Origin of the sequence: Vibrio sonorensis (assembly GCF_001854765.1) — a bacterium.
Classification (GTDB): Bacteria; Pseudomonadota; Gammaproteobacteria; order Enterobacterales; family Vibrionaceae; genus Vibrio; species Vibrio sonorensis.
This window is the reverse complement of record NZ_LJJE01000060.1, coordinates 57,672-115,342: the sequence shown is the minus strand read 5'-3', so window position 1 is coordinate 115,342 and position 57,671 is coordinate 57,672. Positions and strand designations below refer to the sequence as shown.

Annotated in this window: 40 protein-coding genes, 6 pseudogenes and 1 other annotated feature (2 of these 47 cut by a window edge); of the genes and pseudogenes, 30 read left to right on the top strand and 16 right to left on the bottom strand. The window is 44.8% G+C overall.

The window, feature by feature from the left end; translation table 11 throughout:
- The 5 genes and pseudogenes from BLO31_RS09785 to BLO31_RS09770 form a co-directional block, all read left to right on the top strand.
- Window positions 1-1,545 (top strand): annotated as a pseudogene (locus BLO31_RS09785) (methyl-accepting chemotaxis protein); it begins 68 nt to the left of the window's first position.
- 3 nt (window positions 1,546-1,548) lie between these two features.
- Window positions 1,549-1,770, top strand: a complete 222-nt coding sequence (locus BLO31_RS23495) for a hypothetical protein (protein ID WP_139158984.1) — start codon at window positions 1,549-1,551, stop codon at window positions 1,768-1,770.
- A gap of 134 nt (window positions 1,771-1,904) precedes the next feature.
- Window positions 1,905-3,305 (top strand): asparagine--tRNA ligase, encoded by a 1,401-nt coding sequence (asnS, locus tag BLO31_RS09780; protein ID WP_070965320.1) that lies wholly within the window; start codon window positions 1,905-1,907, stop codon window positions 3,303-3,305.
- 323 nt (window positions 3,306-3,628) lie between these two features.
- On the top strand, window positions 3,629-5,104 hold the full coding sequence (locus BLO31_RS09775) for an HD domain-containing phosphohydrolase (protein ID WP_070965317.1): 1,476 nt from the start codon (window positions 3,629-3,631) through the stop codon (window positions 5,102-5,104).
- Between the two features lie 189 nt (window positions 5,105-5,293).
- Window positions 5,294-6,484: an amino acid aminotransferase gene (locus BLO31_RS09770; protein ID WP_070965313.1), complete on the top strand. Its 1,191-nt coding sequence runs from the start codon at window positions 5,294-5,296 to the stop codon at window positions 6,482-6,484.
- Window positions 6,485-6,535: 51 nt separating this feature from the next.
- Here the strand turns inward: BLO31_RS09770 and BLO31_RS09765 are convergent, their stop codons facing one another.
- The 3 genes and pseudogenes from BLO31_RS09765 to BLO31_RS09755 form a co-directional block, all read right to left on the bottom strand.
- Entirely contained in the window at window positions 6,536-7,171 is a 636-nt protein-coding gene (locus tag BLO31_RS09765; RefSeq protein WP_070965310.1) for a porin family protein, read from the bottom strand.
- A 146-nt stretch (window positions 7,172-7,317) separates the two neighbouring features.
- Complete coding sequence (locus tag BLO31_RS09760) at window positions 7,318-7,695, bottom strand: transporter (RefSeq protein WP_070965305.1); 378 nt, start codon at window positions 7,693-7,695, stop codon at window positions 7,318-7,320.
- 284 nt (window positions 7,696-7,979) lie between these two features.
- A pseudogene (locus BLO31_RS09755) lies at window positions 7,980-10,333 on the bottom strand (helicase-related protein).
- A 188-nt stretch (window positions 10,334-10,521) separates the two neighbouring features.
- Here BLO31_RS09755 and BLO31_RS09750 point away from each other — a divergent pair.
- Genes BLO31_RS09750 through BLO31_RS09740 form a run of 3 tightly spaced genes read left to right on the top strand, consistent with a single transcriptional unit; the run spans window position 10,522 to window position 13,308 of the window.
- Window positions 10,522-12,210 (top strand): NAD-dependent malic enzyme, encoded by a 1,689-nt coding sequence (locus tag BLO31_RS09750; protein ID WP_070965302.1) that lies wholly within the window; start codon window positions 10,522-10,524, stop codon window positions 12,208-12,210.
- Between the two features lie 49 nt (window positions 12,211-12,259).
- On the top strand, window positions 12,260-12,583 hold the full coding sequence (locus BLO31_RS09745; RefSeq protein ID WP_070965299.1) for a DUF3392 domain-containing protein: 324 nt from the start codon (window positions 12,260-12,262) through the stop codon (window positions 12,581-12,583).
- The gene (locus BLO31_RS09740; protein WP_084659748.1) at window positions 12,556-13,308 is read left to right on the top strand and encodes a SanA/YdcF family protein; all 753 of its coding nucleotides are present in this window, start codon (window positions 12,556-12,558) and stop codon (window positions 13,306-13,308) included. Before BLO31_RS09745 ends, BLO31_RS09740 begins: the two co-directional genes overlap by 28 nt.
- Here the strand turns inward: BLO31_RS09740 and BLO31_RS09735 are convergent.
- Entirely contained in the window at window positions 13,298-14,596 is a 1,299-nt protein-coding gene (locus tag BLO31_RS09735) for a GGDEF domain-containing protein (protein ID WP_070965505.1), read from the bottom strand. The genes BLO31_RS09740 and BLO31_RS09735 overlap by 11 nt on opposite strands.
- A gap of 258 nt (window positions 14,597-14,854) precedes the next feature.
- Between BLO31_RS09735 and BLO31_RS09730 the strand changes: the two genes are divergently transcribed.
- Window positions 14,855-15,679 carry a DUF2797 domain-containing protein gene (locus BLO31_RS09730; RefSeq protein ID WP_070965289.1) on the top strand — a complete coding sequence of 275 codons (825 nt, stop codon included), beginning with the start codon at window positions 14,855-14,857 and terminating at the stop codon, window positions 15,677-15,679.
- Window positions 15,680-15,757: 78 nt separating this feature from the next.
- Here BLO31_RS09730 and BLO31_RS09725 read toward each other — a convergent pair.
- Window positions 15,758-16,992: pseudogene (locus BLO31_RS09725) on the bottom strand (cysteine desulfurase-like protein).
- Window positions 16,976-17,635, bottom strand: a complete 660-nt coding sequence (locus BLO31_RS09720) for a 2OG-Fe dioxygenase family protein (RefSeq protein ID WP_139158983.1) — start codon at window positions 17,633-17,635, stop codon at window positions 16,976-16,978. The pseudogene BLO31_RS09725 and the gene BLO31_RS09720 overlap by 17 nt, the downstream one beginning before the upstream one ends.
- Window positions 17,636-18,105: 470 nt before the next feature.
- On the opposite strand from BLO31_RS09720, the pseudogene trxB reads away from it, so the two are divergent.
- The 3 genes and pseudogenes from trxB to cydC all read left to right on the top strand — a co-directional run bounded on the left by trxB (window position 18,106) and on the right by cydC (window position 22,675).
- A pseudogene (trxB, locus tag BLO31_RS09715) lies at window positions 18,106-19,061 on the top strand (thioredoxin-disulfide reductase).
- Window positions 19,062-19,179: 118 nt separating this feature from the next.
- Window positions 19,180-20,964, top strand: a complete 1,785-nt coding sequence (gene cydD / locus BLO31_RS09710) for a heme ABC transporter permease/ATP-binding protein CydD (RefSeq protein ID WP_070965282.1) — start codon at window positions 19,180-19,182, stop codon at window positions 20,962-20,964.
- Complete coding sequence (gene cydC, locus BLO31_RS09705) at window positions 20,957-22,675, top strand: heme ABC transporter ATP-binding protein/permease CydC (RefSeq protein WP_070965278.1); 1,719 nt, start codon at window positions 20,957-20,959, stop codon at window positions 22,673-22,675. The genes cydD and cydC overlap by 8 nt, the downstream gene beginning before the upstream one ends.
- Window positions 22,676-22,721: 46 nt before the next feature.
- Here cydC and BLO31_RS09700 read toward each other — a convergent pair whose 3' ends face one another.
- The 3 genes from BLO31_RS09700 to BLO31_RS09690 all read right to left on the bottom strand — a co-directional run bounded on the left by BLO31_RS09700 (window position 22,722) and on the right by BLO31_RS09690 (window position 25,550).
- Window positions 22,722-23,720 (bottom strand): virulence RhuM family protein/type II toxin-antitoxin system death-on-curing family toxin, encoded by a 999-nt coding sequence (locus BLO31_RS09700; protein ID WP_217495117.1) that lies wholly within the window; start codon window positions 23,718-23,720, stop codon window positions 22,722-22,724.
- A gap of 166 nt (window positions 23,721-23,886) precedes the next feature.
- Window positions 23,887-24,828 carry a 23S rRNA pseudouridine(2605) synthase RluB gene (gene rluB, locus BLO31_RS09695; RefSeq protein ID WP_070965274.1) on the bottom strand — a complete coding sequence of 314 codons (942 nt, stop codon included), beginning with the start codon at window positions 24,826-24,828 and terminating at the stop codon, window positions 23,887-23,889.
- Window positions 24,829-24,929: 101 nt separating this feature from the next.
- Entirely contained in the window at window positions 24,930-25,550 is a 621-nt protein-coding gene (locus BLO31_RS09690) for an L-threonylcarbamoyladenylate synthase (protein ID WP_070965271.1), read from the bottom strand.
- A 712-nt stretch (window positions 25,551-26,262) separates the two neighbouring features.
- Between BLO31_RS09690 and BLO31_RS09685 the strand changes: the two genes are divergently transcribed.
- Window positions 26,263-33,525, top strand: coding sequence for a beta strand repeat-containing protein (locus BLO31_RS09685; protein WP_070965267.1), 7,263 nt, complete (start codon window positions 26,263-26,265; stop codon window positions 33,523-33,525).
- 65 nt (window positions 33,526-33,590) lie between these two features.
- Here the strand turns inward: BLO31_RS09685 and rnm are convergent, their stop codons facing one another.
- Window positions 33,591-34,433 (bottom strand): RNase RNM, encoded by an 843-nt coding sequence (gene rnm, locus BLO31_RS09680; protein WP_070965264.1) that lies wholly within the window; start codon window positions 34,431-34,433, stop codon window positions 33,591-33,593.
- 83 nt (window positions 34,434-34,516) lie between these two features.
- On the opposite strand from rnm, the gene trpL2 reads away from it, so the two are divergent.
- The 8 genes and pseudogenes from trpL2 to BLO31_RS09645 all read left to right on the top strand — a co-directional run bounded on the left by trpL2 (window position 34,517) and on the right by BLO31_RS09645 (window position 43,037).
- On the top strand, window positions 34,517-34,618 hold the full coding sequence (gene trpL2 / locus BLO31_RS23490) for a tryptophan operon leader peptide (RefSeq protein WP_139158982.1): 102 nt from the start codon (window positions 34,517-34,519) through the stop codon (window positions 34,616-34,618).
- Window positions 34,577-34,674: a sequence feature (Trp leader region), on the top strand. (Overlaps the previous gene by 42 nt.)
- A gap of 135 nt (window positions 34,675-34,809) precedes the next feature.
- Window positions 34,810-36,372, top strand: coding sequence for an anthranilate synthase component 1 (locus BLO31_RS09675; protein ID WP_070965261.1), 1,563 nt, complete (start codon window positions 34,810-34,812; stop codon window positions 36,370-36,372).
- A gap of 6 nt (window positions 36,373-36,378) precedes the next feature.
- Window positions 36,379-36,969, top strand: a complete 591-nt coding sequence (locus tag BLO31_RS09670; RefSeq protein ID WP_070965256.1) for an aminodeoxychorismate/anthranilate synthase component II — start codon at window positions 36,379-36,381, stop codon at window positions 36,967-36,969.
- 19 nt (window positions 36,970-36,988) lie between these two features.
- Window positions 36,989-37,986: pseudogene (gene trpD, locus BLO31_RS09665) on the top strand (anthranilate phosphoribosyltransferase).
- A 5-nt stretch (window positions 37,987-37,991) separates the two neighbouring features.
- Window positions 37,992-39,419, top strand: a complete 1,428-nt coding sequence (gene trpCF / locus BLO31_RS09660; protein ID WP_070965253.1) for a bifunctional indole-3-glycerol-phosphate synthase TrpC/phosphoribosylanthranilate isomerase TrpF — start codon at window positions 37,992-37,994, stop codon at window positions 39,417-39,419.
- Window positions 39,420-39,446: 27 nt separating this feature from the next.
- The gene (gene trpB, locus BLO31_RS09655; protein WP_070965249.1) at window positions 39,447-40,637 is read left to right on the top strand and encodes a tryptophan synthase subunit beta; all 1,191 of its coding nucleotides are present in this window, start codon (window positions 39,447-39,449) and stop codon (window positions 40,635-40,637) included.
- Window positions 40,637-41,446 (top strand): tryptophan synthase subunit alpha, encoded by an 810-nt coding sequence (gene trpA, locus BLO31_RS09650; RefSeq protein WP_070965246.1) that lies wholly within the window; start codon window positions 40,637-40,639, stop codon window positions 41,444-41,446. Before trpB ends, trpA begins: the two co-directional genes overlap by 1 nt.
- A 334-nt stretch (window positions 41,447-41,780) precedes the next feature.
- The gene (locus tag BLO31_RS09645; protein WP_070965243.1) at window positions 41,781-43,037 is read left to right on the top strand and encodes a dicarboxylate/amino acid:cation symporter; all 1,257 of its coding nucleotides are present in this window, start codon (window positions 41,781-41,783) and stop codon (window positions 43,035-43,037) included.
- 277 nt (window positions 43,038-43,314) lie between these two features.
- Here the strand turns inward: BLO31_RS09645 and BLO31_RS09640 are convergent, their stop codons facing one another.
- Window positions 43,315-43,644 (bottom strand): hypothetical protein, encoded by a 330-nt coding sequence (locus tag BLO31_RS09640; RefSeq protein ID WP_070965239.1) that lies wholly within the window; start codon window positions 43,642-43,644, stop codon window positions 43,315-43,317.
- 575 nt (window positions 43,645-44,219) lie between these two features.
- On the opposite strand from BLO31_RS09640, the gene BLO31_RS09635 reads away from it, so the two are divergent.
- The 9 genes from BLO31_RS09635 to BLO31_RS09600 all read left to right on the top strand — a co-directional run bounded on the left by BLO31_RS09635 (window position 44,220) and on the right by BLO31_RS09600 (window position 51,138).
- Window positions 44,220-44,708 carry a mobile mystery protein A gene (locus tag BLO31_RS09635; protein WP_070965236.1) on the top strand — a complete coding sequence of 163 codons (489 nt, stop codon included), beginning with the start codon at window positions 44,220-44,222 and terminating at the stop codon, window positions 44,706-44,708.
- Window positions 44,705-45,316, top strand: coding sequence for a mobile mystery protein B (locus BLO31_RS09630; protein WP_070965233.1), 612 nt, complete (start codon window positions 44,705-44,707; stop codon window positions 45,314-45,316). Before BLO31_RS09635 ends, BLO31_RS09630 begins: the two co-directional genes overlap by 4 nt.
- 451 nt (window positions 45,317-45,767) lie before the next feature.
- Complete coding sequence (locus BLO31_RS09625) at window positions 45,768-46,943, top strand: acyl-homoserine-lactone synthase (protein WP_070965229.1); 1,176 nt, start codon at window positions 45,768-45,770, stop codon at window positions 46,941-46,943.
- A gap of 54 nt (window positions 46,944-46,997) precedes the next feature.
- Window positions 46,998-48,419: a hypothetical protein gene (locus tag BLO31_RS23485; RefSeq protein ID WP_139158981.1), complete on the top strand. Its 1,422-nt coding sequence runs from the start codon at window positions 46,998-47,000 to the stop codon at window positions 48,417-48,419.
- On the top strand, window positions 48,416-49,465 hold the full coding sequence (locus tag BLO31_RS23480) for a response regulator (protein WP_139158980.1): 1,050 nt from the start codon (window positions 48,416-48,418) through the stop codon (window positions 49,463-49,465). Before BLO31_RS23485 ends, BLO31_RS23480 begins: the two co-directional genes overlap by 4 nt.
- Window positions 49,466-49,547: 82 nt before the next feature.
- Window positions 49,548-49,775 (top strand): hypothetical protein, encoded by a 228-nt coding sequence (locus BLO31_RS09615; protein ID WP_070965226.1) that lies wholly within the window; start codon window positions 49,548-49,550, stop codon window positions 49,773-49,775.
- 154 nt (window positions 49,776-49,929) lie between these two features.
- Window positions 49,930-50,325, top strand: a complete 396-nt coding sequence (yciA, locus tag BLO31_RS09610) for an acyl-CoA thioester hydrolase YciA (protein WP_070965222.1) — start codon at window positions 49,930-49,932, stop codon at window positions 50,323-50,325.
- A 124-nt stretch (window positions 50,326-50,449) separates the two neighbouring features.
- Window positions 50,450-50,746: a YciI family protein gene (locus tag BLO31_RS09605; RefSeq protein ID WP_070965219.1), complete on the top strand. Its 297-nt coding sequence runs from the start codon at window positions 50,450-50,452 to the stop codon at window positions 50,744-50,746.
- 2 nt (window positions 50,747-50,748) lie between these two features.
- The gene (locus BLO31_RS09600; RefSeq protein WP_070965216.1) at window positions 50,749-51,138 is read left to right on the top strand and encodes a GspS/AspS pilotin family protein; all 390 of its coding nucleotides are present in this window, start codon (window positions 50,749-50,751) and stop codon (window positions 51,136-51,138) included.
- Window positions 51,139-51,175: 37 nt separating this feature from the next.
- On the opposite strand, the gene BLO31_RS09595 is transcribed toward BLO31_RS09600, so the two are convergent.
- The 5 genes and pseudogenes from BLO31_RS09595 to metE form a co-directional block, all read right to left on the bottom strand.
- Complete coding sequence (locus BLO31_RS09595; RefSeq protein WP_070965214.1) at window positions 51,176-52,228, bottom strand: CobW family GTP-binding protein; 1,053 nt, start codon at window positions 52,226-52,228, stop codon at window positions 51,176-51,178.
- Between the two features lie 47 nt (window positions 52,229-52,275).
- Window positions 52,276-53,613, bottom strand: coding sequence for a dihydroorotase (locus BLO31_RS09590; RefSeq protein WP_070965499.1), 1,338 nt, complete (start codon window positions 53,611-53,613; stop codon window positions 52,276-52,278).
- A gap of 150 nt (window positions 53,614-53,763) precedes the next feature.
- Entirely contained in the window at window positions 53,764-54,240 is a 477-nt protein-coding gene (locus BLO31_RS09585) for a Fur family transcriptional regulator (RefSeq protein WP_070965211.1), read from the bottom strand.
- A gap of 252 nt (window positions 54,241-54,492) precedes the next feature.
- A complete protein-coding gene (locus tag BLO31_RS09580) occupies window positions 54,493-55,428 on the bottom strand; it encodes a universal stress protein (RefSeq protein WP_070965207.1) in 936 nt (311 codons plus the stop codon).
- Between the two features lie 235 nt (window positions 55,429-55,663).
- Window positions 55,664-57,671 (bottom strand): annotated as a pseudogene (gene metE / locus BLO31_RS09575) (5-methyltetrahydropteroyltriglutamate--homocysteine S-methyltransferase) (it continues 271 nt past the right edge of the window).

The following is a 57,671-nucleotide window of genomic DNA, read 5'->3' as shown; positions in this document are numbered from 1 at the left end:
TTCCACCAGCTACCAATACTTACAACAACGCGAACTTATTTATTCAGTCATGGGTGAGCAGTTGCACGACAAAGCGAGCAACTACTTCGACAGCCTAAACATGATGATGTTAACGGGCACTATGTCGCAAAAAGAAACCCTGCGCCAAAAGGCATTAGCACAAGACGGAATTGAACAAGTTCGCGTACTGCGTGCCGACGCGGTCAGCAAACTCTATGGGCCGGGTAATGAAAACCAGAAACCCATGGATGATATCGACCAGCGCGCCCTCAGCGGAGAATTGGTGATAGAGCCAATTAAATCAGACTGGGGACGTGGCATTGTGGTTGCCTTGCCGATGAAATCGAGCGAAAACTATCGAGGCACTAACTGTGTCTCGTGTCACGTCTCGCCCGAAGGTGAAGTTCTTGGTGCTATTCGACTGGAATACAACCTGTCTCACGTCAATCAGATGATCAGCAACGCACTCTAATTGCCGTTGGAATCATGTCGTCTATTGCTTTTGTCGGCTTCTTGATCACTCTAAGTCTGATTCGCAAGTTTATCGTACGCCCTATCCAGACGACTTCCCGCTTTATGAAAAGCGTTAGTGAAACCAAGGATCTCTCTCAGCGTTTGACCAATGGTAAAAAAGACGAAGTGGGTCAACTGGCTGGCGCTATCAACTCATTTATGGATACAGTAAACGAAAGCCTAGCCAACGTAAGGCATACATCACACACATTAACCGAGTCAGCAGGCAAGTTAACCGGCGTCGCCCAAGTCACCGATAAAGCCGCAGATAACCAACAGTCGGAAACCGCTGAAGTGCAAGTCAACATCAGTCAGATGCAGCAGCAACAAGATGAAGTTGAATCCGCCACCAGCAATGCATCCCAGTTGATAAGACACACCACCGAGATCGTTGAGAGCAGTTCTGAAAAAGCGCACTCCTCTAGCGAAGAGATCAAAAGTTTGGTTTCCGATATTGAAGGGGTAAAAACCAACATCGTCGAGCTCAATAACCAAACCGGAGAAGTGTCTACCATTCTTGAAGTAATAAAGAGTATTGCCGAGCAAACTAACCTGCTCGCCCTTAACGCGGCGATCGAAGCAGCTCGTGCAGGGGATCAAGGTCGCGGCTTTGCCGTAGTCGCAGATGAAGTGAGACAGTTGGCCAGTCGAACTGCCGAAGCAACCGGAAGTATAGAAACCATTATTGCTCAATTCCAAAAGGACAGCGAGACCTCACTTGCATCAGTGGATAAGGTTTGCGAGACCGCGCATCAACGCTCAGACGATATCGAATCTCTATCTGTAGCAATGAACGAAGTCGCCGAAGAGATGCAACAAGCGTTAAGTCATGCAAATAGCATTCAAGAGCAAACTAGTATTACTTCCAATGTCAGCCACGAAGTTCAAGCTAAGATTGATGTCATTACTCGTCATGCCAACGAAACCTCTGAATCGGCTGCTCAAACTAGGAGCATTAGCGAAGATCTTGAACACCTTTCAGAAACCTTAGAGTCTCTTTTAAATCAGTTTACCCTGTCGAAAAAGTCGTAATTGGTGAGCAGTGATAAGGGTGGCAAAAGCCACCCTTTTTCGTTTTTACTCTTTTTTGTCGATTCGTCCCTTATCACTGCTTATTCCATCCCTTCCCTAGATGATTTGTTAGCGGTATCAGTTTGCATGGTTGAAATGGGTTTGAAGCATGTGAATAGCGGTTTAGTTCAGCAGGTCCATCGAAAATCAGCGTTTTTTAGTAGCTTTGACGCATTTAATGGTTGAAGCTGACAAATTGACAGGTAATATGTGGCTTTGATATCTAAAATTCGTTTCAGCCCAATGCCCCGTTTATCCGCTTACAAGTATAAACGCCAGCATTGGGTTGAATTTTTACCTCAATGGAGATTATTTCTAACATGACATACGCGCCTGTAAAAGACGTTTTGAGCGGTAAGCTTGCCGTTGACAGTGAAGTCACGGTTCGCGGCTGGGTTCGCTCGCGTCGAGATTCCAAAGCTGGGATCTCTTTTGTTGCCATTTATGACGGCTCTTGTTTCGACCCGATACAGGCCGTGGTCCCAAATAATCTTAATAATTACGAAGAAGAAGTTCTTAAACTGACGACTGGCTGTTCTGTTGAAGTAACAGGTAAAATCGTTGAGTCTCCGGCTAGTGGTCAGGACTTCGAGCTAGCGGCGACCGACGTAAAAGTAGTTGGCTGGGTTGAAGATGCAGATACCTATCCAATGGCAAAAACTCGCCACTCTATCGAGTATCTACGCGAGGTAGCACACCTACGTCCACGTACCAACGTTATTGGTGCTGTAGCCCGTGTTCGCAACTGCCTATCGCAAGCGATTCACCGCTTCTACCACGAGCAAGGTTATTTTTGGGTTTCCGCTCCGCTAATCACAGCGTCTGACGCTGAAGGTGCTGGTGAAATGTTCCGCGTTTCAACGCTAGACATGCAAAACCTACCATTGACTGACAAAGGTGAAGTTGACTACAACGAAGACTTCTTCGGAAAAGAGACTTTCCTAACGGTTTCCGGTCAGCTTAACGGTGAAGCTTACGCTTGTGCCCTAAGCAAAGTGTACACATTCGGCCCGACTTTCCGCGCTGAAAACTCAAACACCAGTCGCCACCTAGCTGAGTTCTGGATGGTTGAGCCAGAAGTTGCCTTCGCTGATTTGGAAGACATCGCTAAGCTTTCTGAAGATATGCTTAAGTACGTATTTAAAGCAGCGCTTGACGAGTGTCGCGATGACCTAGAGTTCTTTGCCAAGCGCATCGACAAAAACGCCATTACACGCCTAGAGCAGTTCGTATCTTCTGACTTTGCACAAGTTGATTACACTGATGCTATCCAAATCCTTCTAGATTCAGGTCGCGAGTTTGAGTTCCCAGTTGAATGGGGCATCGATATGTCATCTGAGCATGAGCGTTACCTAGCTGAAGAACACTTCAAAGCGCCAGTGATTGTTAAAAACTATCCGAAAGACATCAAAGCGTTCTACATGCGCCTGAACGATGATGGCAAAACTGTCGCCGCGATGGATGTACTTGCACCTGGCATCGGTGAAATCATCGGTGGTTCTCAGCGTGAAGAGCGTCTAGACGTACTGGATGACCGTATGCGCGAAATCGGTATCGACCCAGAACACATGAACTGGTACCGCGATCTGCGCCGCTACGGTACTGTACCGCACGCTGGTTTTGGTCTTGGTTTCGAACGTCTTGTTTCTTATGTCACTGGCATGGGTAACGTTCGCGATGTAATTCCATTCCCGCGTACACCTCGTAGCGCGAACTTCTAATCGCAAGAAAAACATCACAAGCCCTCTGCTTTGCAGGGGGCTTTTTTTGTTCTATCTACTCGCCATTCACACTTTCGGTTTCAAGCGGACACTTGATGCAAAAAGCCCTTGCTGCTTAGATATATATTATTGATAAAGTTTCATCGAACTATATTGAAATGAAATAGATGCGGTCACGGTCTTATGCTTTTAATAGAACAATACTGGCTTTGGGCGCTGTTTCCGTCCCAATCATCGTCAAACTGGTTCGAATAACAACGTTTTTGGCTAAACACCACTCAGAAAAATAATGATACTGGGTGTAAGGACATCAAGGCTTAACTATGAATCACTACAACGCCTCACTTACGTTGCGACTCTATGTTGTTGCGGCCTTTATATTCGGTACCTATGGCAGCAGAGTGTGCCCAATGTTAGAGACATTGAGCGCTAGAGAAATCTTGTTCCACGTTTCGATAACTTACGGTCTTGTATTTCTAGTTCGGCATTTTCTTTTACGTACACATTCTTTAGTCAAAGAACAGAAGCACGCTCAACTAGATACCACCCTTTTCTTTTTGGGTAGCCTACCCTTAGCGGCTTTCTACAATTTACACTATGACTTTCCATTGGACAGCAATTTAAAAGTGCTATTTGGTATGACGCTATTTGGTTTTTTCACTGGAACCTTATTGCAGCTAGAGAGCAAGTTAACGCACTTTGACCGAATGTCCGAGCAGGACTCTTTTGCCCTTTCACTTTTCGGACAGCGCCGCTCACTGGTCAAGCAAATGATCTCATTGATGGGGCTACTGCTGCTTACCCTAACAACTATGCTCGCCATGGTTGCTTTGAAAGATATTTTTTGGTTGCAACACAACCCAGACCGAATTGTTGATGGCTCCGGTGCAATTAGCGTGGTTAAGGAGTTTCTTTATATCTCTCTTGTACTTGGCGGTTACGTTATCGCCATCTTGATAATGTGGTCTAAGCTGATGAAAAAGGTGTTGCTGAGTCAAGAGTGCACCTTAATGGAGATCACCAAAGGGAATATTTCCAAGCGGTTACCTGTTTTTGAGCACAATGAACTCGGCTCCGTTTCCTCGCTTACCAACACAATGTTAGACAGCCTTGAGGCAAGCCAACAAGAAGTAAAAACGACCAGAGACGTTGCCATAGTCAGCCTATCGGCGCTCGCAGAATCAAGAGACAATGAAACAGGCGCGCATATCCTTCGCACCCAAGAATACGTTAAAGCACTGGCAATAGAGATGGCGAACAAAGAGAAATACGCACAAAAATTAACCCCTGCGTATATTGAACTCTTATACAAATCCGCCCCACTGCATGACGTGGGTAAAGTCGGTATTCCCGATGCGGTTCTACTAAAACCGGGCAAACTTACCGCAGAGGAGTTTGAAATTATGAAGGATCACCCTGAAATCGGTGCTCAAGCCCTTTCTATCGCCGAGCGACAGCTAGGCAGTAGTTCTTTCTTGCGCGTCGCCAAGGAAATCTCCATTACCCACCACGAAAAATGGGATGGTAGCGGTTATCCAAATCAGCTATCTGGTGAAGATATACCGATTTCAGGTCGATTAATGGCGTTGGCTGATGTTTATGATGCCTTAATATCGAAACGAGTCTATAAACCCGCTTTTAGTCATGAAAAAGCCAAATCAATTATTTTAGAGGGCAGAGGCGGACACTTTGATCCCGAAGTCGTCGATGCATTCCTCTGCGTTGAACACGAGTTCGTTGAAATCGCCCGCCGCTACAAGGATAAACAAGAAGAGGAGTTTGAAGCCTTACCCGCATGAGCGCATTAAAATCGACTTCTACTGGTACAGCCAGTAGAGGTGATTAGTTATAAAAATGTGCTTTTTATCCCTCTCCTACTCCATGAGCTGACTTTTTTTCTATTTCCCTCGGTATTTTGTTGTGTCAAACCCACCTTAAGGGTATAAATAACTAAATATTTCTCCCTTCGATTAACATGGATGACGATTATGTTTGAAAAAGTAGTTGCCGCTCCGGCTGACCCTATTCTTGGCCTGACTGAAGAGTTCAAAAAAGACACTCGCGCAGAAAAAATTAACTTAGGTGTAGGTATCTACAAGAACGAAGAAGGCCAAACGCCTGTTCTCGCTACAGTTAAGAAAGCAGAAGCAACACTCGTTGAAACGGAAAAAACAAAATCTTACCTAACAATCGAAGGGACTGCTGAATACGGTCTAGCCGTTCAGAAACTGCTATTTGGTGAAGAGGCAGAGATCGTTTCTAACCAACGTGCTAAAACGGCTCAAGCTCCGGGTGGTACTGGTGCTCTACGCGTCGCAGGTGAGTTTATCAAACGCCAGCTAGGCGATGTTAAAATCTGGATCAGTAACCCAACTTGGGCAAACCACAATGGTGTGTTCTCTGCTGCTGGCCTAGAAATCGCTCAATACTCTTACTACAACGCAGAAACAAAAGACAAAGACTTTGCTGCAATGCTGGCTGACCTTGAAGGCGCTAAGCAAGGCGATGTTGTTCTTCTACACGGATGCTGCCACAACCCAACGGGTATCGACCCAACGGCTGAAGAGTGGGAAACCCTTGCCAAGCTAGTGGCTGAGAAAGGCCTGCTTCCAATGTTTGACTTTGCCTACCAAGGCTTTGCTAAAGGCGTTGAGGAAGACGCACAAGGTCTACGCACTTTTGCTAAGTACAACAAAGAGATCCTAGTCGCTAGCTCATTCTCTAAGAACTTTGGTCTATACAACGAGCGCGTGGGTGCATTCACTCTAGTTGCAGAGTCAAACGAAGTGGCGACACAAGCATTTTCTCAAGTGAAAGCCATCATCCGTTCAATCTACTCTAACCCACCTGCGCATGGTAGTGCCGTGGTAACTCAGATCCTAAACAGCCCTATCCTAAGAGCTGAATGGGAAGCGGAAGTAGCAGAAATGCGTGATCGTATCCAAGAAATGCGTGAGCTATTTGTATCTACACTGAAAGCAGAAGGCGTAGCCGCAGACTTTAGCTTTATCGAACGTCAAAATGGCATGTTCTCATTCTCTGGTCTGAGTAAAGAACAGGTAGGCCGTCTAAAAGAAGAGTTTGGGATTTACATCGTGGGCTCTGGCCGAATCAGCGTTGCGGGTATGACTAAATCAAATATGGGACCACTGTGTAAAGCGATTGCAGCAGTACTATAAGTCTCTGACCAATTTAAAAGAGCTGACTACAATGTCGGCTCTTTTTTTTGGTTATCGATACAAGAACTTGAGTGAAACACCACCTTCATTAGTGGTTCGCGTATCATCGTCGCGATGGCGATAAAATCCGCCTAGTAAGAAACGTGGAGACAACTGATAATCCGCGCGCGCGAGAAAGATCCATTCGTCAAACAGGTTACTTCTAATTGTTTCACCTTCCAGACGCGCTTCCAACTTATCGCTTACGGCATAAGCGATGCCAAGGTTCGCACCCCATGCAGTTTTTGTTTCGCTAAAAAGCTCTTGATCGGTAGCATCTAGAGTAACTCTTTTTCGCTGGTATCCGCCCTTAATCTTGGTATACAGGTCTAAATCTTCAGACAACTCAAAGCGGTAACCTATACCCGGTAAAAGGCTATACAGTTCTTCGGTTTCTGTATCACTGTGAATAAAACGGGCGTTGTAATCGAGTACGAAAAACCAATCAGTTGTCATGGTGTAATGACCACCAACACTGAATGTTGTACCCTTATTGTTGTCTAGTAAGTCATCGCTAAGTGAGCCCGCAGAGAGGTCGGCATATAAGTAATCATAGTGAATATTGTTTGTCGTGGAATCATCGGCAAATACCATTGCTGGACAACCCATTACCCCCAAAGCGACTAAAAGTGATTGGCCCAGTTTCATTGCTTCCTCTGCGTTACCGTATTCATTCCCTATTAAACTTTAATCATACCTTAATCTCGGGTAACAGAAAGTCGCTTATTGAGCAAATTGCTCAAAAGCTGTGACCCAAACGAAGAAACCACTCTGAAAAGAGTGGCTTCTGTTGGCTAGAGTTTGATTACGATTTGATCTTGAGGACTTGGCGCAATGTCCGCGTGTGTCTTCTCCCTCAGCCAGTCTAGCTGAGTGAGTTCTAGTTCGTATGGCATGAGTAGAGTTATCTCGTCAATACCCTCACACTCCGCCAATTTGACCAGAGTTAACAAATTAGCTTCATCACTGCGGCTGGCCGAAAGCGATTTCATTGCTTGATCCCAAAGCCTATCTTCTGCCGTACTGACTTCTTGAATGCTGTTTTTCCAAGCCAGACCAAAGATGGGAGCAACGGTACTCATCGCTTCTAAAAACGTCCATTTTTTGCTGCAGTTTGCTCCTAAAAAAGTCGTGTAATCGAAAGTAACACTTGCCTTGCCTTGATGCTCCATATCACCCCCCGTGACAATAACATTGAGACTAAGACCCGAACGGTACTTCCTTCTCCGTTTGGATAACTCCACTATGAGTCAAGCAAAAGGATATAGCAATACGATATAAAACAATCATCTTCTATACCGATTCTAGAACAGGAAAAATTATATAAACACCAATGCGGTAACATTAAAAAAACAAACCAATCCCATATCAGTACTGGTATTTAATATTTTGAATACCAAATAATTAACCGCGTTTAAGATGATAAAAATTCACCTATCTACTGATTGTAAGCTCATCAACGAACATCGATGATTCGGCTCGATTTTCTATACTGAACTCGCCAGCCACCCCACTTTGGCAGTTCCCAGCGTTTGGGGTCTTCTTTTCGCAATCCATCGCGATATACAACGTGTACAAGCTTTTTACTGCAATAATATTCGACGTCGAGATTCAAATTTCCAAGTGCGAGTTCAAAGGGAAAGCTCTGGGAGAAATCTTCATATTCCCAATAAGGTATTCCTTCAAAGGGAAAATCTTCCTCACTAAACATATCCAGCTCTTCCATACTGCTTAATTCGAGGAGATTTAGCTGCTCAGTGAACCACTGCTCAAATGTCTCGTCTGCGTGTTGCTGATGCGACTCACTAAGCCCTAATTCGACATACAACTTCCAGTGGTCGATCTCATGGGTTCGTTTTAAAGCAAATCCCGGCAGTTTTTCTCCACTAGTCACTGCTTCAACCAAAGGTTTAATCGCTAACTTGCCGTCGAGTTCTTTGTACCGAGTCGCTACTTTCCGACCAGCATAAATCAACTCCATACACACCTTTGCCTCACCTTGAACGTCAACCACTTCGCCTTGCTTCCACTCACCCAGCTCAAGCTCTTCAAGTAGAGAAAGGGAAATAGGCATCGTCACTGTCGCCAAGTTAAGGGTTTGCTTCACTCCCCTACCTGGTAGCTGTAAGTATCTAGCACTAATGCGCCATGTTGATTGCCTTTAAAGCGGGATTGTCTCCCTAAGGCCACTTCCATTTGCCCATTTGCAAATGCCTGTTCACGCTTTTCCCGACGAATAAATACTAGTTCTGGGTGCAAACTTGCTATGGCATGAGTTAACGAAGTGTGGTCGTATCTAGACGCTACTTCTAACTGCGGTAATTCAAACAGTTCTCGCATTTGCACTGCCAATTGCCGAGCCTCATTTAATGCCGTTTCGTCGACTGTAATTGCAGAAAAACGCACTCCTCTGATCAATCCAATCAAAAGTTGTGCATCGCACCCTAATGGCTCTTCCTCATCGAGTTTTTCCCGCTCAATCTCATCGCCTTTCAAAACGTATAAATTTGCTGGAGTCGCCAATGCCGCAGTCAAATCCACCATGGCTTCTTTAAGTGGTTTACGTTCAATACGGGTCACTAAATCTGCATATACCGCATCGATGGGCAATGGATACATTCGTTTGCCGTGTTCCGTTGCCAACCCGTTTTCGTCTATCGCACCCATGGTAGACAATAATTGCTGAGCAGCGGCAAGAGACTTCTCTGGCAAAGGATCTAACCAGTCTAGACTGACGAGATTATGGTCACTGGAAGCCGCCGCTAACATGGCTTCTGTTAACGCTTCTCGATGCATTTCAGGAGGGGTTACTGGATTTAACGCGGCGTGCTCTCCGTACAAGCGTATGCATTGGCCGTTACTCACGCGGCCTGCACGTCCGGCTCTTTGCGCTGCGCTTGCTTTCGAAATGTGTTTCAAGCTCAACGTTGTTCTGCCATTGCGCTGTTCCGTTCTTCTTTCTAAGCCAGAATCAATCACTGTGGTCACATTGGGAATAGTCAGTGACGTTTCAGCCACATTGGTCGCCAGCACAACTTTGCGCTTAGGTTGAACTTCCAGCGCGAGCTTTCTATTCTCTTCACTGACAGAGGCGTGAAGCGGCGTAACTAAAATATCGTCCAAATGATTGAGCTTTTGTGCGACGTTTTGAATTTCTTTCTTACCCGGCAGGAATACCAAAATGTCCCCTTGATAGTGGTCATTGCTGAGTTGAGTATTCACTTCATCCGCGATAAGTAACTCTAGATTCCTTGCGTCGGGTAAGTGGCGAGAGTCATGAGCTCTATGTGCTATCTCCACTCTGTAATTTCGACCTTTCGAGGTTAACAGCTCCGCCCCTATATATTGAGAGAGCTTGCGGCTTTCCAGCGTGGCAGACGTCACGATAAGACGATGGGACTCTTCTTTCTTCAACAATGCTACGAGTAAATCGGTATCCCAGCGCCGCTCGTGAAACTCATCAACCATTACCACATCGAAATGAGCGAGCTTGTCCTCAGCATACCAGCGCAACGCTACGCCGGGGGTAACAAATACTATGTCTGACTTCTCACAAAAACAGTTTTGAAGTTTGATTGCAAAACCTATCCGATTGCCGATTTTTTCCTCACTCTGCTCACATAAAAACTCAGCGAGCGAAGTACAAGCAATCCGCCTAGGTTCGACAACGAGCACCCGCCCCATTTCTGAAGCCCATATAGGCAAACGCGTCGACTTACCCGACCCAGTTTCAGCTTCGATTACTAGGTCGCTTTTTGGCAGTTGTTCAACAAAAGAAGTATGGAGTGAATCAATAGGAAGAGATGACATGCTAGGCGTTGTGCTGGAATTAATGTCGGCCAGTATACCTTAGCTTTGTTTCTGGTATCGAGGTTTTGATGTTATCAAGTTGAGTTAACCTTGGTTTGTGACTTAACATTAAAGGGTTTAGCGGTTTACATTACGTTAGTGAATCCCTAAAATTTTCCTGATCCTACATACCCTATAATAGGCAAGCAATGAACAACGATAAACGCCCACTTTATATCCCTTATGCCGGTCCAGCACTGTTGAGCACACCGCTGCTTAACAAAGGCAGTGCTTTTACCGCAGAGGAACGCTCTTCTTTTAACTTAGAAGGCTTGCTACCGGAAGCGACAGAAACCATACAAGAACAGGTTGAACGCGCCTATCAACAGTATTGCAGTTTTGAAAGCGATATGGATAAACATATCTACCTTCGCAACATTCAAGATACCAACGAAACCCTGTTCTACCGTTTAGTACAAAACCACATTAGCGAAATGATGCCCATTATTTACACGCCAACCGTTGGTGCAGCGTGTGAGAACTTTTCTAATATCTATCGCCGTGGTCGTGGTCTCTTTATCTCGTACCCCAACAGAGACAGAATCGACGACCTGCTAAACAACGCCGCAAACCACAACGTAAAAGTCATCGTTGTCACTGATGGCGAACGTATTCTTGGTCTCGGCGACCAAGGTATCGGTGGTATGGGTATTCCAATTGGTAAGCTGTCACTTTACACCGCATGTGGTGGTATTAGTCCTGCCTACACTCTGCCAATCGTTCTAGATGTCGGCACCAACAATCCACAACGCCTTGCGGACCCGATGTACATGGGCTGGCGTCACCCAAGGATCACAAGTACTGAGTACGATGCATTTATTGAAGAGTTTATCCAAGCGGTTCAAGTTCGCTGGCCTGATGCTCTTATTCAGTTTGAAGATTTTGCCCAGAAAAACGCAATGCCACTGTTAGAGCGTTATAAAGATCGCATCTGCTGCTTTAACGACGACATCCAAGGTACGGCAGCTGTCACGGTTGGCTCACTGCTAGCCGCGTGTAAAGCCGCAGGAACTCAACTGAGTGAACAACGCGTTACTTTCCTTGGCGCTGGTTCTGCTGGATGTGGTATCGCCGAAGCAATTATCGCTCAGATGGTATCTGAAGGTATTTCCGACCAACAAGCGCGTTCTCAAGTTTACATGGTTGATCGCTGGGGTCTGTTGCAAGAAGGTATGCCCAACTTGCTAGACTTCCAACAAAGACTAGTGCAAAAACTTGAAAACACTTCCAATTGGGAAGCAGAGGGCACGGCTTACTCCTTGCTCGATGTTATGCGCAATGCAAAACCAACAGTACTTGTTGGTGTTTCTGGGGCTCCGGGGCTGTTCAGTGAAGAAGTCATTAAAGAGATGCACAAACATTGCCCTCGCCCAATTGTCTTCCCTCTTTCAAACCCGACTAGCCGTGTCGAAGCGACACCGTTTGATATTGTTCGCTGGACCAACGGCGAAGCCCTAGTCGCGACCGGAAGTCCATTTGACCCAGTGGTACACGAGGGTAAAACTTATCCGATTGCCCAGTGTAACAACAGCTATATATTCCCGGGTATTGGATTAGGTGTACTTGCCGTGGGTGCAAAGCGTGTCACTGACGAAATGTTGATGGAATCTAGCCGTGCGCTAGCAGAATGCTCACCAATGGCTATCAACGGTCAAGGTGCTCTGCTGCCACCACTGGAAGCCATTCACTCTGTATCGAAAAAAATTGCTTTTGCCGTGGGTAAAAAGGCCATCGAACAAGGTGTTGCTTTGGAGATCACCGATGAAGCATTGGACAAAGCCATCGAATCTCATTTCTGGCAACCTGTTTATCGTCGATACAAGCGTACATCATTCTAATCACTAACTCCGCCCCCGCTTGTATCGGGGGCTTTTTCATTTTTTAATCATGTTTAAATTTTTTGCACCAGCGGGTTACCATTTAATCCCTTATTTATCTGAAATTTCTACCGCTCTCATTGCTTGTTTATTAGTGATGTTAGGGGGTGAGATCAATGCGTTTGTTCGCAGATTAACAAACAATCAGAACTTTATTGTGCGTACCTGCGTATTTATCTTGATAAACGCATTTGGTTACGGCTTAATCATAGTTAAAGCCACCCCATATTTGACTCAAGCATTGCGGTCTTTGGAAGCAGGCACCATGTTCTGCTTAATTATCAGTTGCTTTGTCTTGATCGGACTCTGGGCTCAAAGGAATCGTCAAATCTAGTGAGAGATATTTTTCATCGTCCAACGTCATACGAGCGAATTACCCACGCCGTTACTAGAATATTGGCTATACTGCCAATACTGGTGATCGCTGGTGTCATAATCGTAATGGCGATAGATAGGTGGGTATCTTATCAAGCTAAAGACCAGATATATCATCACCTTAATGATATTGAACACTACCAAGTGGCGGTGGTTCTGGGTACTAGTAAATACCAAGGTCGCAGTTTAAACGAATATTATACCGAGCGAATTGGTGCTGCCATCCAACTGTACCAAAGCGATAAAGTCGATAACTTTCTTCTCAGTGGAGACAATGCACATCGTTCGTACAATGAGCCTTGGACGATGAAACGAGATCTCCTTGCTGCAGACATACCAGAAGATGTGATTTATTTGGATTACGCGGGCTTTAGAACTCTAGATTCGATAGTAAGAGCGAAAGAGATATTTGATACGGATAACTTCTTAATTGTTTCGCAACAGTTTCACTGTGAAAGAGCCCTGTTTATCGCTAACAGCCACGACATTCAGGCGCGTTGTTTGGCGGTGCCCGACCCAGTTTCTCATTCTGGATTCAAAGTGCGATTAAGAGAAGTATTTGCTCGTAGCAAAGCATTTTTAGACCTTTACATTCTCAACGCAAAACCAAAGTTCCTCGGTCCAAAAGAGCCTATTGTGTCGCAACCTAGTGAAGAGGCGCTTCTCCCAGAGCCTAAAGACTAACTTCGACTCGGTTTCTTCCTTTGTGCTTGGCTTGATAAAGTGCTTCGTCCGCTCTGGCCATCATGTCTATAGGCCTCTCTTGTTTTAACTCTGCCACTCCCATACTGCTGGTCAACTGGTCACCGTGTACCCAGATATGCTGTTCAATAGTGTGTCGAATTCGCTCAGCCTTTCCAATTGCTTGGTCAATATTGGCGTCCTGACAAAAGATAACAAACTCTTCGCCTCCCCACCGAACTAGGCGGTCAGAGGGCTTTAAAATACCCATAACAACTAATGTAAACTCTCGCAATACATCATCACCCACGCTATGACCATACTTGTCATTCACGGTTTTAAAATGGTCTATGTCGAGATAAATCACTGACAAAGGACCGCCTGTAGCACTGTCCGTTGAGTAGTTCTGATTGAGCCAATCGCGAATGGCATGGCGATTCATTGCACCAGTGAGTGCATCTCGGTGGGCGAGTTCAGCAAACTCGTAATTTTGGGCTCTAAGGGTACGATTGAGATTTTTAAGGTGGTGCTGCCTGTTTTGCTCTTTAACGATTAAAAGTCGACTTCTTCGGATCTCAGCAACACTGTAAACCAGCGCCAAAGAGACCCAGAGGACCAAGAGCAACAACATCAAAGTTTCGCCTTCAATATAGTTGCCGACAAACTCGATGCTATTTATCGATAAGCGATAATTTCCCAAAGCATTGCCTGATCCCGATGCAAACTCGATGCGAGAAATGTTACTAAACTCTGGAGCAGAGTGCTCAATACCAATATTGTTATCCGCCAACCACCAAGTCATCACTTGCAAGTTAGCAATCGGAATATTGATAACGCCTTGATCACTGTTAGGCTGATACTCAAGACCGTTGTATTTAAGAGTGTACTCATTCTCGGGATCAGAGTACGAAGGGTTAAAGTTGCGCAGGTAAAAACGCATTCTTGGAAAACTGTTGTCGTCGAGGTTGACGAAATCTACGTCCAATCGCACCGTGTGGTAGTTCTTTAAAGAAATACCAAACTCTGGATCTTCATCAAATTCAATTCGCACACCACAAAATGGCCAAGGATAGTCACTCGTTTTCAATTCACAGTCGAGCACTCCACCTTGATCATTCAAAGCTAATTTTGCCGTCGACAACCCCTCGACCTCTTGGTCGCTACTCGCCGAAAAATGATAGTGACTTGGCTGTACTTTGTAGACCCTTGTATCACCGTACAGTAAATACAACTGCACGATAGCAACGGTTAGCACAACCAAGGCAAAAACTGACTTATGAATGAATTTCAATACTGGCACCCGAACACTGCAACTACAGGCATTGCAAACTCACCAATGCCTTATTAATAATTTTATAACCTTAATGCCAACTTTTACATGTAACCATTGACTTTTAATCTGAAAAAATGGAGCCGATTCAACTATTTTTGAAAAATACTACTTTTTGTGTTGATTTCTTAATGCGGTTGGTGTTCGTAATATTTGCTACAATAACGACACAACGAGCGGCCAATATAGGCTGCCTTTTATAAAAAATAGAGTAATGTCATGAAGTTATTAGCTAAAGGCACGCTAAGTAAAATGCGTGCTTCCCTCGATGGTTCGGTGAAATATTCCCTGCCAGTGGGTGAAGAAACCGTCGATCTCTCTCCATTTATCGGCCAATCGATCACCTTGTCCCACACCGGAAACATCTATTGCTGCTCTTGCGGTAAGAAAACCAAGAAGAGCTACTCACAGGGTCACTGCTTTGTCTGTATGAAAAAGCTGGCCAGTTGCGATATGTGCATAATGAAACCTGAAACTTGCCATTACGAACAAGGAACTTGTAGAGAGCCTCAATGGGGTGAAGAGAACTGCATGGTGGATCATTACGTTTACCTTTCGAACACCTCTAGTTTAAAAGTAGGAATTACGAGACATACCCAAATTCCAACGCGATGGATCGATCAAGGCGCGACACAAGGATTGCCCATTTTAAAAGTGAAAACTCGCCAGATTTCTGGGCTTATTGAGGTAGAGCTCGCCAAACATATCTCGGATAAAACCAACTGGCGCACCCTATTAAAGCAAGATGGCGAACCAATGCCTTTAGAGGAGCGGTTCAAAGAGCTACTGCCATTGATACAAGCAAAGATTGATGAAGTTAAGGCTCGTTTTGGTGACGATGCAGTAGAAATTCTAGACGAAACTATTACCGATATTGCCTACCCGGTCGAAGTTCATCCGACGAAAATCACCTCCCATAACTTTGACAAGAACCCTATTGTATCCGGGCAGTTACAAGGGATAAAAGGCCAGTACCTAATACTTGATACAGGCGTGATCAACATTCGAAAGTTCACATCCTACGAAGTTGAAGTCAGCGCCTAGCTTCTAGTAATAAAAACCGTGGCGAATAAGGACAGCTAAGTATAACAAAGCCCGACATAGCGGGCTTTGTTTCATTGTTTAGCGGGTAATAATACTTTCTAAGGTATCCATTAGGCGGTCAACTTCGTCAATGGTGTTGTAGTGCATAAAACCGATTCTTACCACGCCCCCTTTATCCTCTAAGCCCAACTGTCGAACTAAGCCCACTGCGTAAAAGTGTCCGCTCCAGACACATATATGTTGATCGGCAAGTGCTTTTGCTACCTCTTCAGGCGAATGACTGTCGAAGGTTAAGGCAAACGTTGGCGTTCTAACTTCTGTATTGGCTTGGGAGATCCCCCACAACTGCACCCCTTTGAGCCTCGAAAGGCGACTCAAAAACCGTTCGCTGATTGCAGTCTCATGTTGGTTGTACAAAGCAAAGGCAGCTTCCAACCTTTGTCTCAATGGTTTGTCTTCTGGACCGTGCTGGGCTAGGTATTCCACTGTCGAAACTAAACCAGCCAATGCTTCAAAACTCTGAGTGCCTGTTTCAAAACGACCCGGACCAATACTTGGCGCAGGTTCGACCTTATATGGCGTCAATCGGTTTAACCACTTTTCATCCACATAAGCGATACCAAGATGTGGCCCAAAGAATTTATAAGCAGAACAAACCAGAAAGTCACAGTTGAGTTTTTGAACATCAACCAAATGGTGCGGTGCAAAGTGTACTGCGTCAATGTATACCATAGCTCCTACGAGGTGAGCTTTTTCAACAATGGCGTGCACATCCACTATTGAACCGGTCGTATTAGACGCTAGAGTAACAGCCACTAGGCGAGTTTTATCTCCAATAAGCGACAGCAAGTGTTCTACATCCAAAGTACAATCACTTGGTTCAACTCTAGCTTGCCGAACGATCACGCCATTGTCTTCTGCGGCCTGTTGCAACTAGATACGTTGGAGTAATGATCAAGTGCGGTAACAACGACTTCATCTCCCTCTTTCCAGTCTCTACTAATTGCTCGACTTAGCTGAAAAGTCAAAGAGGTCATATTAGGACCAAACACCATATTGTCTGAGCTTGGAGCGTTTACTAATACCTGCGCTGAACGGCGAGCATTAAGCATTAATTCCGTGGTCGTTTTACTGGAAAAAAAATGACCACCGAGATTCGAATTGTAGTGACCAAGGTATTCGCTCATTGAGTCCAGAACGGATCTTGGCACTTGTGATCCTCCTGGACCGTCGAGGAATAGGGGTCGAATACCATTTACTTCTTGATTAAGAGCATCAAATTGCGCTCTTACATGGTTAAGATTGAAGTGCACGATTCTCTCCTTTGGCAGTCAATACAAACACATCCATATGCCCCTTTTCCCCGCGTTTAACGGTGCGAATCGGGCTGGCGTTATGCCAAAGCCGACTATCATCCAGCATAGCGACATCGCCGTTTTTTAATACTTGGCGATAAAACGGAGCTTCGTGGCGCTGATTGTAAAGCATGATTTCCCCACCGACGATATTGTGCCTCTCTACACCTATGATAGCGATGTGGTCAAACCCATCTTGATGCACACCCTCTGGCGCTACTTGCGTTTCATCGTAAACCGCGGCGATACGGATTTGATGAATTTCGATTTCCTGACCATCCGCCAGCTCATTACTTGCCATAAACATCTCGCAGATTTCACGCATGCCTTCACTTTGAAGAGTCGAAGAGAGTAAAGGTTCAAACTCGCGAACCACGTCACCCTGAAAGCGGTTAATATCTCCCGTTTGAACAAAAACATTTCTATCCTGCTCAATGACTTTTCCCTTCGAAAAACGAATAACTGAGTAGCGTCTTAAGCGATATTGTCCATCGGCGTGTTCAGTGCTAGGTAACTTAGCAAAGGATGGCGACAGTTGGTTCAGCGCCTCAGGGCTTAATTGGGTGAGATGTAGTGTGCTTTGGCGATTACTCAGCATCATCGGCTCCTTGAAATACACATTGCAACAACCATTGTGCAACATTTGATTTACATTGAGTCTAATCGCATTTATTCCGCCAATTCAACTTTTGACAACTCATAATGTCAAAAAACAATAAAATTAAGACTTATATTCTTCTATAGAGTGATAGGTCAGGTAATTAATCCAAATTAGCAAAATCACCAAAGCAAAAACCAGTCAACTCCTCTACTAAAGAGAGAAATGCTACCTCCAAGCGAATTCTACAGAACTAAATATCCTTACTTAAATTGGGTTCTAATCTATAACGTTTTGTTTCACGATTTGCCCTTGTTTAATCTTTCATTGGCCCAATATTTTCCATACAATCGATCGCAACCATTGCTACGTTACAACAATCATTGGTTCGTTATTTCTCATTAACCTATTGAGAAGCTTGAGTCTGTATCAGGCAGAATACGTAGCATTAGATTAATCATTATGGAGCCTCTATGAGCGACGTGAAACACAGCAAATTACTAATTCTTGGCTCAGGTCCAGCGGGTTATACCGCAGCGGTTTATGCCGCTCGTGCAAACTTAAACCCTGTTCTTGTAACAGGTATGCAGCAAGGTGGTCAGCTAACCACAACAACAGAAGTTGAAAACTGGCCGGGAGACCCAGAAGGTCTAACCGGACCAAACTTAATGGAGCGCATGAAAGAACACGCAGAGCGCTTCGAAACAGAGATATTGTTCGATCACATCAACGAGGTCGATTTAAGTGCTCGCCCGTTCAAGCTAAGTGGCGACTCTGGGCAATACACATGTGACGCTTTGATCATTTCTACTGGTGCTTCTGCAAAGTACCTTGGCTTGGAGTCAGAAGAAGCATTCAAAGGCCGTGGAGTATCGGCTTGTGCAACGTGTGATGCTTCTTTTACAAAAATCAGAAAGTCGCCGTTGTGGGAGGTGGCAACACTGCCGTTGAAGAGGCGCTTTACCTCTCTAACATCGCCTCAGAAGTACACCTTATTCACCGTCGTGATTCTTTCAGAGCTGAAAAAATCCTCGTTAACCGTCTAATGGACAAAGTTGAAAACGGCAATATCGTTCTACATACCGACCGTACCCTTGACGAAGTAGTCGGAGACGATATGGGTGTAACTGGTGTTCGCATTAAAGATACCCAATCTGACAAGGTTGAACAAATTGATGTAATGGGCGCGTTTATCGCCATCGGTCATAAACCAAACACCGATATGTTCACTGGTCAGTTAGAAATGAAAGACGGCTACATCGTTGTACAGTCAGGCTTAGAAGGCAACGCGACTCAAACGAGTATTCCCGGTGTATTTGCTGCTGGTGATGTCATGGATCACAACTACCGCCAAGCGATTACCTCTGCGGGCACGGGCTGTATGGCCGCATTGGATGCCGAGCGTTTCCTCGACGGACTAGAAAACTAAAGCTAACAGATTATTTTCTGCTAGATCATGCTCATATTGCCTCGTAGTATCCCTACGAGGCATTTTTTTTTGTATAATGCGCCGCTCAAACTTATAAAAACATCTATTGCCTTCAAACATGGATAAAAAAAAGCAGCGTAGCTTAAACAAGTGGCTCAAGCAGCAAAGCAAACTCGCTAAGCGCTGGCTTGGTATTGCTGTAGGTTTAGGCGTACTTTCCAGTCTCTTCTTACTGGGTCAAGCCGCCCTACTCGCCTCAATATTGCACCAACTTATTATTGAACAAACAGACAAATCCGAGTTGATAGGTCAGTTTGTTTTACTCGCGTCACTCATAGGAGTAAGAGCCATTTGCTCTTGGGGACGCGAAATCGCTGGCTTCCGCTGTGGGGAGCAAATTCGACTCGTCATACGTCAGCAGATTTTAGATAAACTACGAGAGCTTGGGCCTGCCTACATTAAAGGTAAACCAGCGGGTAGTTGGGCAACACTGATGTTAGAACAAGTCGAAGACATGCACGACTTCTTTGCCCGTTACTTGCCTCAAATGTCCCTGTCGGTCCTTATCCCGTTTGTTATTTTAGTGGTTGTCTTTCCGGTCAACTGGGCCGCTGGATTCATATTCTTGATCACTGCGCCTTTGGTCCCTCTCTTTATGGCGCTTGTTGGTATCAAAGCCGCAGACGCAAGCCAGAAGAACTTTAAGGCGATGCAAAGACTCTCTGGCCATTTTTATGACCGTTTGCAGTCGATGACAACCATACGACTGTTTGACCGTACCAAAGCGGAGACCGAACTAATGCGCGGCGCTTCGGAGGTGTTTCGAAGCCGCACGATGGAAGTGTTAAGAATTGCTTTCCTCTCTTCTGCGGTGTTGGAGTTCTTTACCTCAATTTCAATTGCTTTAACTGCGGTTTACTTTGGTTTCGCCTTTATTGGCGAGCTTAACTTTGGTGACTATGGGTTAGGCATTACACTGTTTTCCGGTTTATTCATTTTGATACTTGCTCCAGAGTTCTACCAGCCTCTTAGAGATCTCGGAACTTTCTATCACGCCAAACAGCAAGCCGTTGGTGCCGCCGAAAGCATCGTTGACTTCCTAAATACAGACGTTGATACAGTTAAATCTGGCGTAACTGTTGTGCCATCAGGCAGTGTTACTATTCAAGCTACCGATCTTGAAGTACTCAGCTCAGAAGGAAAAGTCCTACTTGGGCCTGTCAGCTTTTCGCTTGAAGCTGACAAAACCACGGCTTTAGTTGGCCCAAGTGGTGCGGGAAAAACCAGTTTAGTCAACGCGTTACTCGGTTTCCTACCCTACACCGGCTCGCTTAAAATCAATGGCGTGGAACGCACTGACCTCGATTTGGAAAGCTGGCGTAAAACAACGAGTTGGGTAGGACAAAATCCACTTTTATTACACGGCTCGATCTTAGATAACATCACCCTTGGAAAAAGCGAAATCAACCCTACTTTCATTGAAGAAGTGCTAGAACATTCCCACGCTAAAGAGTTCGTAGAGAGACACGGATTAGATTATATGATCTCCGATCGCTCAGGTGGTTTATCGGTTGGCCAAGCCCAACGCCTTGCTCTTGCAAGAGCCATGGTTCAAAACGGACAGTTCTGGCTACTCGACGAACCTACCGCAAGCCTCGATGCAAGAAGTGAACACTTGGTCATGGACGGGTTACAGCGCGCCACCGCCAACAAAACAACATTAATGGTCACTCACCAACTTGCGCCTTTGAAAAACGTCGAACAGATACTTGTTATGAAACAGGGTCAATTGGTTCAGCAAGGTGACTTCACTGCGCTGAGCCAACAAGAAGGATTGTTTAGCGATATGCTAAAAGCGAACCAGTCACTAAACCAAGCTAATGAGGGGAACTTAGATGCGTGATCTTCTTCCTTATCTAAAACTTTACAAAAAGCACTGGTTTGGTCTTAGCCTAGGAATGCTTTTGGCATTCGCGACCTTATTTGCTTCTATTGGCTTATTGACCTTATCTGGTTGGTTCTTATCCGCGGCTGCCGTAGCAGGTTTAACCATAGCCCGAGAAACATTCAATTATATGTTACCCGGTGCCTTTGTACGTGGGTTTGCCATGGGGCGTACAGCTGGGCGTTGGGGGGAACGTGTGGTTAGTCACAACGCAACCTTCAAACTATTAACGGATTTGAGAATTTACTTCTTTAGTAAGCTCGCTCCCTTAATACCCGGAAGAGTATCAAACCTGAGAGACGCGGACCTATTAAACCGACTGATCGCCGATATCGATGCAATGGACCACGTATATCTGCGACTCATTAGTCCAATGGTGGTAGGTACACTTGGTATTGCTTCCCTTACTGCGTTTTTATGCTGGTTTGATTTAGAAATAGGTTTGACACTAGGTAGTATTTTATTGGTGTTAGTAATTACTTGGCCAATACTTTTCTACAAATTGGGTAAGCGCAATGGCCTAGAGCTAACACAGCACAAGGCCAAGTTGAGAATTGCAGGACTAGATTGGCTCCAAGGATATAGTGAACTCACTCTGTTTGGTGCAGAAGAAAGGTATCGCAACGCCATCTTAGACGCTCAGCGTCGTTTGATGAACAATCAACTGGTCAACGCCCATTTCTCAGGTTTGGCTCAAGCTCTACTAATGCTTGCCAATGGCTGGACTCTAGTATTAATGATGTGGCTTGCAGCAGATGGTATCGGAGGAAGAGCCCCTGACCCACTTATCGCGATGGTCGCATTTGCTACTATTGCTAGTGTAGAGTTACTAATGCCTATCGCGGGTGCATTCCAGCATCTTGGGCAAACCATGACATCAGCTCGACGCCTTAATCAGGTAATCTTGAGTGAGCCTGAAGTGACCTTTCCCGACCAAGAGACCCAACACGATGGCAACTACTCTATTGAATATCGTGACGTCTCCTTTGCTTATGACGACCAATCTCCCGCGCTTCAGAACGTGAACCTTAAAATTGAAGCAGGCAGTAAAATCGCCATTGTCGGACAGACTGGTTCAGGAAAGTCGACGCTAACCCAATTGTTAACTCGCTATTGGGACGTGAATCAAGGTGAAATTCTCCTGTGCGGGCAGCCACTTCGCAGTTGGAACGAAAGTCAGCTAAGGCAAGCAATTACGGTAGTTAGCCAACGTGTAGACATTCTTAACGGCACTTTAAGAGATAACCTGTTGATGGCCAAGCCAGAAGCCGATGATGCCGAAATAGCCACTGCATTAGAGAAAGTCGGATTGGCTAACCTGCTGAACGATCAAGGACTTGATACATGGGTTGGCGATGGCGGCCGTCAACTTTCCGGTGGCGAAAAACGACGTATTGGAATTGCAAGAGCGATTTTACACAACTCCCCTATTCTACTTCTCGACGAACCTACTGAAGGCTTAGATAAGCAAACCGAACAACAAATTATGAACTTGTTTGAGTCCCATTTTGAAGGTAAGACGGTTGTATTTATCACACATAGACTCGTGAACTTAGATCAAATGGATGCGGTTTGTCTGATAGAACAGGGGCAAGTCATAGAACACGGAGCACATCAGACTCTTATAGCAAAACAAGGACGCTACTTTGAGTTATGCCAAACTCTATAGTTGGCTCAGCTATATTTCCGTGTAGCTAAACATAGCCCCTTAGTAGTCATACCTCTGTAGGGGCTAGCATATTCATGATAAGTCGAATCATTATGTCTTTTTGCTTGGGGTCAGACTCAGCAACCAGTAACGTTAATGCTGCCAACCCTGCATCATTAATCACAGAACTGCCATCCTCATTGTATAATCTATTGTTTCGATACAAGAAGTCGACAAACAAAAATGCTGCTGAACGTTTATTTCCGTCCGAAAAAGGGTGGTTCTTTACGACAAAGTACAACAGATGAGCCGCTTTTGACTCTAATGAAGGATAGGCAGGTTCACCAAAGACCGTTTGATCCAAGTTTCCAAAAATACTATCAAGACCATCCCCTCGTGGCTGAGCAAAGAGATTTGTTGCTTGCTGTTTTGATATAAGGTCAGCCTTGAGTTCTTCTAGTGCCTGCTGCGCTTTATTAGGGTGCGCTAACATTCCACCTTCTGTACCTTGTGGTTCAGTCAGTAGCCCTTCATCATACCGCTGTAACCACAAAAAGGTATGAGTGTATTTGCTAATTATATCAACGATACCTTTGCTACTAGACAAGGTTAGCTCTGGTGATTGGATGGATTTTTGTACCAGCTTCAATGCTGCTTCCAGTTCTTGAGCGTTTGATTCGAAGCGAGCATGATCGATTGTGTAGCCTTTTACCAAATGCTCTTTTAGTAACTTGGTTGCCCACTGTCGGAATCTAACACCACGCTTAGAGTTAACCCTGTAACCTACTGAGATAATCGCGTCTAGATTATAGTGCTTAAGCGTCCGTCTTACGCTTCTGCGACCTTCTTGGCGAACTACCGAGTAATCCTCGGTAGTTGAGCTTTCAAGTAGTTCCTCATCAATAAAGATGTTTTTTAGGTGTAATCCAACATTATCCGTAGATGTTGTAAATAACTCAGCCATCTGACTTTGCGTGAGCCAAACGGTTTCATTATGGATTTTCACTTCAACACTTCCGGCATCAGTTTCGAAGATTTCGACGTTAATTTCGCTAATATCGCTCAAGAGGCCACCCATATACATCAACTCGCACAAACGGGTATGATAGCACGCTAAGGGCTTACATATAGTTGTTTATCACCGAGTATTTGTTAACAGTGCCCAAGTCAACAACATAACGTTTTTTGGCATAAAAAAAGCAGCCAACTGGCTGCTCTATCTCATTCGAATGCTATTTTTGTCGGTTTCGATTACCACTGGTATTCGTACCGCCGCGCTTCGTTTTTCTACGTGCTGGGTTATTGCTACGGCCACCACCACTGTTCACGCGCTCTTCGTGACGCTTCACCGCACGGCGAATTTTCTGGCTACGCGAACGCTCACGCTTACGAGATGAATTAGCTTTGTTCTGATCCAGCAGCGTTTCTTTTTCAGGGCGCAACTCAACCAAATCGCGAAGGTAGTTGACCTCTTTCAGATCAAGTTCCATCCAACCGCCGCGTGGTAACTTCTTATCAAGGAAGATATCGCCATAACGCACACGCTTGAGTCGACTTACTGTACAGTCTTGAGACTCCCAAAGGCGACGCACTTCGCGGTTACGACCTTCGTTGATCACCACGTAGAAAGTGTGATTCATGCCTTCTCCTCCAGCGTGAACAACATCTTCAAAACGCGCCATACCATCTTCTAGCTCTACGCCTCGAACAAGGTTGCGAACCTTATCTTCTGTGACTTCACCAAATACGCGAACCAGATATTCACGCTCAACTTGGCGACTAGGGTGCATTAGACGATTGGCAAGTTCACCGTCAGTGGTAAACAGAAGTAGACCAGAAGTGTTGGCATCGAGACGACCTACAGAAATCCAGCGCGAGCCACGAATTTTTGGTAGACGATCAAATACAGTGCGTCGACCTTCGGGATCGTGACGGGTACATAGCTCACCTTCTGGTTTGTAGTATGCTAATACGCGACAAATCACCTCTTCCTGAGCTTTCACAGATACGGTGTGACCGTCAATTCGTACGATCGCATTTTCATCTTCCAGACGTTCACCCAGCTTGGCAACGATTCCATTAACACTTACACGACCCGCTTTAATTAGCGATTCGAGCTCGCGACGAGAACCATGACCTGCCCGTGCTAACACTTTCTGCAATTTTTCGTTCATTTATCTACCTATGTGTCGTCTTCACAGACGTCGTTAATCTTCAGCCGCTAAAATGCGGCCGGACATTATGGCAAAAGTCTAAGTTAAAAGCACCAAATTTGTTACTCAAAAGGAGCAGGATCACCCGAGCCAACACGAGCGATAACAGGCTCTTCATCACTGAAATCAACCACTGTTGTCGGTTGCTCACCCAAGTATCCACCATTGAGAATGCAATCTACCGCGTGTTCCAGCTTGTCGCGGATATCTTCTGGATCAGATTCAGTGTGGTCATTGCCCGGCAAAATCAGGGAGGTAGACATTAAAGGTTCGCCTAACGCTTCCAAGAGGTCTAAAGCAATTTGGTTGTCAGGAACACGAATACCGATGGTTTTTCGTTTTGAGTTCATCAATCGACGAGGCACTTCCTTGGTACCCTTGAAAATGAAGGTATAAGGTCCTGGAGTATTGTTTTTTAACAACCGAAAGGCGGTATTATCTACACGAGCGTAAATGGACAGTTCAGATAAGTCTCGACACAATAAGGTAAAGTTGTGTTTTTCATTCAAACGACGAATCTGACATATTCTTTCCAAAGCCTGCTTATTCTCCAACTGACAGCCAAGCGCGTAACCCGAATCGGTAGGGTAAACGACAACACCACCATTGCGAATAATCGCCACGGCTTGGGTGATCAAGCGGGCTTGTGGGTTCTCTGGATGAACATAAAAAAACTGACTCATGGCATTTCCTCATCATCAAGTCTCGCGACTCTATGTTTTTTTTAGACTACTTTTAATATCAGATAGTTGGCTATTAGTTTAAACGCTGTATAGGGATCTGGGTAGTACAATTTAAAAAACAGTTCAGATTTCAACGTGTCGCCAAAACGAAAAATGCAAAGTGATTAGGAAAACCGAGTTGAGCGTTTTGCATTGTGCAATTTTGGTGACTATTCCCTCTACATCGGTTTAGAAACTGTTTTTTCGCGAAACTATAATCAGTAATTAATCGTGGCCTATAAACAAAATCGAAAAACACCGAAAAATAAACAAACATTCATTCCATTATTTCGTTCCCAACTATATCCACACAAAACATATGAAATAGCGACCATTGTCATACAAACATATAATCATAGTTGCACGTTTGTGATTTTTAATCTGAATAAGGTCTAATTAATACACTATATAAATATTATTAATACAATTAGTAACCAATTAGTAAATATGTAATTCAGGCAATTGTTAAAGATAGGCATTAATTTATTCTCACTTATTCTAGTGACATACTCAAAATCAACTAAAAATATAACATCCGAGCGGTTATTCAGCTCTGTAACCCTCTGTCTTATATAGGCTTTAGCATTTACCAAATAAAATTGGCTCAGCGAAAAAAAGTCCTGCGAGGTATCAGAGAATTTAAAATCAGATTTAACTCAACGGATGTTATGCAATGAAAAAAAGTAAATTAGCGGTCGCCGTAGCCGCTATATTCACCATGGGACTCACCGGTTGTAGCGACGATGGCAGCACTATTTTTGTTCCTCAAGAGCCGAGTCAATTTAGTTCAGATAATCAACCATTAGAAAACCCCTATGCCAATCTTTATACCGATACAACCCGACCTGTTTTAACCGCAGATGGCAAATTGATAAAAGATGAGTCTGGCCGAGTGTTGGTAGAGCTTCTCAAAGACAACGAACCCACTGGTGAAAAGGGCATGCTCCTTGTGGAAGAAGATTTGACACCAGTTATAGACGAGGCTGGAAACCTTGACCTCATTCCAGTGCCATTCCCAATTGTAGACGAAGATGGCTACCTTCTTGACGATAGCGGGCAGCGTATAACCACTGACGCTGGCATGATAGGCAAACCATTAACAGATCGCGATGATCATTTTGTTTTTGATATCGACGGTTCTGTCGTTGTCGACATCTATACACCCGATGGCACCCTACATGGCAAAGAGTCAAACACCTATCATCCTGATACTGGCTGGAGTGGTCACGGACCAAGCTTCCTAATATCCGAAGGTGAGATCATTACCGACGGTGACAGAAATATTATTGAAGATCAGAATGGCAACGGCGGCATACCAACCCTAGACGAGAATGGCGACAACGTCAGTTCGCCGGACGGCAACATTATCGTTGATATTGTCGATCCGGACACCAGCGAGAAGACTGGTGAAAAAGGCGAACTCATCATCAACCCGGATGGTAATGGGTCAATCCAACCACTACCTCCGGTGTTGATTGATGACAATGGCTATATTACCGATGGTAACGGTAACCTTGTCGTGACAGAAGATGGCGATTGGCTGAAGCCAAACTATGATTCAGATGGCGATTTGATTACCGACCAAAATGGCCATCCAGTAGTCGATATCATCGATCCCCAAACCGGATTACTGGTCCAAGATGGTGATAACGCCGCAACCACGGAAATGAATTCAGAAGGTGATGTAGAGTTCATTGACGAACGCCCCCACGTTATGGTCTCGCCTGGTGAAATCACCACTGACAGCTGGGAAACCGCTACTATTATTGACGGTGAAGCGAACACACCCGTTACCAACGACGATGGAGAGTATGTTAGATCACCTGAGGGGAACCTCATCGTAGATATCGTCGAATCAGATCCTCCTCATGACCCAGTTGATAGAAAAGGTCAGCTTGTCGTTGACCCAGAAACTGGACTCGTCAGCATAGAGCCCCTACCCCTTGTACTGATCGATGACAACGGATACGTCATTAACGGCAATGGTGAACAAGTAAAAACTGAAGACGGTGAGTTGCTCAAGCCTAACTTTGACGGCGATGGTGATTTAGTCACCGCTCAAAACGGTAACGTCGTTGTTGATATTTATGATCCAAACACTGGAAGCGTTGTAGACGAAGGCGATAATGCGGCCACGATAGAAATGGATCAAAATGGCGAAGTAGAAGTAACGGAAGGAAAACCCGATGTGATGGTTTCTCCAGGTGAAGTGATCACCGATGGAGACAACAACCCTATCGTGGATGAAAATGGCAATGTGGGCATTCCGCAAGTCGATGACAATGGCGACATCTTAAAGGACGACGAGGGCAACATCATCGTCGATATTGTCGACCCTGATACCAATACCGAAACAGGTGAAGAAGGGGAAGTAGAAATATCACCGGATAGTGGAGCAGTCATTGATAGTAGTGCAGATAGCGGAAATGACTTAACCCTGACGGTTGACGAAACTAACAAGCCGACCAATGCGAGTGAAGCCACTCATGTGAGTGCCGTAGTATCTGGTATCGATGATGATATTGACACGGTAGAGGTCACTTATAGCGATGGGGATAGCTCAACGGCAGATGTTTCTGCAATAGTTACGCAAGATAGCAGTGGCAACTGGATCATATCTCCGGCTGATATCAGAGCACTCCTCGATGGCAATATCACCGCCACAGTGCTAGTACATGACGATGCTAACCACACAGCTACAGCTCAGGATAGTTTACTAAAAGACACGAGCTTTGTTACTGGAAACAACTTTGGAGTGACCACTGATTCGCTCATCAATCAAGCTGAAACCGGAAGCGTCCCAATCACACTTGACGACATTGGTGACGAAGCGACCAGTGTTGCTGTTACCTTCACCGATAGCAATGGCGATACCGTCACGGTTGATGCTGAGCTAAATAACGGCAGTTGGACCATTGACAATGCTGACCTAAGCGCGCTAGCCGATGGTGATATTACTGCTACCATTACAGCAAGCGATGACGCGGGCAATAGCCAGTCAGCAGACAGCACAATCGTCAAAGATACCAGCTTCAATGTTGGACAGAACTTTGGCGTAGCTGTCGACTCGCTGATCAACGAAAGTGAAGCTGGTAGTGTACCCATCACGCTCAACGATATCGGTAGTGAAGCGTCCAACGTAGAAGTCACCTTCACCGATAGCAACAATGATACTGTCACTGTTGATGCTGAGCTAAACAATGGCGTTTGGACCATTGACAATGCTGACCTTAGCGCGTTAGCCGATGGTGATATTACGGTGACCATCACTGCAAGTGACGATGCAGGAAACAGTGAATCTGTCGATAGCACAATAGTCAAAGATACCAGCTTCAATGTTGGACAGAACTTTGGTGTAACCCTCGACTCGCTGATCAATGCAACCGAATCCCCGAGTGTACCAATCACACTTAACGATATCGGTAGTGAAGCGACCAACGTAGAAGTCACCTTCACCGATAGCAATGGCGATACCGTCACGATTGATGCCGAGCTAAATAACGGCAGTTGGACAATAGACAATGCCGACCTAAGCGCGCTAGCCGATGGTGATATTACGGTGACCGTCACTGCAAGTGACGATGCTGGTAATACCGAGTCTGTCGATAGCACAATAGTCAAAGATACCAGCTTCAATGTTGGACAGAACTTTGGTGTAACCCTCGATTCACTGATCAATGCAACTGAAGCTCTAAGTGTACCCATCACGCTTGACGACATCGGTAGTGAAGCGAACAATGTAGAAGTCACCTTCACCGATAGCAATGGCGATACCGTCACGATTGATGCCGAGCTAAATAACGGCAGTTGGACAATAGACAATGCCGACCTAAGCGCGCTAGCCGATGGTGATATTACGGTGACCATCACTGCAAGTGACGATGCAGGAAACAGTGAATCTGTCGATAGCACAATAGTCAAAGATACCAGCTTCAATGTTGGACAGAACTTTGGTGTAACCCTCGACTCGCTGATCAATGCAACTGAAGCCCTAAGTGTACCAATCACACTTAACGATATCGGTAGTGAAGCGACCAACGTAGAAGTCACCTTCACCGATAGTAGTGGCAATGACGTCACTGTCGACGCCCAGCTTAACAATGGCGTTTGGACTGTTAATGACGCCGACTTAAGTAGCTTAGCCGATGGCGATATCACGGTTTCTATTACCGCAAGTGACGATGCGGGGAACCATTATTCTGAAGGTGAAACACTCACTAAAGACACCAGTATTCAGGGAAATCCTCAACTGAGTGTTGAGCCAGACGACCAACTTGCCAATTCAGTTGAAGTCATTGACATTTCGACACTATTATCCAACATCGACAACGAAGTCACTGCCATTACTGTTAAGTTCAGCGATGGTGACAGTTCTACCACTGACATTACCGTTGACGCACTACTGAACCAGACAACGAATCAATGGACTGTGCCTCAAGTGGATATAACAAGTCTTCAAGATGGGACCATCTCTGTAACGGCGACTCTAAGTGATGTGGCAGGTAATACCTCTTCGATATCCACAACACTTACTAAGGATACCGTTATTGCAACGCTAAGTGGATTTGCCGTAAATGCGCTCACTGGTAGCGACACTCTGATCAATAGCGTTGAAGCGCAAAGTGTACAGACCGTCATTTCGAATGTGAGTGCTGAGGCTATCAAGGTGGTCGTCACTTATAGCGATGGAAAACAGCAAATTGAACTGGATGCAACCCAAGATCCCGTTACTAATGAGTGGACAGTACCGAACACAGCAATTGACCAGTTAGACGATGGTACAATAACCGTTTCTGTCATAATTACCGACGATGCAGGGAATGAAGCCACTACCAGCAGTTCTTTCGTTAAAGATACCATCGCCAATGGCAATATCTCTGTCAATATTTTAGACACTGACAAGCTGGCTAACCTTACTGAAGTTTCTGATATCAATATCGCATTTGTAGGTATAGATAATGATGTTGATGAAATTTCTTTGACTTTCAGTGATTCAGATACCACAACAGGTGATATTACAGTTCTGGCAAATAAAGATGCCACAACTCAGCAATGGAGTGTCGCTGACACCGATATCTCATCGTTAACGGATGGAAATATTAATGTTTCTGTCTTTGTAACTGATATTGCTGGTAACTCCGCTACGATTGATGAAACGCTGCAAAAAGACACAACGGCAGAAGCCGACGATAACCTTAACACGACCCTAGCTAGTACAGACATCCTGATCACTGGAACCGACGAACAGCACCATGTAGAGGTGACCGTTAACGGTTTTGATGACGATGTATACCGACTACTGGTTACGGTATTTGACACTGGTGTTCACGGATATCAGCCAGAAGTCCCATATGGGGTTCAATCTCTAACGACCAACCCTGTGGTTTCAATCCGCAAAGACGCCACAGATCAATGGTATATAGAGCATCAAGAATCAGACCTTATTGGAAACACCACACTGGTTACTAATAGTGATGGAAGTATCACCATCAGTACTATTGATATCTATGAGCTACTTGATGGTGCATATGGTGTTTCTGTTTGGGTTTCTGATCTCGCTGGCAACCAGTTCACTACGGAGCGTAAAATATCTGGCCATAAATACGTTGTTGACCCGCTACCACCAGTTCTAGTAGATGGCGATGGTTACGTGATTGACGGTAATGGTGTGCATGTGAAAGGTCCTGAGGGGCAACTACTAACACCGCAACTTGACAGTAGCTACACTCCTGTACAGGAACTAGATGGTAGTGTTGTGGTTGATATGCACGATTCAAGTTCAACTGTCACAGGTGGAGCGACGGTTTCGATGTCTAGCGACGGTTCGGTCACGGTTGGCTCTGCTCCCATTATTATTGTTGATGGTACGCTGTTTGATGTTGATGGAAACGATATCACTTACGGCCTAGAAGACTCTCTGTTAAAACCAATTGATGGCGCAACTTCTGGAGTGAATCACGATACTAATGGCAGTGTTTTACTAGAGGTACTGGATAGTAATAATCAACCTACAGGCGAAATTCGAGTTGTACAACCTGATGGCTCTGGTGGCTATGCTCTAAACACTAACGGAGACCCTATCATTGTTAAGCCCGGCTTAATCATTGACGCAAACGACACTGTGATAAACGCTTATGGAAACGAGCTATACAGTTCCAATGGTAACTCGATTCAGTTGCTACGTAATTCTAATGGTGAATTAGAACAAGTGGCTAACGCAGGGTACAAAATTCGTCAGCCAAATGGAATTACCCAAGTCGACGAAGATAATGTGATGTTTGTGAATTTTATTACTGGTGAACTTTGGACGGATTATGACGGTAATGTCGTTACGCAGAAAAACATACCGTTATCGAATGCGTACGAAAATTCGTTGCCTAACCAACGAAGTGTGGACAACACCTATTTAGGGTTTGCTCACCAATCGTTAACCGCTCAGCCAGTGATCGTATCTTCCAATGACACACCAACGATCAACAACTGGGTTAGTAGCTCATTGTTTGTTACCAATATCGATACACTTCTAGGGTTTGGTAGAGGTGCTCAAGGGTTTGTATCATCTATAGCGAATGAAAAAACTCAGCAAATCAACTTATCCGGCGATTTAGAAGACAGCGCTGGGGGAGTAGGTATTTACGAGTATGAAATACATAGTTGTCAGTTTGACGACTCGACCTATATAGATTTCTCAATAGATCACTTTAATGGTACGAATATCATTACTCCTGATAATAGCTATTTCGATCAACTTACCGATGACGAAAAATGTTTACCGAATAACTTGGCTCAAATAGCGACTAATGGTTATAAACAACATGCTCTTAACGTCATGATCACTCACACTAATGAACTTTGGTCAGTCGGAGACAACGTACATGGTTTGGGTGGACTAGTTGGAGATGCTAGAAATATTCCATACAAATATGCGGATAACATTAAAACATCAACCCTTGTCGGGCATGCGGGCGAGTACGCTTATTACAACTACATCCTAGATGGGGATGGTCAGGTATGGGATGTAAATGGATCTCAACCGAGGGATGCCAATAACGTACCAGTATTAGCGACATCTGATGCCGCAAAACCTGAAAATGGCGGTGTCGGTGCTTGGAATAAGTTCCCAGTGATAGACAATGAAGTTATCGTCAATATTAGAACGATAAGAGTAATTAGTCACAGCCATCGCGAACCACTCGCTGTAACAGCTAGTGGTAAGTACTACATGCTGAAATCCGACGGAACGACAGAGCAAGTTGCTATTCCAGAGTTCCCTAAATTAACAATGTTGTTGAGTGTTACCTACAGTGATGCTGATAAAATGTACAAGAGTTCCTTCTTAGGTGACGACGGTGCGATTTACTCAAATGAAGTCGACGGACTTGTTGCGCACAAGCAGGTTGATAGTTACCTAAATTATAGTGGTTTAGTTGGCGCTGTAACTGATGTACCTGATGACGTTAAAATCGCATCAGGAGTCACCTTCGAGTGGGTGAGTGGCATCGGTAACTTCTTTTATGCTCAACTACTCAAAGACAGTCTTGGTAACTATTATGTTCTGAAAGGGCTTTCTGATTTTTATACTTCGTCAAGAACTCAGGTTCTATTAACTGCAGGAATTACTGATAGTACTGAAGCACTATTGCAAGATAGTTTCATTGCAGATCAATCTGTTAAATTGATAAAACTCACAGATGACTTAGAGTACATCCAGTTTTTAAACAATGATACGGATTGGACGTTTGCGAGAAACAATACTAAGTTCTTGTTCAACAATTCAACCGAGGAAGTAGCCTTTATTGGTGGGACGGAAAACATCTCAGGTAGCGGTCAATGGCAGTCCGTGTTCACGAGTGATGTAATAAACTCCGGCAGTAAAACATACGATTCGGTCACTATTATGCCCGATGCCATATCAAGTAAGCTTTTCCATAAGTAACTTTAGTTTAAAATAATGGCTAACCCCGACAAAGGCTGAACCTAGGTTCAGCCTTTTTTGTTTAGTTAAGCGTTTTCCAAACCCCAATCTTTCCATACGGGTTCCACGCCTGACGGAAGCCACAAATTTCTACCAAGCTCCATCCAAGGAGACGGATAATGAAAGTCACTGCCTTGCGAGGCCAACAGTTGGTAGTGAATTGCATAATCAGCCAGATTGCGTCTTTCTTGTTGAGCTTGTTGTGGTTGAGCCACTTCCATTGCATCCCCACCCGCTTCTACAAACGCAGAGATTAAGCGCTTTATCCACTTGGCGGTTAGATCATAGCGACCGGGATGAGCCAACACGGCTTGTCCGCCCGCAGCGTGTATAGCTTGTACGGCGTCTTTCATCGAACACCAGTTCGGCGGCACGTAACCGGGGTTATTTCTGGTTAAGTACTTCTTAAATACTTGCTGCATAGTTTTCGCGTAGCCATTATCCACTAACCACTTGGCAAAATGGGCACGCGTGATTGGCGCATCTCCAGCAATGACTTTTACTTCTTCTAATACTCCATCTCGTGTCGCTTTTGACAACCGATGCGCGATCAATTCGGCACGAGCTTGTCGGTGTTCTTGTTGCTGGTTAATCAAATTTTTTAGAGCTGAAGAGTCTGGGTCAATATTTAACCCTACTATATGAATATCTTTGTTTTGCCAAACGGTAGATATCTCGATCCCGTTAATAATTTTTAAATCCGGATATTTTCCGTCCGCGTATTGCTTCGCCTCAGCCAGCGCTGCAACGGTATCGTGATCAGTAATCGCGAGTACCTTAACGTCAAAACTGACCGCTCTGTCGATCAATTCTTGTGGGGAGAGCCGACCATCGGATGCCGTGGTGTGACTGTGTAAATCTATTTTCATGTTTTTTAATATTTTGGGTTGACTTTTGACCCTTGCACTAGTTAACTAGTACGCAAATACACTATCTCTTAATCAAGGCTTGTATGTTACAAGAATTTAACCAAGACCATAAAGTGAAAGTTTCAGTAGCCCATACTGCTGAGCTGATCTGGTGGCGCACTTGGATTCAATCTGGGTGGGCTTAGAGACGCATGTGTAAAATTTCTTCGTAAAAGCCCGCTCAAATAGCGGGCTTTTTTGTTTTGTTGTGTATCTCACAACCAACTGCTCAAACAACCGCCAATTCGTCCCTCTTTAACATTGGGAATCAGCGATCTTTATGCGAGTATGTTGGACAGGAAGATATAAATCAGAATCAATATAAAAAGGAGGTCTTGTGAACAAGGCCATTGAAATAAAAGCACTTGGTAAGATTGAAGTTATCAATACTTCAGTGCCATATACTCAAGATCCGACGCGTCTTTTCCATACTCTATGTGAAAAGAAAACGGACAGTTTATTGCTGGAATCAGCCGAGATTGATTCCAAACAAAATTTGAAAAGCCTGCTTATTGTTGATTCTGCCGTTCGGATCGTCTGCTTTGGTGACAAGGTGTCCATGACCGCTTTAACGGAAAATGGTCGTCAGTTACTCTCTCACTTAGCAAAAAATGTAAGAGCAGAAAAACTGGCTAGCTTTGAAGGTAATGAACTCAAACTGCATTTTCCATCACCTAACAAGGTGTTGGATGAAGACTCTAGGTTAAGAGAAGCGTCTTCATTCGATGCACTTCGACTATTGCAGCACAGCTTTGAGTTAAACCAACACGAGCAACATGCCCTATTTATGGGCGGGCTTTTTGCCTATGACTTAGTTGCTAATTTCGAACCCTTAGGCGGGGCAAAAGCCACAAACCAATGCCCGGACTACGTATTTTATGTCGCGGAAACCTTGTTGGTCGTCGATCACCAAACAGAAACCTGTCAACTTCAAGGCTCGCTATTTGTTGGCAACAATCAAAAACATGCACTTGAAGCGCGATTAAATGAGATCAGCCGTCAATGTGAATCTCCAAAGCCGCTTCCCAAGGCGCAAACTATTGACGCCAGCGAAGCTGTGCCAAGTATCAGCGACCAAGATTTCTGCCAGACCGTAAGAGATTTAAAGGAATACGTGGTAAAAGGGGATGTTTTCCAAATCGTACCATCGCGCAGATTCACCCTGCCATGCCCTTCTCCACTTGCCGCTTACCGCGAGCTAAAGCAGAGCAATCCTAGTCCTTACATGTTCTTTATGCAGGATGAACTGTTTACGTTGTTTGGTGCCTCGCCAGAGAGTGCACTGAAATATGAAACGGCAACTAACCAAGTGGAAATATACCCCATCGCTGGGACTCGTCGTCGAGGCAAGCACCAAGATGGCAGTATAGATTTTGATTTAGACAGCCGTATCGAGCTTGAACTTCGCACGGATATGAAAGAAAACGCCGAGCACATGATGTTGGTTGACTTAGCTCGTAACGATGTCGCTAGGATTTCCGAGCCGGGCACTCGCCACGTTGCCGACCTATTGAAAGTCGATAGGTACAGCCATGTGATGCATCTCGTTTCTCGCGTTGTCGGTCAATTGAGAGACGATTTAGATGCCCTTCACGCTTATCAAGCTTGTATGAATATGGGCACCTTGACTGGCGCACCAAAAATACGCGCCATGCAACTTATCCGTGAAGTTGAAGGAGCAAGACGCGGTAGTTATGGTGGCGCAGTCGGTTACTTAACGGGCGAAGGTACACTAGATACTTGTATTGTTATTCGCAGCGCTTACGTCGAAGATGGTATAGCGCAGGTTCAGGCGGGTGCTGGTGTAGTGTTCGATTCTGATCCTCAATCCGAGGCAGACGAAACACGCGGCAAAGCTCAAGCGGTTATTTCCGCAATTCTTAGTGCGCACAAGGAGTAACTAGCAATGGCGGATCTCGTATTTATCGATAACTTCGATTCATTTACCTACAACCTTGTTGATCAATTCCGTTCTCTTGGTCATCAGGTAACCATCTATCGCAATCACATCGCCGCTTCTGACATTGAAGAAGCCGTTTTGTCTCTTTCCAATCCGGTGGTTATTCTTTCACCGGGACCGGGGGCTCCCTCTGAGGCTGGCTCTATGCCAGAGCTAATACAACGCCTCAAAGGCAAAGTTCCTATGATAGGCATCTGTCTTGGTCATCAAGCAATTGTAGAGGCTTATGGTGGCAAAGTTTGTGGCGCTGGTGAAATCGTCCATGGCAAGGTGTCTATGATGGAACATCAAGGTCACGCTATTTATCAAGACCTTCCATCACCACTTGCCATTGCAAGATATCACTCTTTAGTCGCGACTGAAGTGCCTTCGGCTCTTACAGTCACCGCTGAAGTCAATCAACTCGTCATGTCAGTTGTTCAAGAAAACGATAAAGTTTGTGGCTTCCAGTTTCATCCGGAATCCATAATGACCACTCAGGGAGCCACGCTATTGGGCAATGCAATAGAGTGGGCACTAGAGAAGAACGCTGCTTAATAGGTATAAGGATATAGACATGGAATCAATTCTAAATAAGCTTTATCAGCAAGACTCGCTTACTCAAGAAGAGAGCCAGCAACTCTTTGATATTATTATTCGCGGCGAGTTAGATCCGATTCTAATGGCAGCAGCACTCACCGCGCTAAAAATAAAAGGTGAAACGCCACAAGAGATAGCCGGTGCCGCTAAAGCGCTTTTGGCGAATGCCAACCCCTTCCCTCGCCCAGATTACGACTTTGCGGATATTGTTGGCACCGGCGGCGACGGCCACGACACAATCAATATTTCAACGACGGCGGCATTCGTTGCGGCGGCGTGCGGTTTAAAGGTTGCAAAACACGGGAACCGAAGTGTTTCGAGTAAGTCGGGGTCGTCTGATCTGCTGGCTTCGTTTGGTATCGACCTCGCCATGAGCGCCGAAGAAACTCGCAAAGCGGTCGACGATTTGGGCGTCGCTTTCTTGTTTGCCCCTCAGTACCACGGTGGTGTCCGTCACGCTATGCCTGTGCGTCAGACAATGAAGACAAGAACTATCTTCAATATTCTTGGCCCGCTGATTAACCCTGCAAGACCGAATATTGAGTTGATGGGCGTTTACAGTGAAGAGTTGGTCCAGCCGATTGCTGAAACCATGTTAGAAATGGGCATGAAACGCGCTGCTGTTGTCCACGGAAGTGGTTTAGATGAGGTCGCAATTCACGGTGTAACGACAGTAGCTGAAATTGTCGATGGTAAAATTCAACGTTACACGCTCAGCCCAGCCGATTTTGGCCTAGATTCTTACCCACTGGAAGCGATTAAAGGTGGTAGTCCAGAAGAGAACAAAGCCATCATAACCAAGATGCTCACAGGCGAAGGTACGCCTGCTCAAGTTGCGCTGTCGCTGCCAACGTAGCACTACTTATGAAGCTATTTGGATTCGAAGATCTAAAAGCAAACACGCAAAAAGCAATTGATGTAATGAACTCAGGCAAGGCATTTGAACTGGTCAACGCCTTAGCACAAAGAGGTTAATATCCATGACTAGCAAAACAGAGCAACTATCAGAACACGTTTCTAAAAAAGAAGCGCAAATGGCTGAAGTACTGGCTAAGATTGTTGCCGACAAGCGCATCTGGATTGAAGAGCGCAAACAAGCACAACCTCTAGAAAGTTTTCAATCAGAAATCACTTCTTCAGATAGAGACTTTTATCAAGCACTTAGAGGTGAGAACAGCGCGTTTATCCTTGAGTGCAAAAAAGCATCACCGTCAAAAGGGCTTATCCGAAAAGACTTTGATCTCAACTATATCGCATCTGTATATGGCAAACATGCCAGCGCGGTATCTGTGCTTACCGATGAAAAATACTTTCAAGGTAACTTCGACTTTTTGCCAACCGTGCGCAACCAGTTAAAGCAGCCAGTGTTATGCAAAGACTTTATGGTTGATACCTACCAAGTACACCTAGCGCGCCACCATCAAGCTGACGCAATTTTGCTGATGTTATCCGTATTAGATGACCAAGAATACACCGAGCTAGCAGATGTGGCCCATTCGCTAAATATGGGTATTTTAACCGAGGTCAGTAACGAGCAAGAACTTCATCGCGCCGTTATGCTGGGCGCTAAAGTCATCGGCATTAACAATCGAAACTTACGCGATCTCTCCACGGACCTAAACCGTACGAAGGAACTTGCTCCTCTCATTCGCGAGTTAGCACCAGACGCTGTAGTTATCTCTGAATCGGGGATCTACACCAACCAGCAAGTTCGCAATTTAGCGGTGTTTGCAGATGGCTTTTTGATCGGTAGTTCTTTAATGGGTGAAGAAGACCTAGAAGCGGCGGTAAAGAAGGTTATTCTGGGAGAAAACAAAGTATGTGGTCTGACTCGAAGTGAAGATGCTAACCATGCGTATCAAGCTGGTGCTGTGTTTGGCGGGCTTATTTTCGTTCCAGAATCACCGAGACATGTTTCGGCTGAGCAAGCGTCTAAAGTGATCAGTGGAGCACCGTTAAAATACGTTGGTGTTTTCCGCAATCGCGCTGTCAGTGAAGTGGCTCAGTTGGCTCACCAATTACAACTTTCTGCCGTTCAACTCCACGGTGACGAAGAGAGCCAGTATATTGAACAGCTGCGCGATGCGCTCGATGATTCAATAGAGATCTGGAAAGCCTATGGCGTGAGTGACGCCGCTCCCAACAAGCTCTCTGCTCCTATCAATCGTCACCTATTCGACAGCCAAGTGGGCTCTCAAAGTGGCGGCACTGGGCAGACGTTCGATTGGTCTTTGTTAGAAGGTGTCGACGACGTTATGTTAGCAGGCGGTCTTAACCCAGAGAATGCACGACAAGCCGCTGGGTTAAAAACCTTAGGTTTAGACCTAAACTCGGGCGTGGAAAGTGCGCCCGGAAAAAAAGATTTAGATAAGTTGCAACAAGCCTTTGCTGCGATTCGTCATTATTAAACAAATTTAAGAGTAAGGAATATCACCATGGCAAAACTCGATGCCTATTTTGGCGAATACGGCGGTCAATACGTTCCTCAAATACTGGTCCCAGCATTGGAACAGCTTGAAGACGCTTTTATTGACGCTCAGCAGGACCCAGAATTTCGCAGTGAATTTATGTCACTGCTTCAAGAATATGCTGGACGCCCTACCGCGCTAACGCTTACCAAGAACCTAACAAAAGGTACAAAAACTAAGCTTTACCTCAAGCGCGAAGATTTACTGCACGGTGGTGCGCACAAAACTAACCAAGTACTTGGTCAGGCACTGCTTGCCAAGCGCATGGGTAAAGAAGAGATCATCGCTGAGACAGGCGCGGGGCAACACGGTGTTGCAACTGCCTTAGCCTGTGCACTACTTGGCCTTAAATGCCGCGTCTACATGGGTGCAAAGGATGTTGAACGCCAAAGTCCAAATGTTTTTCGCATGAAGCTAATGGGCGCTGAGGTAATTCCTGTTCATTCCGGTAGTGCCACGTTAAAAGATGCGTGTAACGAAGCACTTCGCGACTGGTCTGCCAGCTATGAAGACGCGCACTACCTACTTGGTACTGCGGCTGGCCCTCACCCATTCCCAACTATAGTGCGCGATTTCCAACGCATGATTGGTGAAGAGACCAAAAATCAGATCCTTGCCAGAGAAGGTCGTTTGCCAGATGCCGTTATCGCATGTGTAGGTGGTGGTTCCAATGCCATCGGTATGTTTGCTGATTTTATCGAAGAAGAGACCGTGCGTTTGATCGGTGTTGAGCCTGCGGGTAAAGGTATTGATACCGACCAACACGGCGCTCCTCTCAAACATGGTAAAACAGGTATTTTCTTTGGTATGAAAGCGCCGCTAATGCAGGATGAACACGGTCAAGTAGAAGAGTCGTACTCTGTTTCGGCTGGCCTAGACTTCCCGTCGGTTGGTCCTCAGCACGCGCACCTCAATGCGATTGGCCGAGCGGAATACGACAACGTAACCGATGACGAAGCGTTAGACGCGTTCCAAGAGCTTGCGAGAAACGAAGGTATTATCCCTGCACTTGAGTCTTCACACGCACTAGCGCACGCGCTAAAAATGGCGCGCAATAACCCAGAAAAAGAGCAACTACTGGTAGTCAACCTGTCTGGTCGTGGCGATAAAGATATCTTCACTGTCCATGCCATTCTAGAAGAAAAAGGAGCGATCTAATGGACCGTTATCAAGCCATGTTCCAACGCCTTTCAAGTAAAAACGAAGGGGCCTTTGTTCCTTTTGTAACTGTAGGCGATCCAAACCCTGAACAGTCTCTTCGCATTATGCAGACGTTAGTGGAATCTGGTGCCGATGCCTTGGAACTGGGTATCCCGTTTTCAGATCCTCTCGCTGATGGCCCAACCATTCAAGGCGCCAATATCCGTGCATTAGAATCTGGCTCTACACCAGATATCTGTTTTGACCAAATCGCTAAAATCCGCGCTCAGTACCCAGAACTTCCGATTGGCCTACTCATGTACGCTAACCTTGTTTACTCACGAGGCGTCGAAGCTTTTTACCAGCGTTGCGCCGAAGCGGGTATCGATTCTGTGCTGATTGCCGATGTGCCGACTAACGAAAGTGATGAGTTTGTCGCGGCGGCTGAAAAAGCGGGTATCCACCCTATTTTCATCGCCCCACCCACGGCAAGTGATGAGACACTGAAATCAGTATCCAGCCTAGGCGGCGGCTATACGTATTTGCTATCTAGAGCTGGTGTTACCGGAGCTGAAACCAAAGCCAACATGCCTGTTGGAGACATGCTTGAGAAGCTCAATCAGTTCGACGCACCGCCAGCCCTACTCGGTTTTGGTATCTCTGCTCCAGAGCAAGTTAAGCAAGCTATTGATTCGGGCGCAGCTGGAGCGATCTCTGGTTCAGCAGTCGTCAAAATTATCGAACAAAATCAAGACAATCCAGAAAAGATGTTACAACAACTTGGCGATTTTGTATCAAACATGAAGGCTGCTACCGCTAAGGGTTAACCTCCTTCTTTATTCTAGCTATGAGATCGATTTCTTAGAACCGAGAGAAATCGATCTTTTTTTAACATTTCCACCTATTTTCCGCCTCAATCAAAATCAACACCCCTCTAGATAAAACCACCAAAAACCATTAACCCCACAAATAGAAAACGTTTGCTTTGTCTAAAAAACTATCATTCGTCAAAGAAAGCGCGATTAAATGCGAGCTATTCCCTATTGGCTTATTGCTAATTGTGAAATTTAAGTGTAAAAACCAAAGCGACATTATCATCCTTAACTGTAGATATAGTTAGATGGTAATGCTGGGAATTTAAAATTTATTAGCACAGAGGTTATGGAAGTGTTAAAAGAAAAGAATTTACTAAGCAATATTGGTGTTCAAGTTGTGATTGCCATGATTGTAGGTACTGCAGTCGGTGCCGCAATGGGCGAAAGCGCAACCATGTTTGCTCCTTTAGGTGCGATTTTTATCAACCTAATTAAGATGCTTGTTATCCCTTTGGTCGCTGTCGCTCTGATTTCAGGCGCTGCTGGTCTAGGTAACAGTGCTAACGCAGGTAAAGTTGGCCTTACTACCCTAGGTTACTTTGGCCTTACATCCGCTCTAGCGGTTGCACTCGCTCTATTTATGGGTGAAGTGTTTAAACCGGGTATGGGTATCGATGTTTCTGGCGTTGAAGGCATGTTCTCTGCTGAGTACGCTTCAAAAGGTGAACTACCCACTTTCTGGGCTACCGTCACTGGTATGATCCCAACTAACGTTTTCCAGTCACTAAACGAAGCAAACATTCTTCAGATTTTGGTTTTCTGCCTGTTCTTCGGTATCGCGATTTCTAAGCAGAGCAAAGAGCGTCGCGAACCAATTATGAACGGTGTTAACTGTATCGTTGATGCAATGGTTTGGATGATCAACAAAGTTATGCTAATTGCACCTCTTGGTGTATTTGGCCTAATGGCTGAAGCCGTTGGTACATTCGGATTCGGCGCACTAATGGTTGTGTTCAAGCTATTTGTCGTTTACGTTGCTGCGATCCTTATCTTCGGTTTTATCGTTTACCCAGCAATGGTTCACGTATTTACCAAGACTTCGGCTAAGAAGTTCCTATCAACGATGAAGAAGCCACAGGCTGTTGCACTTTCAACTGCATCTTCAATGGCAACACTTCCAGTTACTATGGATACTGTTGAGAACGAACTAGGCGTACGTAACTCTACGGCTTCTTTCGTGCTTCCATTGGGCGCAACGATCAACATGTCTGGTAACGCGATTTACTACGGTTTGGTAGCTATCTTCTTTGCACAGCTGTTTAACATTGACCTATCAATGGGCGCATACATCGCTATTATCGTAACAGCAACGCTAGGTGCAGTTGGTCAGGCGGGTGTTCCGGGTCCTTCTTTCTTGGTTGTAGCGGTACTTCTAGCGGCTGGTATTCCTATCGAAGGTCTACCTCTGTTGTTCGCTCTTGACCGTATCTTCGACATGATTCGTACTGCACTAAACATCACTGGTGATGCTGCATGTGCCGTAATCGTTGATTCGCTAGTTGAAGAAGAGAAACAAGAAGAACTTAAGCAGCAACAAGCTTAATTTCTAAAATTCGTTCTATTTAAAAAGCCACTTTCGAGTGGCTTTTTTTGTTTTTAAGTTCAGTAAGTTAGTATCAAAAGGTTGGTGAAACTGTTTCGTAGTTTGAACAAAACTAGGCTCGACCTTACTCATCCACTGGTTAACAACCACTCAATCATACAATAGGCCTACTGTTACCGTGACTCACAATTGGACATAAACGTTTTAGGTGCATTGCCCAATGCCGTTTTGATCAGATTAAAAAAGAGCCTTGAACCCTCAAACGTTTGTTGTATTTCTAGTCATCGTCTGGTGCATATTTGTGGAGAGGGTTTATAAGCTCAAGAATAGAAACAATCGTATTGTTATATGCTTCATAGTATTCATCATCGTCATCTTTACAATACTCTTTACCATCAAACCAATTACTTAGCTTTACCAATTCTTTCAGATATTTTTCCTCAAACTCACTTGAGGTTAATTTACCTGAGTCTTCAAGCATTCTCTCCAATGCATCTTTTTCACCCAAGTCATAATTATCACCATCCCAAGGAGCTATTCCATTGTGTAGTAAGAAATCGATTTTTCTTTCTATGATTTTACCTAATGATAAATCCCCGATTACCATAAATGCTCCTCATTCGAGTGAAATAAACGCTATCTATACGGCTCCAAGATCCTCTATCCCATGCGTACAGTTGTTTTTAACTAGAGAGGATATGAGGTGCTCAGATTTAACTCAATGAAATCTAGCTTCTTTCTTTAGTGGGTGCACACAAATTGATTCTATCTATACGACTAGTAGTTACTTAATTGTTTATGCATTCAATTTCTACTGTGGCTGCATCTATGAAAAGGACAACTGCCATAGGCTTAAATGCGAGCGTAACAAACTTCGGGGCAGAAATCATTCAGAGCAGAAGTCTGGATTTTATTTTTCCCAAAACAACCCCATTGTCCCCAGAAGCTAAATCAACCTAAACCGTTCACTTCCCACACTAGCGCTGCCGAAAACGTTTGCGCTTCCAAGATGAATTTGACACGACCATTGTCCAGTAAATAGATAGTCAAACAACCAATGTATTCTTTTGTCGATACATCAACATTTACAGCGTATTAAAATATAGATACAAAAACATTTGTAATGTATGCAAAATTAGATACTATTTGTGTTATAGCGTATTTAATCAGAGATACAGAGTTATGAAAAAATCCGGTGTCTATGCCGTTGCACTCAAGCAAGTCAAAGCAAAAATCAGCGCTTTACTCGATTTGTCTGTGCCTAAACCGCCGAAAAATGGTTGGGTGCGCAGTATCCGTGAGGCCTTGGGGATGTCGGGCGCGCAATTAGGTGAACGTCTTAATCTCTCTCGTAATCAAATCTCCATATTGGAGCGTAAAGAAGCTAATGAATCAATCACACTCAAACAGCTTAAACAGCTAGCGAGCGGGCTCGATGCCGAACTGGTTTATGCGATTGTTCCGCGTCAGTCGATTGATGACATGATAGAAGCGCGCGCTATGGAGTTAGCCAAGCAGCGTTTGACCATGAGCCACCAATCGATGTTTTTAGAAGCGCAGCATTTAACCTCAGAGCAACAACAGCAAGCGCTGGTTCAATTAGCCAATGAGATTAAAGCGGGCAGCACCCGAGATTTGTGGAAAGTCAGTTTGCAGGAGAAGTACCAATGAGTCTGTTTGTTGAACCAGAGGGCGCAACCGAACTAAATGCCGACGATGTTGCTGGGCTAAAATTTGATCACATCACGACTCGAGAAGAGCTTAATGAGCTTGAAAATGCCAACATACTGCAAGGGTTGAGTTGGTTAGCCACGTCGCCTAAAACCAGCATGGATGACATTCTTTCAATAGCGTTTGTGGAAGAGTTGCATCAACGTTTGTTTGGTGATGTGTGGGAATGGGCCGGCAGCTACCGTCACCGAGAGTTGAACATTGGTGTCGATCCGCTGAATATCCGGTCAGATTTACACAACTTACTCGAAGACATCAAATGTTGGATTGAGTTTGAACACTTTGACAGCCTAGAACTCTCGGCCCGGATTCAGCACAGATTAGTTAAAATTCACCCTTTTCCTAACGGCAACGGACGTCACTCGCGCGTGATGACGGACTACATACGAATGGTACTACTCAAACAAAAGCCTTTAGTTTGGTCCAATACAGATTTGGATAAACAAAGCCAAGAGCGGGGTGAATACATTGCGAGCTTACGCCAAGCTGATGCCGGCGATTATGCGCCTTTTATTCAATATCTTCAGGCGAAAGGTAATGTGACTTAAACTAAGCGCTAAGAGCTAAACATACAATCGAATTAAAAACCGCTTATCCCAAATACCCAACTTGATGATGTCACTTCTAGCTAGGTTGCGTTTTTACACTTCAGATACACCTGAATCCCTAGATGCAATTATCACTCGATTTCGGGCTAAATTTACCCTATGAAATTCGTCATTTGTTACAGGCTTCGTTATGACTTAACATCACATTAATAATAAAGATAGGTTCTTAAATAGGACAATTAGCTATAGTAGAGCTCTATTTTTTGAACCAAAAGATGGATGTTCGCCTCTCTTTACTGTTTCAGTTTCAAAAAAGTGTGACTGCCCCTTCGACTTGAATTGAACCGAATCACACTGCAACCCCATTCGTTGATATAATCCATTAACAATACATTGTATTGATAACAAACATAATAAAACATTAATTTAACGTTAAAATAGGTTGGCAGTTTTGCAGGATGCGACAGTACTTCTCGAACTATTGGATCAAAATAGTTTCGATAACGCATTGTCGTTAGTGTTATTTCAAGCACTAGACGACTATGTAGACAACAATGCAACGGAGAGCCCGTTTAGAGTCATTGTAAACTCTCGGGTAGAGCAGTTAACGGATCTCTCCTCTTCTAACACGTCTCACAACTACGATTATCTCTTCACTTCGTCTCAGTACAAAGGGTTACTGTTTAGCGACCATCAACCTGATGTGCTTTGCGATTTATGCAAAACCATTGAGCTTATTGGCTATAAGCACTTTGGTTCAATTTTGGATTTATGGGCGCGGTACGAGTGTTACCGAATCACCGGAAAAGCGTGTTTAGAAAGGACAAAAATGGGTTTATGCCGAGATGACAACGCCTATTCGGGGCTAATCATTGACGATATATCCTCTCAAACCTCTCCGGTGTTTTCTCCGTTTCACGATAAGCCTATGTCTCTAGCCCAAGCCGTTGTCTTATCTAATCTCGCACTCTTTGTTATTGAGCAAAAATGGTATGAGATGCTGCTCAGTATTGATCTTTCAAGTAAAGGGCAGCACTTTGTGCTTTTCTTCAACCAAGAGGGTCGGCATCCGCTTCTAGTTTCAAGTGCACTAGTACAGGACAGTCATAAACTTGAGCACTGGCTTAGCCTCACTCCTTTCTTCCAGCACTCTGGTTGGCAGCTTATCGCCAACCAGAAAGCTTGCCAATTGATTGCAGATACTGGCGTAATACCTTCCCTACCACTGCACGGAGCTTCAGATTTAAAGCAATTTGACGAGTTGTGTTGGCCCAATTTGATTGAGCCAGAAAAAGTGGTTGAGATCCTCAGGCTAACGACTGCGGGAAGGCCCACTGAAAGAATGTACATTCTCTATCTGGTTCAAAAAAGGATCGCTGAGACATTCAGTAGCCAAGGCTATAAGATGATTCTGACCATCATAGATCAACCCTGGCTATTGCTGTTTTATCAAGGCCTATCGGAAGGGGCGTATATTCATATCGCCAAGATGAAGATCAACAACAGTAACAATCACACTTATCGAGGAGCTTGGCTCGTTGAAGAGTTTGCTCGGCAAAGTCTAAAGCACGACTTCCAAAGCTATAAAAGTATTGTTGCTCAGCAAAAGCAACTGAAGGTAGTGTAACATGGAGAACCTGACCAACAGCGCATGGCCTTATAGCCCGTACTCATTCTGTTGATGGCAACGGCGCTTATCGTCGCCGTTTGGCTTGGCCACTTTGTTCGCACGGTGAGTAAAAGTGATAGCTATGAGTACGAACGTATTGCGTCTCCCTATGTGCTTTATTCCCTGTCGATCATGATATGGATATTGTCGAACGCCTATTTCCATTCGCCTCTTCTCTTATCACTAGACAAACAGACCGCTATCTCGATGGCGTTAATCGCCAATATTGGTTCCTACTCGGCTTTCGCGTTTGCTTATGTGGTTTCATGTCGACTAGTCGCGAGGCTTAATAAACAGTCTTTGCCTGTCTCTACCGTTGTTTTTCTCGCCGTCCTGAGTACTCATGCATTTTACGTGAACGTAACGCCGGGGCTCAGTGTTACCGATATCGATATTATCGCTGTCGGTAAGTTTACTCTGCACTTTGGTGAGTCAACCAAGTGGTTCTTTGCCTCTGGTTTACTGCTTGTTGGACTCACGTTTAAAAATTTGTGGATCCATTCAAGAAGAGCAAAACCCATTCAACAGTTAAAGTCGCTGTACATGATTTTTGGTATCAGCGTCTTTATGGTATCTACCGCTGTTATCCACGTTGTGGTTCCCTTTATATGGGCCAATTTCTCATTGACTTGGCTTCCACCAGCGCTTGCCCTAACAGAGATGCTTTTAATGGGATATGCGTTGATCACATCTCGCTTCTACAGCAACCGCTATATCGTTTATACGGGAAGCGCTTTTCTGTTTAACTGTATTATCTTTTTGATCCCTCTAGCGATAGTAACAAACGCGTTTGCGGTCAACGACATTCTTCCTGCTCTGTTTATGACAGGCGTTGCAACGGCGCTTCTATGGCCTTGGATGCTAAAACACTGCCGAATATTGTCTAGTCGTCTTATTTACGGCAGTTCTGTTACCCCTAAAGAGGCGATCACCTCTTTAGCTGACGAGTTCCAATACTCTGCTGATTCTGCCATAAAACGTCTGGCAAGGATTTTAAATATCGAGGCCAACGAGCTACAACTTATTGGTAGCTCTCACAATGACTCCTTGTTCGAATCGCACTTTAAAAGAAAAAGCGGTGCCCTACTTCTTGATGAACTCGCCGATAAGGTCAATCTCAGCAAACAAAAAAATGCCACTTTGATTGCGCTTTATGAGCGCATGTCTCGCAATAATGCAGCATTAGTCATCCCCATTTATGACCACTCCAATTTAATGACTCATGTGCTTGTTGCGAACTATAAAAAAGATGGCCGTTTGTTCTTTAGTGAAGAGATCGACGCTTTGCAAAGCGTTATGTTAAAAGCGCAAGGCTACATCAATGCCGATAGAAAAGTTCGACAAGCTCAGGCCTTAGCCAACTCTATCGCCCATGAAATGCGCAACCCTTTGGCACAAGTTCAGCTACAGTTTGAATCTTTAAAAGCAAGGTGATCAGCGGTACTGATACCCCCTCCTTGCTCAACAGTATTAATTCTGGCACCTTGGCGGTTGAGCGTGGAAGGCAGCTTATTGATATCATTCTGCGCGAAGTCAGTGATTCGTCCCTCGAACAGGAGCCCGCTTTCACGATTTCGGCCAATGAAGCGATTTGTCAGGCCATTAAGCAATACGGTTTCGAACACGAAGAACACCGAGCCAGAGTGAGCCTTAACTTGTCTCACGACTTTGCGATTAAAGTGAATGACACACTGTTTAATTTTGTAATTTTTAATTTGCTTCGCAATTCCATCTACTACTTCGATTCTTATCCTGAAAGTCAAATTGAGATTCGCACCGAAATCCAAGAATTCGAAAACTGTATCTACTTTAAAGATACTGGTCCGGGGATCCCTAGCAACTTGCTCAGCCAAATCTTTGACGACTTTTTCTCCCACAATAAGAGTGGCGGCAGCGGGTTAGGTTTAGGCTATTGCCAAAGAACAATGCAAGCCTTTGGTGGGCGCATTGAATGTGAATCAGAAATTGGCGAGTACACTGAATTTAAACTGGTGTTTCCTCCTACCAACTTTACCTCTCAGTTCAGTGATTCCGTCATGAGAGAAGATATTCCACCGTCGGCGACCACCCTGAAAAAGCCCTTAACGGTCATGGTGGTTGATGACAAGGAAATTCAAAGAACCTTGGTAAAACTGTATCTCGACCAATTAGGCGCCAACGTTATCCTCGCAAACAATGGCCTTACCGCCTTTGAAAAAGCGCAAAAAAATCATGTTGATCTGATCCTAATGGATATTCAAATGCCCGTGATGAACGGCTTTGATGCAACCAAAAAGATTAAGCGCTTTGACCACAACATTAAGGTGGTGGCTTTATCCGGTGAATCTGGTGACAGAGAATTGGCGATGATAGGTGAAATCATGGATGGAAGATTAGAAAAGCCAACATCTAGGCTCGCTTTGCAATCGCTTCTTTTTAAAGAGTTTCCTCAGTTCTTTAGAAAGGTTGAGGAACACGACGCTGATCTTGCCCTTAATTAGTGGCACTGAATATGCTTCTTAGCTGATACCTGTTGATCGGGCGGCAACATCAACCCGCCGCCCTAATCTTGGAGTAACAGCTATGGAAATTCATCGTCACACCTATTACCGTTTGATTCATCACGGTATTAAGAGTTTGTTAGTAGACAGACTAGGCCACTTCACCGAGTGTGAATATCACGAGTACCTTTGCTTAATGACTGGCAAATCGAGCTGCTTTTCTATGAGTGACGATGAACTGGTTCTCACCGTCGATAACCTTAAGGAAGAAGGTTATCTGGAAGATATCAAACGCACCATCCCGAATTAAGGTAAATATCGTGTGCTGACTACAAGTGGTCTTTTCTGTTGGCGAATAGCAATCGAACCACTCGCCCTATTGAGCTAAACAAAATAATTGCTATATACTTCTGCCATTCTTGCGGCGACCAAATTGGTCGCTGCTTTCGTTTGATGAGGTCGTAATGAGTCAAGATATTCAATCTCCCAAAGGGCAGCTCCTGCTAAGAACGTTAGCCATGCCAGCAGACACAAACGCCAACGGGGATATTTTTGGTGGATGGATCATGTCCCAGCTCGATTTAGCTGGCGGCATTCTGGCAAAAGAAATTTCATCCGGTCGTATCGTGACCGTATCGGTGTCTAGTATCACGTTTAAAAAGCCGGTAAAGGTCGGCGACGTGGTTTGCTGCTATGGCGAGTGTACGCGCATTGGCAACACCTCTATGAGCATAGAGCTTGAAGTCTGGGTCAAACCTGTTAAAGAAAATGGCGTCGGCGATCGCTTTATGGTGTGTGACGCCACATTTAACTATGTTGCAATCGACAGCGAAGGAAAACCGAGGGCCATCGTTAAATAACAATATGAACTTTATAGAAGTTATTTCCCACAATGCTGTATATTTCTAAAAGATTTAGCGGTAGATTTAATCAAGCTATCTAGACACCATGATTTAAACTGACAACGGATAAGGAAAAACGAAAATGTGGTATGTCATTTTTTCACAGGACGTAGAGAACTCACTTGAAAAACGTTTAAGCGCTCGACCTGCTCATTTAGAAAGATTACAAAAACTGCAAGATGAAGGTCGCCTACTTACGGCGGGTCCAACGCCAGCTATAGACTCAAACGATCCCGGTACAGCTGGTTTTACCGGTTCGACTGTTATCGCGGAGTTTGACTCACTAGCGCAAGCTCAAACTTGGGCAGATCAAGACCCATACATTGAAGCTGGTGTTTATGAGAATGTGATTGTAAAACCTTTTAAGAAAGTATTTTAACCATGAAAAAATGGATACTGTTTGCGCTAATCAGCATCACTTTAGTCGGCTGTAGTTCAACTGCTAGTGAACAAAGACAACTGGAATTGATCGCTGCCAATCGCGCTAGTCTGCTCTCTGCTGAGCTACCTATGGAAGTCGGTCCACTCAATATTATGCGTGCCAATGCCAAAGGTACTTCTATCGAAATGATGATGGTCTACAACCAAGACCAAAGGGGTGCTAAGCCGTTAACCGCTCTTATGCAACACAGTATCAATAGTTACTGCACCAACCCCGACACAAGAGCCAATCTCGATGTCGGGATCACCTATCGATTAAAGGTGAGAAACTCGCGCGGCCAATTGATGGTAGATCAATTGGTCAATAAGCAGAGTTGCCAAGCCAAGTAACCACAAAAAACTCCCTAACGGGAGTTTTTTTCTGCTGTTACGAATCAGCTAAGCAGTCTAACAATCTCTCTTGCAGATTTTCATCTGACTGATTAAAGATAAACTCGACGCGGCTTTCTCGACATTCATCTAACTCGATTTCCATCAAACCGTCCGAAGTGTAGTTGTAGCCAACAATCCCTTCTTCGGTAATAAATACCGCCTTGATTCGTTCCGCTTGAATAGTCGTTAGCAATGTTCTGATTTTAGCTAAGCTAAAAATCTTCTCTGGTGTAAACCGCCACCCCACACTTTGATAACCTTCACCAGAGTTTTCAGCTTTGAGATAGCCTGACTCTGGAATAGGAAGGTCTGACACCAAAGGGCGCGAATTATGGTGGTCATGGTGGTCATGGTGGTCATGGTGGTCATGGTGGTCATGGTGGTCATGGTGACAGGTTGAGTCATCTTCATGGCAAACACCAGTACTTCCCGATAACACTGCAATTGGTATGTTTCCACCCTCAGTAAAATACGTCTTAACCTTCTTTTTCCCTCGGGTTGCCACGTAATCCACTAAGTTTTGCTTTTCATTTTCCCCATAGAGATCGGTTTTGTTACCGATAACGACATCGGCCATCGAGATTTGCTGATTGAACGTGTCATGTGAAGTATAACGAGGGTCAGACAGTTGTCGCGCGTCCACCAAAGTGATGGTTTTTTCTAACAACAGAGCTTCTCGATAGTATTCTGATGTCAGTGTATCTAACACTTCCTTTGGATGCCCTAGACCGGTTGGTTCAATCAGCAATCGATCGGGTTTTGCTTCGCTGAGCAGTTGATTAAGCGCTACTTGCATCGGCAACCCTGCGACACAACACATACAGCCGCCGGGTACTTCGCGAACATAGACGCGCTCTCCCCCACTTTGCTTGCCTTCAATCAAGCTGCCGTCAATTCCAATTTCGCCAAACTCATTGACCAACACCGCCCAACGTTCGTTATCCGGCTTGTTCTCCATCAACTGTAAAATGGCCGTTGTTTTCCCCGCCCCCAAAAATCCAGTAATGATATTGGTAGGGACCGCTTCAAGCTTATTTGTACTGCTCATTATTTACTTCCTCTCTTTGGGGGCCTTAGCCCCCAAGTTGGCTAATATTAGCGGTTAAACACCAGTCTCATTGCTGCGTTCGACGTATCCATTACCCCTTGTTTTTCACTGTAGACTAGCGTTCCATTCACCCATGTGGCTTTTATCGAAGCAGAGAAGGTTTCGCCAGCGAACGGTGACCATTCACAGTAGTAAAGTGCATTCTCGTTGGTTACGTGTGTTGAGCCTTTACCGTCTACCAATACCAAGTCTGCAAAGTAACCTTCTTTGATATAACCACGCTTTTCTATTCCATATCGAATCGCTGGATTATGCGCGGTTTTTTCTACTACTTGTTCGATCGTCATTTTGCCTTTATTGACGTGCTCTAACAGAGTAAGTAAAGCGTGTTGAACTAAAGGTAAACCCGCTGGAGCCTGTTCATAAGGAACTTGTTTTTCTTCCCACGTATGGGGAGCGTGATCGGTAGCAATAATGTCGATTTGATTAGAATGTAACGCTTTGATCAGTGCGTCCCTATCGCTGGGGTATTTCACAGCCGGATTACACTTAATTTCATTACCCCGTGTGGCATAATCTTCATTGCTAAACCACAAGTGGTGTACACAGGCTTCCGCGGTAATCTTTTTACCTTCAATGGGGCCCGATTCGAACAGTGCTAACTCTTTCTCCGTCGTAATGTGCAACACGTGCAAATCACTTTGATACTTTTTCGCTAGTGTGACTGCATAGGAGGAAGAGGCGTAACACGCTTCGTCATCGCGTACAATTGGATGATCATCAATGGTTAGCTGAGACTTTGACTCTAGTACCTTCGCCTTGTTTTTCGCGATCACATCACCACTTTCACAATGGGTCACGATTAACACCGGTGCCTCGCGGAAAATGGCTTCTAAAGCGTCTGGTCGTTCGACCAAAAGATTGCCCGTCGAAGCGCCCATAAAGACTTTTACCCCACAATGACTTGTTGGATCTAACCTTTTAATTTCTTCTAAGTTATCTTCTGTTGCACCTAGGTAGAACGAGTAGTTTGCAAGTGAGCTTTGCTCCGCGATTTCGAACTTATCTTCGAGCGCCTTAATGGTGGTAGTGGCTGGATTGACATTCGGCATCTCCATATAGCTTGTAATACCACCAGCCACTGCCGCTCTTGATTCTGATGCTATCGACCCCTTATGGGTCAGTCCCGGCTCTCTAAAATGAACTTGGTCGTCTATCATACCGGGCAACAAATAACACCCTTTCGCATCAATCACTTCGTCAGCTTGTGTTTCAGGTATATGCTTTTTAACCTGAGTGATCACTGAGTTTTCGACTTTTACATCGGTCTCTAGCACTTGGCCTTCATTCACCACTAGGGCATTTTTAAATAGTGTTACTGTCATGTGGAACATTTATCTCCGTAGGTCTTTCGCCTTAAAACAAGCGTGAACTTTGTCAGTGCGAATGTTGATTAGTCCTGATGTAGGCCAAGTGCGCTTACATCATTTTTTCTTACGTTGTTTTATCGAGCTGTAGCTATTAGAAACGCAGAGTTAGGCGTCTTGATTGGCACATGCTTCACATAAACAGTTAATCTCTAACTGCGGACTTAATAGGGTAAATCCCTCGTTGTGAGCATCCGTCGCAATGTGAGTCATGGTAGAAGGGTTAATTGTTAACTCTTTAATACTGTTGCACTTGTGGCAAATCAGAAACTGGGGAACACCGTGTTCGTGGTCGCGACAAATATGTTCACACGCGACAAACTTATTGGTGGAGTTCAGCTTATGAGCTAAGTGCATCTGTTCAAGAAAATCCAAGATGCGATAAGTGGACATCGCCGATAGTGACTCGCCAAACTGCTGCTTACAAAAATCGACCAGTTCATAAGCTGAAAGTGCTCGATCTGATCGAATCAACCCTGTTAACACTTGCTTTCGCTTGGCTGTTAAGCGGGTTCCACGTGCTGCACAGTGCTTTTCGGCATGTCTGATTAGAGTATTCAGATCTTCGGTTTTCGAGATTTCCATTATCCTAGAAATTCCATTTCCTAATTGTTCTCAGAGTTGGTTTTATCGAGCTGGGACTTCAACTACTGATAAAATGTTATGTTATAACATTTCTTTACTTAGCTTCAACCCTGTTGGTAATGGCGGCAAAACACACTGCTGCTTATCTGAGGGGAAAGAGAGTTGGAATTGGAAACATGGGCTTACACTCGGAGAAAAAAATGCACTGTTAAAACGCACTGGTTAGTACACCAGTGCGATGGTCTCATGCATCTATTTAACTGGAGTTACAAAGCCTTCTGGTTTTAGCGCGACTAAAGAACAGTTGATTGATTGCAACACGTTCTCCGCTGTATTGCCTATCACAAAACCTGAAACCCCTGTTCTTGCAATGGTACCCATGACCAAAACATCAACGTCCATACTTTCAATGAATTCTGGGATCTTTTCATCTGGCTTACCGTGGAGGTGGTGGATTTTTACTTCTCCTGAAATTTCAGATTCTCCAATAAGAGTAAGCAGCGCTTGTTTGTGCTTTTCACTTTCCTGTTTGATCTGCTCCGTTAGCTCTTCTTCATTGGCGTGAACCCAAATTTGTTCGTCTAGATAATGCTCTAAATAGTGTTCCCAACAAGAGACAATATGCAGAGTTTTATCGCATGAGTCTGCGATGGATCGGGCCAGTTCTATTAAGCGCAGAGCCAGCTTGTGCTGCTCTTCTGTATCAGTGACGGGATCGACGGCGACAGCCACTCTTCTCTCGCGCTTGGCTTTACTATCGGGTCGATGTAGCCACACCGGACAGGGACATTTTCTCAATAACAGCATGTCGGCCGCTTTAAAACCGTCGCTTTTCTCACCTACTGGCTCAGCCTCTTTAATGACCAAATCAATGCCGTGGTGCATCGCTTCTCGAATAATACATAACGCTGGCTGCTCACTGCTTTTTGTCACCAAAGGGAAAGGCACTTGGTCGGCGGAGATTTTACTTTGCTCTCTTAAGGCATGTACTTTTCCATTCAAAGACTCGTGTAAGGCCTGCTCATAACTTTTTTGGTATTCGTAGAGATCGCCAGGGAACTTGGGAAAGGCAATAAGTCCTCGAACTGGCACACCGTTACTCGCCCCCAATAGGATAGCTTGAACCAAAGCATCGCTTTTCCCCGGTAAACCTTGGGTTGCAAAAAGTATGTTTTCAAAACGTCTCATAAACACCTCCCTGTTTGTATAAACATTGACCAATTGCGTCATCTTTTCCAGCTATTTACTGATGTCAGAAATGACAAAAATGACTCATCTATCAATAAGACGTTGAAAAATATGCTGAGTTTAGTGCGGCGACTGTTTAAGTAATCCTCTCATTTAATATGGTTAATAAAAGATTTTACTCAAAGCAGAAAAAAGCCAGTTGCAATTGCAACTGGCTGGAGATGGATTTAGAAACTTATGCGTATTCTTGTCTTAGTTTCTTAGCCGCTGAGACCATATTGGCAAGCGAGGCTTCGGTTTCTGTCCAGTTTCTCGTTTTTAATCCACAATCTGGGTTAACCCACAGGCGTTTCGCTGGAATTTTTTCCGCGGCCTTGTTAATCAAGCCCTCTATCCACTCTTCCGACGGAATGTTTGGTGAGTGTATGTCATAGACTCCTGGGCCAATTTCATTCGGATAGTTAAAGTCTTCAAACGCCTTTAGCAGCTCCATATTTGAGCGAGATGTTTCAATGGTAATCACGTCTGCATCAAGCGCTGCAACTGATTCAATGATCTCATTAAACTCGCTGTAACACATATGAGTGTGGATTTGAGTCTCAGGAATCGCGCTCGCGGCAGACACCTTAAATGACTCAACAGCCCAGTCCAAATACTCTTGGTGATCGCGTTTTTTCAGTGGCAAACCTTCGCGAATCGCAGGTTCATCTATCTGAATGATGTTGATTCCTGCCTGTTGCAGATCCGACACTTCATCGCGTAGTGCCAGTGCCAACTGCTGAGCAATCTCTTTGCGGGAAATATCTTCGCGAGGGAACGTCCAACATAGAATAGTCACTGGACCGGTCAGCATACCTTTCATCTGCTTGCCTGTTAGGGACTGCGCATAAGTCGTCCAGTCTACGGTCATCGGCGCTTCGCGCTCAATATCAGCTACAACGATGGCGGGTTTAACGCAGCGAGAACCATAGCTCTGCACCCAACCAAACTTAGTAGTTTGGAAGCCAGAAAGCAGTTCTGCAAAGTATTCCACCATGTCGTTGCGTTCTGCTTCGCCATGCACAAGAACATCTAAATCTAATGCTTCTTGACGTTTTACTGCGTCGGCTATGTGGCCTTTTAGCGCATCCTCGTATTCTGCTTGCGAGAGTTTACCAGTACGAAACGCGCTGCGTTGAGTACGGATCTCGCCCGTTTGTGGAAATGAGCCAATCGTCGTTGTTGGAAAAAGTGGTAAGCCAAGTGCTTTTTCCTGTTCGATAGCGCGCTGTTCATACGGAGCACTGCGCTCGGCTATATCAGCGGTTAGATTACTAAGGCGTGCTTGCACCTGAGGTTTATTCACGTGTTTTGCCGTCTCCCTCGCTCGAATCGGTTTACTGTGTTCGATACAGGCAGAGATCGCTTCTTTATCGCCATCGAGTGCTTTACCAAGTAGGGCAACCTCAGACACTTTCTGCTTAGCGAAGGCAAACCAACTTTTCACTTCTTGACTCAGTTCTGTCTCAAGCTCTAGATCAACTGGACTGTGTAGTAGTGAACAGGAAGAACCTACCCATAATCGATCACCTAGACGTGCTTTCACGGGCTCCAATAATGAATAGATGGTGCTTAGGTCTGCTCGCCATACGTTACGGCCATTGACCGCTCCTGCTGACAGTACCCAGTGGTCGGGAATGTTATCAACCACCTGCTCCAACTGGTTTCAGCCGCTGAAATATCGATGTGAAGACCGTCTACATCTAGTTCTACAATTTTATCTAGTGTGTCAGACACGGAGTCAAAATAAGTGGTAAGTAGTACCTTTACGTCACTTCGGATCACTTGATAAGCAAGCTTAAAAGCGTCCTGCCATTGACTCTCTAGCTCTAACGCTAAAATAGGCTCATCAATTTGCACCCATTCCACACCTTGCTTGGCGAGTTTTGCTAGGATGGCTTGGTAAGCTGTCAGAAGGCGTGGTAGCAGTGTTAAGCGGTCAAAGTCCTCTTGCACTTCTTTACCCAGATACAGGTAACTCAATGGACCTAACAGGACGGGTTTTACATTGTGACCCGCTTTTATCGCTTCATTCACTTCTTCAAATAACTGTGGCCAACTCACTTCAAAGGTATCTTCTCGACTAAACTCTGGAACAATGTAGTGATAATTGGTGTTGAACCATTTAGTCATATCTGATGCCGCGTGACCACAACCGCAATCGTTTTGAGATTGGCCGCGCCCTACTCGGAATAGTGTATCAA

Coding starts and splice junctions, on each gene's coding strand:
- yciA (WP_070965222.1), top strand. CDS start 49,930: ATGAGTCAAGATATTCAATCTCCCAAAGGGCAGCTCCTGCTAAGAACG.
- BLO31_RS09615 (WP_070965226.1), top strand. CDS start 49,548: ATGGAAATTCATCGTCACACCTATTACCGTTTGATTCATCACGGTATT.
- BLO31_RS09775 (WP_070965317.1), top strand. CDS start 3,629: ATGAATCACTACAACGCCTCACTTACGTTGCGACTCTATGTTGTTGCG.
- BLO31_RS09730 (WP_070965289.1), top strand. CDS start 14,855: ATGAAGTTATTAGCTAAAGGCACGCTAAGTAAAATGCGTGCTTCCCTC.
- BLO31_RS09595 (WP_070965214.1), bottom strand. CDS start 52,228: ATGAGCAGTACAAATAAGCTTGAAGCGGTCCCTACCAATATCATTACT.
- asnS (WP_070965320.1), top strand. CDS start 1,905: ATGACATACGCGCCTGTAAAAGACGTTTTGAGCGGTAAGCTTGCCGTT.
- BLO31_RS09720 (WP_139158983.1), bottom strand. CDS start 17,635: ATGATGCTGAGTAATCGCCAAAGCACACTACATCTCACCCAATTAAGC.
- BLO31_RS09605 (WP_070965219.1), top strand. CDS start 50,450: ATGTGGTATGTCATTTTTTCACAGGACGTAGAGAACTCACTTGAAAAA.
- BLO31_RS09760 (WP_070965305.1), bottom strand. CDS start 7,695: ATGGAGCATCAAGGCAAGGCAAGTGTTACTTTCGATTACACGACTTTT.
- BLO31_RS09645 (WP_070965243.1), top strand. CDS start 41,781: ATGGAAGTGTTAAAAGAAAAGAATTTACTAAGCAATATTGGTGTTCAA.
- BLO31_RS09580 (WP_070965207.1), bottom strand. CDS start 55,428: ATGAGACGTTTTGAAAACATACTTTTTGCAACCCAAGGTTTACCGGGG.
- BLO31_RS09635 (WP_070965236.1), top strand. CDS start 44,220: ATGAAAAAATCCGGTGTCTATGCCGTTGCACTCAAGCAAGTCAAAGCA.
- rnm (WP_070965264.1), bottom strand. CDS start 34,433: ATGAAAATAGATTTACACAGTCACACCACGGCATCCGATGGTCGGCTC.
- BLO31_RS09590 (WP_070965499.1), bottom strand. CDS start 53,613: ATGACAGTAACACTATTTAAAAATGCCCTAGTGGTGAATGAAGGCCAA.
- BLO31_RS09640 (WP_070965239.1), bottom strand. CDS start 43,644: ATGGTAATCGGGGATTTATCATTAGGTAAAATCATAGAAAGAAAAATC.
- BLO31_RS09600 (WP_070965216.1), top strand. CDS start 50,749: ATGAAAAAATGGATACTGTTTGCGCTAATCAGCATCACTTTAGTCGGC.
- rluB (WP_070965274.1), bottom strand. CDS start 24,828: ATGAACGAAAAATTGCAGAAAGTGTTAGCACGGGCAGGTCATGGTTCT.
- cydD (WP_070965282.1), top strand. CDS start 19,180: ATGGATAAAAAAAAGCAGCGTAGCTTAAACAAGTGGCTCAAGCAGCAA.
- BLO31_RS09685 (WP_070965267.1), top strand. CDS start 26,263: ATGAAAAAAAGTAAATTAGCGGTCGCCGTAGCCGCTATATTCACCATG.
- BLO31_RS09750 (WP_070965302.1), top strand. CDS start 10,522: ATGAACAACGATAAACGCCCACTTTATATCCCTTATGCCGGTCCAGCA.
- BLO31_RS09585 (WP_070965211.1), bottom strand. CDS start 54,240: ATGGAAATCTCGAAAACCGAAGATCTGAATACTCTAATCAGACATGCC.
- BLO31_RS09770 (WP_070965313.1), top strand. CDS start 5,294: ATGTTTGAAAAAGTAGTTGCCGCTCCGGCTGACCCTATTCTTGGCCTG.
- trpB (WP_070965249.1), top strand. CDS start 39,447: ATGGCAAAACTCGATGCCTATTTTGGCGAATACGGCGGTCAATACGTT.
- trpA (WP_070965246.1), top strand. CDS start 40,637: ATGGACCGTTATCAAGCCATGTTCCAACGCCTTTCAAGTAAAAACGAA.
- BLO31_RS09670 (WP_070965256.1), top strand. CDS start 36,379: ATGGCGGATCTCGTATTTATCGATAACTTCGATTCATTTACCTACAAC.
- cydC (WP_070965278.1), top strand. CDS start 20,957: ATGCGTGATCTTCTTCCTTATCTAAAACTTTACAAAAAGCACTGGTTT.
- BLO31_RS09690 (WP_070965271.1), bottom strand. CDS start 25,550: ATGAGTCAGTTTTTTTATGTTCATCCAGAGAACCCACAAGCCCGCTTG.
- trpL2 (WP_139158982.1), top strand. CDS start 34,517: ATGTTACAAGAATTTAACCAAGACCATAAAGTGAAAGTTTCAGTAGCC.
- BLO31_RS09765 (WP_070965310.1), bottom strand. CDS start 7,171: ATGAAACTGGGCCAATCACTTTTAGTCGCTTTGGGGGTAATGGGTTGT.
- BLO31_RS09630 (WP_070965233.1), top strand. CDS start 44,705: ATGAGTCTGTTTGTTGAACCAGAGGGCGCAACCGAACTAAATGCCGAC.
- BLO31_RS09745 (WP_070965299.1), top strand. CDS start 12,260: ATGTTTAAATTTTTTGCACCAGCGGGTTACCATTTAATCCCTTATTTA.
- BLO31_RS23485 (WP_139158981.1), top strand. CDS start 46,998: ATGGCAACGGCGCTTATCGTCGCCGTTTGGCTTGGCCACTTTGTTCGC.
- trpCF (WP_070965253.1), top strand. CDS start 37,992: ATGACTAGCAAAACAGAGCAACTATCAGAACACGTTTCTAAAAAAGAA.